We start from the raw sequence: 57,671 nt of genomic DNA on the forward strand, positions 1-57,671 counted from the left end.
GCTTATGAGCCCGCCAAACGTCTGTCGAAAATGCGCGTTCAGATTGAGGCGGCCATGGTCGGTGTTGGCATGTTGTTTGGCTTGCTGGATCAAGAAGACACCATGCAAGAAAGCCCCGAAGCGCGCGATCTGTTGGACGGGCCCGGCGAGATCGGCTTGCGCAATGTCACCTTTGGATACCACGGGTCAATTCCGGTAATCGAAAATATGAACGTAACCTTCGAGGCTGGAAAAACCACGGCACTGGTTGGTCAGTCCGGTGGCGGAAAATCGACGATCTTTGGCTTGATTATGCGGTTCTATGACCCTGATGAAGGATCCGTCGAAATAGACGGTCAAAATTTGCAGGACGCCCGCTTTTCTTCGCTCCGAAAAAAGATCTCGTATGTAGGTCAGGACACGTTCTTGTTTTCAGCGTCAGTGATGGAAAACCTGCGCTGTTCGGCACCAGACGCGACAGACGAAGAGGTCATCGAAGCTGCAAAGGCAGCATACGCGCATGATTTCATCTGTGATTTTCCCAATGGCTATGACACTCAGGTTGGTGAAAACGGGACCTTCCTGTCCGGCGGGCAAAAGCAACGGATTGCAATTGCCCGCGCAATCCTGCGCAATGCCGAGATATTGCTGCTGGACGAAGCCACCAGCGCGCTGGACGCAGAATCCGAGGCTCTGGTGAAGTCTGCGTTGGACACATTAACACAGAACATGACGGTGATCGTAATTGCGCACAGACTTTCGACCGTTCTGGAGGCCGATAAAATCATCGTTGTTCAGGACGGCGCTGTCATTGAACAGGGCAACCTCGACGAGCTTATGCAGCTCGAAGGTCAGTTCAAAAAACTCTTCGATCAGCAATTCAAGAAACGCGAACCTGTGGCCGAAGCAAAAGCCGAAGTCGCGGAGTGATGTACCGCAGCTTCGGTCTGTCCACATCTGCATTCACCTACATTTGGCGTGATGGATAGGACTGACAATGCTCACGTTACACCGGCCAGCACCGGACACCCAAAGTTGGCGCCTCGGACCAAAGTCAAAAGTCTGGGTTTCGGTCTGGCCCAATGACGGATACTGCACTCATTTAATGTCAGGCCGACGAACAGGCAAAAAATTCGCATTTTCTGAAATTGGATCGCGAAGGGTGTAACGCTACTATATACGCGCTGCGGAAACGGTGCTAAATCGCAAAAAATTGATTAACCTTTGGATGTGTGCTGCATGGACCGGTCTGAAAATAATTATGATGAACTATTCGGGCTTGTTGAACTACAGGTACGCGGCGATGATCGGGGGAACTTGGTCGTCGTAGAGCAACTCAAAGAAGTGCCATTCGAACTCAAGCGCATGTTTGCAATTTACGGAGCGGTTGGCGACGAGCCGCGCGGTAGTCATGCGAACCTGCGATCACGCTTTGGATTTTTGTGCCTTAACGGGCGCTGCCGAGTCAGGCTGGCAGCTCCTGACGGTGAATTTGCCAGCATAGAGCTGGACTCTCCTTCAAAACTCCTCTGGATTGAAAGAATGGTTTGGAAAGAGATGTACGACTTTAGCGAGGATTGCGTTCTGGTTGTTGTATCAGATAATCTCTACGACCCCGAAGAATACATCCACTCGTATGACGACTACAAAAACATGAAGATAAGTGGCCAAAATGGATAAACTTCTCGAATTTCACAGCCTCACATCAAGCCAAAATCTAAAGCGCAGCGATCTTATTGGCCGCGTGAACGAGCAAGCTCGCAACCTGAAGATCAATGTCATCCGCAACCACTCTTTTGAATTGGTCGCTGCGACACTGAATGCCTTCCTGGAAATCTCGGGCTTGAAGGCAGAGTTCAGTTACAGCGACTACGATGATGCCTTTGCAAATGTCGATTTTTCGACAGGTGCAGATGCGCATATTCTCTGGGTTGATCTGGATCGGTATGATGACAAAGGGCGTGAACACATTGCTGCCCGCCTAAATGAACTCAGCCAAAGCGCGGCGGACCCCGTCATTATTTTACCAATTGGTGCGGAATTTGAAGCTCAGGAACCTCTGCTCAAAGCGGACGTTACGCCCATAATCACCCGCCTCGGGGACAAGTTCTTTGATGAGCGGCTCGCTGATTTCACCGGCACCCGCTGTAGTCCGGCGGCATGTATGGAAATGTCCAGGCTGCTTGGGTTGCGCATCATTCCTGCTGTTATCTTGCCGGGATTGAAAGCAGTTGTAGTTGATCTCGACAATACCCTTTACAAAGGCGTGCTTGGCGAGGACGGCGCAGACGGAGTCGTTCTGGAACCCGGACATATTGCACTGCAGCAGAAGCTGGTTGAACTTGCGGGCCAAGGTTTCTTTATTTGCGTTGCGTCGAAGAACGAAGCGGAAGATGCTGAGCATCTGTTCAACAGCCGCACTGACTTCCCTCTTCGCCCTGAACACGTGACCAAGTTTATGGTCAACTGGGATTCCAAATCTTCCAACATCCAAGGTTTGGAAAAATTCCTGAATATCCACCATTCTTCAATGCTGTTTGTCGACGACAATATGGGTGAGCTTTTTGAAGTAAGCAACGCGTTGCCGGACATCAAGCAGTTCTGGGCCTCACCTGACAGCGATGCCAATGCCCGTGGCGTCAGCATATACCCGGGCCTTCTGAAATCGAAAGTCACTGCAGAAGACGCAGCCAGAAGTAAAGACGTACAGGCAAATGAAGAACGGCGACGCCTGCGAGAGCAGATGTCCCCCGAAGATTATCTGCGTTCGCTTGAGATTAAGATCAGCTTCAAGGCAAACGATCCTGAACAGGTGACCCGGGTTTCGGAACTCTCCCGGAAGACCAACCAGTTTATCTTCAACTACAAGCGATACTCACTTGCCGAAGTAAAAGCCGCGGCGGAAAGTCCGACTTCTTGCGTAATGACCGTTTCGATGAGCGACAAGCTGATCGATAGTGGCATCATTGGCTGTCTGGTTGCGCATAAACACGAGGACACCCTGAAGGTAGAAGACATGTTTGTCAGTTGCCGGGCGTTGGGTCGTGGCCTGGACGACGTTGTTGTTCTGGGCGCTATCAAATGCGCAGCGGATCAACTGGGGTGTTCGAAAGTCGGGATCGCGTTTCAAAAAGGCGACCGAAATGGCCCGGCAGAGGATTTCGTCGCGAAATATCTAAACGAACACGCCAACGTACCTTCGGAACTAGACTATTCATTCCCTCAGGGAATCGTCGAGATCTCCGTCCCTGAACTAGATGTAGAAGAGCAGAGTTACTAACCATGTCTGAAAACGTTTTGTCCTTTGTAGAAAGCCGTGCGGGCCTGGGTGAAAAATTCCAAGCGCATTACGAAGATGCCGAAGTCTGGAGTTCGTTTGACCGCATCGAACACGCTTTGGCCGCCGAAGAAGAATTCGGGATTCAGTTCTCGCCAGAGGAGCTGACGGAACTTGGCTCTCCCAAGAGCTTTGTTGATGCAATTCAATTGAAACTGAACGGAAACTAGGGAGCGGGTTCGTGACAGATGTACTTCGCTCGCGTCGTCTGACGGGGTTATCCTTTCAATTGCGCCCCGTTTCTGAAGACGATGCAGAGTACATCGTCAACTTGCGCAGCGCAGACAGCCAAAAACAAAAGTATCTCAACCCGATTTCCCCCGACGTAGAAGCGCAGCGGGCTTGGTTGCGGAAGCAGGCCCAGGCCGATCAGGATTTTTACTTTCTGGTCCTGGATCGTTTCACCCAACAGAAGGTTGGTCTGATCGGGCTTTACGATATCAATGAAGGCCAGGCCGAATGGGGCCGATGGATTATCGAAGATGGCAGTCTTGCCGCCATCGAGAGCGTCAACCTTCTGATGTCGTTTGGCTTTCATGATTTGGGTTTGGCTGAAATCTATTGCCGAACCGTTTCCGAAAATACCAGTGTCGTGAAGTTCCATGATGGCTATGCAAAGCGGCGCGCTGCGGCCGCGCCGAATATCGTGGAATTGCGTGGTGAAACGTTCGAGTTGGTCGAGCATGTTCTAACTAAAGAAGAATATGTTGAAACGACGGCTTCGAAATGGGGAAGTTTTTGTCAGAACATCTTTAACCGTCGCCTGCAGGCAGAGTTAGGTGTCTTTGAATTCCATCATATCGGAATTGCTGCAAAATCAATTGAAGCCGCAGCCGCTGGATATCGCCTCGTCGGCTACACGGATGAGGCTCGATTCACGGACCCCGGTCAAGGCGTACACGGTCTGTTTATGACCGCAAAATCCCAACCCCGCATTGAGCTCCTCGAGAACATGGAAGGCTCGAAGACGCTGGACAGTTGGCTTTCACATAGTGTGGCACCCTATCACTTCGCGTACTATGTAAAAGACATTGAGACGGCCATGAGCACCATGGGACGCCTGGGTATTCGCCCCATAACTCCGGTGAAGAAATCCGTTTATTTTCAGACGCCAATTGTCTTCATGGTAATGCCCAACCGATTTATTGTCGAACTTATCGAGATTTCCGAAAAATGAATTTGCCAATTGTATTCTACTTCCCGTGGCGCGAGGCATCCGGCGGCCCGGTATACCTGACGTCTATTGCACGGCGATTGGCTGAGGTTTATTCCGGCAAGGTTTACTACACAGATTTCAAAGACGGAATTACGGACCCAATGCTCGAGGGGTCCAATGTGGAGAAACTCGAGCTGGAAGACGGGAACTTCGGCGTTGCATTGCAAGAGCCCGTTATGCTCATCATCCCAATTTATTGGGCTCATTGGCTGCCCGAACTTCACCCCGACAGCAAGATCATATTTGTGAATTGGCACAATTTGTGTGTTCCGGTTCTCAAAGATTCATGGAATATAGACTCGGACCGTCTTCTTGAGTTTCTTCAAACGGTCAGTGACAATCATGCCGTTTTCTTTTGCGATGCAGCGCATCGACAAGCGCAAACAGACTATGGGATCCCTTTCGACGAGAACTATGTTCCGATTGGCATCGAACCCAGCTCTACTAGGAAGACAAACTATGTGGCCCCTCAAGGCGAGTTGAAAGTTGCAATCCTCGGGCGCCTGTCAATTGACAAAGTCTTTGCGGTAACAAATCTGGCTCGTCATTTCGATGCCTATCCGTTTGAAGGCAAGAAAACCCTGTACGTCATCGGAAATGGTCCGGAAGAAAGCAAGGTAGTACCAGAGGACTACCCGTCTGTGAACATTGTGTTCACTGGACCCATGTTTGACGAAAAGCTTGATGCATTCCTGATAGAGAATGTCGATGTCATGTTTGCGATGGGCACGTCTGCCTTGGCATCGGGCCGGCTGGCTATTCCCACAGTCGTAGTTTGCAACGAAATACATGACTATGATGACGACATTTTCGTATACCTTCAGGAAGCCAAAGGGTTCTGCCTGGGCTGGCAAGTTGAACAGGCACCGTCCTTTGACATTCCGATCCGTACATGTGCAGAAGTCATGGGCGACATACTGGACGCAGAAAAACAAAAGCAACTCGGCGAAGACGTCTATCAGTACGTTTCTAAATTTCACAATGCCAAATTTGCAGCTGATGAATTCCTGAAAGCGGCCTCGAAATCAACACTCACGTACCGGGACGCGAAAGAGGCTTTTCTTGGGTGGCAAATCGAGAAGAAAACGTACCGACTTGGCTTCAAAGGGAAACTGCGGGCTGTGCGTTATACTAACGGCATGCTGGAGTTGCGGTACAAGGACAAGCTAATTCGGCGCATGAAGTTTAAGAGCCTGGAGTACAAGTTGTGGCTCTTGCTGATTGGATTGATCGCAATTGCTGCTCTTCCGCTTACATTGTTGCTGATCGGGGCGAACATGTTCCGGAAAGCCAAGAAGAACAGTCGGGCCACGAGGGCACTTAACACCCAACTTTTTGATCTTGTGACAAACCGTGTCCCGTCGCTCACCGCCAAGATGGACCAGCAACATAGTGAGCTTGCAAGCCAAGGCGGACAATTGAGCGCTCAGGCTGAGCGGATGGGCAATCAAACCGCTCAACTCGAAAAACAAGCGTCGCAAATCGCATCTCAATCCGAGCGGATTGAGGCGCTGAAGGCCGAGATTGTTCAGGAAGTCTACCAAAACACCTCAGCGACGGTTTTGGGCCCACCAACAAGTTATGTAAATAATGGCGCGCACATCGCACATATGGACACGTGTGAATCAATAATTGATCAAGTGTCCTATGAAAAGTTCAGCGGCGATGTAGAGCAGCTGTATTTGGACTTGATTGCCGGTCTGGACGAGGAAAGCCGCCGCATCATAACTCGGGTCCTGAAACGTATCCGCGACTATGCAATTGACGATGCCGGGGCCTTCCAGCTTACACGCGAAGAGGAAGATAAATTCCGCGAGTTGATGGATTTCCACTACAATCGCATCCTGAGACTATCGGACAAGTGGTATCTATATGACGGAAAATATCGTTTGCCGTCCGCAGATATCTCTTCAACGGTGTTCTATTACAAACACTTCATCACTGAACTTGAACGTCCTGAATTCCTGAAAGACAGGGCAATGATCGATGTAGGTGCATATTTCGGCGATTCCGTGCTGATAATGCGCGAGTTTAGCGACGGCGACATTTGGGCTATCGAACCTAGCCGCGAGAGCTTTGATCTCCTGAATGAGACGATCAAACAGAATAACATACAAGCCGTTCGATCATTGAATATCGGGCTTGGCAGTGAGCCGTCTGAAATGGCGGTGCTGGATCGTGGAGATCAGTCTTGCTTGATAACAGAGTCGGACGATCAGTCCGTCGAGCATGACAAAATTGCCGTCCGGACTCTGGACTCTCTGGTGGAAGAACATGGGATCAAAGTCGGCTTGATTAAGATTGACGTTGAGGGCATGGAATTCGATGTTCTGGAAGGTGCTCGAAAGACAATAATCGAGCAAAAGCCCGTTCTCCTCATCAGTATTTATCACAATTTTGATCAGTTCTTTAAGGCCCGGAAGTGGGTGGAAGAATTGGGTGTTGAATACGAATTCAAGGTTCGAAAACCATTGGACATGTCAATCGCAGTAGATACCAACCTGATCTGCGAACCGCGCGCCGTAGACAGCTGAAAGTAAGGAAGACGCTATGATCAGCTTTTTGAATTTGAAAGAGATTAACGCACGCCACAGCGAAGAAATCGCTCAGGCTATGCAAGACGTTCTCGCTAGCGGATGGTACGTACGTGGTACACAGTATCAGGATTTTTGTCGGGAATTCGCCGAGTACTGCGGCACTCAGCATGCAATCGGAGTAGGCAACGGCCTGGATGCACTAGAGCTTTGTCTGGATGCATTGGATTTGGACGCCGGTGCAGAAGTCCTAGTTCCAGCCAACACCTACATTGCGACCGTCCTTGCCATATCCAGAGTTGGTTTGACGCCCGTTCTGGTTGAGCCGGATCCCAATACCTTTAACCTGTCGAAGAACGGGCTGGCTGAAGCACTGACGCCCAAAACACGGGCAATTCTGGCGGTGCATCTATATGGGCGATTGGCGGACATGCCAGCCATATGCGAATTTGCCAAGGAACACGGATTGTTCGTCATCGAAGACTGCGCGCAATCCCATGGCGCAACTTTTAATGGAATACGAGCAGGAAACTTTGGCGATATCTCGGCGTTTTCCTTTTATCCAGGTAAAAACCTCGGCGCCTTAGGAGATGGCGGTGCCGTCGTGACAAATGACGATGCCCTGGCGGCAAAAGTGGACATGTTGTCGAACTATGGTTCGCGGAAAAAATATGTAAATGAAGCCAAAGGCCGAAATTCCAGACTGGATGAGCTTCAGGCTGCCATTCTCCGGGTCAAGCTGAGATACCTTGACGATGAAAACGCGCGACGCCGCGAAATCGCGCGCGCTTATTGTGATGGCATCAAAAGCAATCACGTGACGTTGCCGGAATTCCCAAGCGATGCACTGACCAGCGTCTGGCATTTGTTTGTCATTCGCACGAAACATCGCGACCTGCTTGAGAAACACCTGAAAGAACGCGGTGTCCAAACTCTGGTTCATTACCCCATACCGCCCCACCAGCAGGCTGCATATGCTGAACTGGCCGATCTTTCCTTTCCCCTAACGGAAGCCATTCATGAAGAAGTGCTGTCGTTGCCAATTGATCCGACAATGTCGGATGAAGACGTGCGTGATGTTTGCGAGGCGTTGAATGCATTCACGGCGTGAATTGCTATCTAGGACGATTGCGAACGCCCAAAAGTTTGAACGTATTTGTTTTGAACTTGCCGCCATTAAAACGCCTTCTAAGAAAATGAAGGCCATAGAGGTGGCAGCGCATTTTGCCAATGGCACCGGTGCCGGTGTCTATCGGTCGCGCGAACTGGAGGCCGCCCTCTCCGAATTGGCCAAAACGATAAGGCCGCCAATCAATCCGGGGAAAACCGACCGTTCTGGTGTTTTGCACGTTATGAGCACAGCCTTTCCATGGGGAGGGCACACACGCGTCGTGGAACGCTGGATAGCCTTGGATGGTGAAAAGCGTTCACAATCCGTGGTTCTGACGGAACAGGGTACCCAGCCGGTTCCAAAACTATTGAACGACGTCGTGACCAATGCAGGTGGAACAGTACATAGGTTACGTGACAAGAAATCGATCGGAACACGCGCCGAGGAACTCAAGTCCATTGCGCTTGGGTACGCATTCGTTGTTCTGCACATTCATATGCACGATATTGTGCCGTCCCTCGCATTCGGGCTGCCCTCTTTTCCTGTGCCCGTGATTTTTTACAATCATGCCGATCATCGTTTCTCAGTCGGAATGGAGGTGGCGCATGCGGTTGCGGAAACCCGTAGCTGGGGAAGAGCGTTGACCGGGACAAGACGCGGTATTTCAAACAGCAAGCGACTGGGGATCCCTCTGTCCGTCCAAAACAAAGGGGCAAGCACTGATCAAGGTTTCAGCCGCGACCAATTTTCGATTCCAAAAGAAGCCAAAATCGCGATTGCGTCGGCATCGCAATACAAATTCCAGCCGTTTCTGGATTTGAACTTCTTCGAAACGGTCAAGAAAATACTTAGGCGAAACAACCGGATTTGGATACTTCTTGTTGGTGTGTCAGAGACCTTCTGCCGACAACAATTGATCGCCGTCGGATGCGACGCGCACGACCTCCAGCGGGTGATTCCAATTCTTGCTTGCGACGAAGCCCAGTTCAAGAGCTACCTGAAAGCAGCGGATGTTGCACTGGACACCCTGCCAGAAAACGGCTGCACCGCTGCTATGGACTATATCAGCAATGGTCTTCCGGTGGTTTCCAGAAAGACCTTTATCGGGCAAATGGACTATCTGATCGATCAACCCGAATATACCCGGACGGACGACGAGTTCATTGACCAGGTTTTGGATTTGATGGACGCAAATGGTGACCGCAAAATCACCGCAGCACGGCAATTTGAAAGCCTGAATAATGACTCTCGTAGGGACGTCTTCTTAGACAGGCTGGATGATCTGTACACCTTGGCAACCGTTCAAAACCCTGTTGGCATGGCTGATGGCAATCTCTTCCACGGTTTTTCGGATTTGGATTTATTTCACACTCATAGAACGACATTAATCTAAAAAGATCGGCGGTAATCCGCGCCAGCAAAGAATGCCACATATTGTCCACATCCGATTGCGATCCGCCCTCAATTTGTCAGGTTATGCGATTCAAGCAATTGACCCTTTTTGTAATGGGCACCTGGTTAAATTACAGCGGTGCGCCGTTGCGATGCCGTCGTCTCAGGACATAACTCCAATCGCTATTGTCAACCTTACTGAAGGAACCTAGAGATCAGAAAGCTATTTGAAACAGTAGCAGTTGGCAGCGTGTTATGAGAAAGCTTACATAAAAAGTCCGGCGGGGGTATCTTTGCTGCTTCCAAGTTTCCTGCCAGATTTAGCAACGTATTAAATTTCTTTTGCACGGAAGCAATCGTGCGATCATACAGCCCACACATGAACGAGGTAGTGACGTGAAAATACTGGTAACAGGCGGAATGGGGTTTATCGGCTCGGCAGTGGTGCGCCTGGCAATCCGTAGCGGTCATTCTGTGATCAACGTTGATTCACTCACCTATGCGGCATGCACCGAAAATGTTGCCAGCATCGCCCAAAGCCCGAACCACTTTTTTGAAAAAGCCGACATATGCGACGGCGTTAGAATGCTGGAGTTACTTGAACAGCATAAGCCTGACGCGATCATGCATCTTGCCGCTGAAAGCCACGTAGACCGTTCAATTGACGGTCCGGGCGCATTTGTCGAAACCAATATTGTCGGAACCTATCGGCTGCTAGAAGCAGCCCGCCACTGGTGGGTATCGCAGGGTCGGCCAGAAGGATTTCGTTTTCATCATATCTCAACCGACGAGGTATTTGGTTCACTTGGGACAACCGGATTCTTTGTTGAAGACAGCCCCTACCAACCGAACTCTCCATATTCGGCTTCCAAAGCCGGGTCAGATCACCTGGTACGTGCATGGCATGAAACCTACGGGCTGCCGATTGTGATGACCAACTGTTCTAACAATTACGGGCCATTTCAGTTTCCCGAAAAACTGATCCCGGTGGTGATCCTCAAGGCTTTGGCCGGCGAGGCTATTCCGATCTATGGAAAAGGCGATAATATTCGCGACTGGCTACATGTCGAAGATCATGCCGGAGCCCTTCTTTTGGTCTTGGAAAAAGGCGAACTTGGCCGCAGTTACAATATCGGCGGCGAAAACGAGATGACCAATCTGGAGCTGGTTGAAAAGCTGTGTGGGGTCCTGGATCGCTTGAGACCTGCAGCTGCTCCCTATTCCGAACTGATCACGTTTGTGAAAGATCGCCCAGGCCACGACAAGCGCTATGCAATTGATGCGACACGCATTAGTGAAGAGTTGAGCTGGCGCCCATCTCACACGCCAGAGACAGGATTGGAACAGACTGTTCAATGGTACCTTGAAAATGCGGACTGGTTGGAAAACCTCAAATCCCGTACGGGTGTGGGTCAGCGTTTGGGTTCTTCCGGCTAACATCATTTTTGCAGAATATGTGAAATTCGCCAAATTTCCGGCGGATCGATCACAGCAATTACAAAGGAAAGAAAATGAAACGTAAGGGCATTATTCTGGCTGGCGGCTCGGGTACGCGCTTGTACCCAATCACAATGGCTGTTTCGAAACAGCTATTGCCGATCTACGATAAACCGATGATCTATTACCCCCTTAGCGTTCTTATGCTGGCGGGTATTCGGGAAATCGCGATTATCACTACGCCGCAAGACCAAGCCCAGTTTCAAAGACTTTTGGGAGATGGAAGCCAATACGGGCTAGACCTGACCTGGATCGTTCAGGACTCGCCGGACGGGCTTGCCCAAGCTTATCTGCTTGCCGAGGATTTTCTGGACGGTGCGCCATCTGCAATGATCCTGGGCGACAACATTTTCTTTGGTCACGCATTGCCCGAGCTCCTGGACGCCGCGAACAATCATACTGAAGGTGGAACGGTTTTCGCCTATCGGGTTGCTGACCCCGAACGTTATGGCGTCGTGGATTTTGATGGCGACAAGGTACGTCACATAGTTGAGAAGCCCAAAAACCCTCCATCAAGATATGCCGTAACAGGTCTGTATTTCCTGGATGGAGACGCTCCCAAACGGGCCCGTGGTATCCAGCCGTCTGAGCGCGGGGAACTGGAGATCACTACGCTTTTGGAAACATACTTGGCGGACGACCTATTGAATGTTCAATCACTAGGGCGTGGTTTTGCTTGGTTTGACACCGGAACGCACGCGTCCCTTCTGGATGCCGGCAACTTTGTGCGTACACTCACGGAACGGCAAGGGATGCAGGCCGGAAGCCCCGACGAAATAGCATGGGTGCAAGGTTGGATCGATAGTTCTGTTCTGGCTGAAAGAGCCGAAATCTTCAAGAAAACGCAGTACGCCGACTATCTGAGACTACTGTTGGAAGACAAAATGATGCAGCCAAAAAACGACTGAATCAGAGCGGGTTCCCAAAAACGCAGCGTGGTTGACAACCACGCTGGCGATTGCCGTTTCTATATCAGGCTCCACTAGTTGTCTGCGCTGACCATCTTGCGTGACTTACTGAATCGGCTACGAGCGAAATCTATTATTTTTCGGCGCAATCGCTCGCTGGATGTTTCCTGCCATGGCGTCTGGTTGCGAAGATCCCAATAGAGCTCTCGCAAGGGATGGTTGCAGTTTGAATTCCACGGTTTTCTGTTGTCGGTAAAGTGCAGGATGCCGGGCGAAATTCTGGCAATTTTTGCTTCTTCCGGCGTATAGGCCGGCTCTAATTTGTTGAGGGTGTACAAGCGCGTATTCGCATTCCACCGCAGATCCAGTTTTGCCGTTTGTCCCTCGAACATCAGGTTCAGAATGTCCTGATCCTGTAGTTCGACCTCGACATCCGTACGCGAGACCGTCTCTTCAACCTTGGCGGCGAATTTCTTGGGATCGATCGCATTCAGATTGAAAATCAGTACCCCTGCGTTGAAATAGAAAGCCGTTTTGGAAAAGTTAAGGCGCTCAGCTTGTGTAACGCCGCCCTCATCCGGGGCTGCAGCAATCGGCGAAGTGCCAATATCGGTCGCCCATAATATACTCAATCGATCGGTTATGATCGTATCACAATCCAAGTAGATTACCCGGTCGGCAACCTTGTGTAGAATTTCTGGAATGAGCAGGCGAATGTAGGTTGCCCTTGATATATGCTCACGGTTGTCAGGGAGGCTGTCAAATCGGTCACCATCAACCCGATGCCACAGGATGTTGGCACGCTGCGACAACCCTTCGAGCGAACTCCGGGATCGATCATCTATGTCATCGACGTGAAGAATATGCACATTCAGTTTGCACTCGCTCCCAACTGAACGGATGGCCGACAACAAAGTGACGGCAGCATGAGGAACAAATTTCCGGTCGAAAGTCAGACAGATATCAATTTCGGCTACTTCTTCGTTGGCTTCTATATTGGAAAGCTGTTGATTAATGTTCTCGACGATCGGGCTTTTTTTGTTTGATGATTGCACAGTCATGCTCGCTTCTTCACACTAATCTGGCTGTACCGACGTCTAATACACCGTTGATACGAAATTTCACCTAGTTTTAGTTACTGCACCCGTCAGCTTTCGAAGCCTTGCGCCTAAGTTGGCTTAAAACCCGGCCACAGCATCACGCGAACGTCCAATAAAGCTGAAACAGGCGCATCGTTAGATAGTACAGCCACGCGCGAATTCCCGGTATGACATCACAGTTTAAAGAAGAACCAAATGGCGACCCCGGCAGGATTCGAACCTGCAACCTGCCCCTTAGGAGGGGGCTGCTCTATCCAGTTGAGCCACGGGGCCGTCTTTTGAAAAACAACAGGTCAGATTGTCTTACAGCAGACGATTTGAGAACACAGAAACGGTTCATTTAGCCTTGCTTATTCGATCAGTGAACGCATTCCAAGGGGCCTGAGCCCTCGCTTTTTGAAAGATAGGGCGCGCGTTGATCTAAGCGTTGCCTACATCGACGGTTTAAATCAGGATACCCTACGCAGCTTCAGAACGTCAGCTATCCCAAACAGATACGACATTTTTACTTCTCGCCGTTCCAGCTCTGCGCCAAACAGCCCCGCCAAAACCGGCGGGACTGACGTTAGCTTCATCATTGCTTTTACAGAAGAAAGGCGTCGTCTTCTAACAAGGTTGAAATCACCAGATCATCGTCTTCAATGCCTTCGAACTCCTTCAAAAGAGACCCAGCTTGCCGCTCGAACCCTTCGCTACCAGACAGTTCAGATCGGCTTGAGAACAACAAAGAAAAATCATCTTCAATTTCGTCCGCCGGCAAGAGGTCAGAAGCGAATTTGAGAAGATCAGCAGGTTCCTCCAGAAGCGCGTTGTCCGAAACTTTCTTGGCGCTTACCGCAAGCCCTGCCGTTGGCAAGAACGGACTCAGCCTTGGCTCTTCATACCCAAGGTTACCATCGCCGTTCAGATCGTATTGATAGAAGCTTTCAACGTCGATTACCTCCGCAATAGCCACGCTGCTAACAAATTCTCCGGTAACGGAAACCGTCCATTCGCTAAACGCGCCATCCTCATTCTTCCACAGTACTTTAAAGCCATCCTCAATTGCCTCGGCATGAAGCGCTTGCCAACCGGGGAAGCTGTTGGGGCCGATTTTGGCTCCATTATTCAGCGTCAGCTCGATCGAGTTATGGATCAGATAAACATCACGCGTTGATGAGGCGAGCGTGGTGGATCCGTTAGTTTCAATAATGGTATTGAAATGTCCGGTCCGGCCGTCATCATTCAGATCGACGTTGTAGAACTCTTCGACGTCGATGATATTTTCGACCCCGTTGCTGCCAATAAACTGGCCAGCGCTATTGACGGTCCATTCGCTATAAGCGCCGTCCGCATTCTTCCAAAGCACCTTATAGTTTTCGCCAGAGGCTTCGGCGTGAATCGCATCCCAACCACCAATAGTACCGGGGCCGACAAGCCCGCCGTTCAGGGTCAGTCCAATATTGTCGTTCAGTAGATAAACGCCGTGGGTCGACGAGTAGAAAGACGTGTCCCCGTCGTTTTCGATAAGCGTCGAGAAGTGTCCAGTCCGACCGTCGTTATTCAGATCGACATTGTAAAACGCCTCGACGTCGATGACATTTCCAACCCCGTTACTGCCAATAAACTGGCCAGCACTATTGACGGTCCATTCGCTATAAGCGCCGTCCGCATTCTTCCAAAGCACCTTATAGTTTTCGCCAGAGGCTTCGGCGTGAATCGCATCCCAACCACCAATAGTACCGGGGCCGACCAGCCCGCCGTTCAGGGTCAGTCCAATATTGTCGTTCAGTAGATAAACGCCATGGGTCGACGAGTAGAAAGACGTGTCCCCGTCATTTTCGATAAGGGTTGAGAAGTGTCCAGTCCGACCGTCGTTATTCAGATCGACATTGTAGAACGCCTCGACGTCGATGACATTTCCGACCCCGTTGCTGCCTTGAAACTGACCTGCGCTGTTAACGGTCCATTCGCTGTACGCACCGTCCCCATTTTTCCACAGCACCTTGAAACCACCTTCGATGGCTTCGGCCTGAACCGCTTGCCAACCGGCAATGCTGTTAGCACCGATAAGGCCGCCGTTCAGGGTCAAGCCAATATTGTCGTTCAGAAGATAAACTTCATGAGTGGACGAAAAGAGCGAAGTGCCCCCCGTGTTTTCAACAACGGTCGAGAAGTGACCTGTCCGGCTGTCGTTATTTAGATCGACATTGTAGTATGTTTCGAAGTCGACAATGTTTTGGATGCCGGCGCTGGCGACAAACTGACCCGCGCTGTTGATGTACCACTCGCTGAATGCTCCGCTTGCGTGCTTCCAAAGCAGTTTATAGCCACTTAAATACACTTCGGTCTGAACAGCTTGCCAACCTGCAATCGAGTTTTGTCCGACCGCCTGACCATTCAAAGTCACACCGACGTTCGAGTTGCCCGCATCCACTACATAGACACCCTGATTTGCGTGCTTCAGTGTCAATCCCGTAGTGTCGATATCCGAAAGCTGTGTCGCGTTTATGATGCTCGATCGGTCATACTGAATCAAACCGTTCTGGAATTGGATCAGCTCCACGTCACTTGAAACCGAAAACGTGATACGCGTGACGATGTTCAGAAACTGGTAAGTCGAACCGTTACTAATGAACAGATAACCGCTCAGCGCACTGACAAACCTAGCGATATCTGTGCCGGTTCCGCCGGAAAAAGATCCGGCATTGCTTGAAATAACGGCAACATCATTGCCTTGTTCGCCAAATACCTGATCTGCACCGGTGCTGACCGCGACGTAAATCAAGTCGTTACCGTACCCGCCGAAGATTGAGTTATCGCTTCCATCCGAAAGTGACTGGAACGTGTCGTGGCCGCTGTTGCCGCGCAAAATGTTCTGGGCATTGTTGCCAAAGATCAGATCGTCACCTGCACCGCCATAGGCGTTTTCGATCACAACACCCTGCGCGATGGTAAAGCCGCCTTTTACTCCTTCGGCAAACGAAATTACACCGCCACCGGTGTCAGTGTAATCCAGTGTCGCCGGGCGCAAGTCGATTCTTGCGTTCGCACTACCCTGATACCAGAACGAGTCATAACCGCCGGTGTCCCAGATAGCCTGATATCCGACACCTGCGACGTTCGCGGACGGGATGACATATGTATTATTCCCCGAGTTGGTCGAGGTGTTCGCACCGTACATGGCCTGAAGCGCCGCGATGTCCAGAGCACCTAACCCGGTCGACCCACCATAAGTCGCATTTGCCGGGAGAGTTCCGTTCTTTGAGGTCCAGCCGTCATTGTATGACATGACTGTGTAGGCACCCTGATTAAGGCCGCCGACACCAAATGAGTTAAAAGGCGCGGTAACCCCGGCCATAACCGTCGTGCCCAGACCATCATCCTGTGGATGACCTAACCCAAGCGCGTGGCCCAATTCGTGCAGCAATGTCGTAAAGAAGAATCCACCCGGGTCGCCGTTGCTGTTAAAACCGGCTGTCCAGAAATTCGTGTTGAAGGCGCCAACAGAGACCCCATCGGATGGGGTGGAATGAAACCCAAGAACATTCGGTGAATCAAAAAATGTCGCCGGCGCGATAGCTTCCACCAGATCAGCCGACCCAAAAAATGGAGTTTCGACAAATCTGATGTTCGCCACAGCTTCTATCGCAGCGAGCGCCGCACGAAACTCGGCTTTGTACTCTGAAGTCCACGTCCGTGTATCTAGGAAATTCCCGAAATGGTATGTAATCGTGGTAACGGTCGCAGGGTTGCCATCGCCATATGCGCGCGTACCTTGAATTGCACTGAGGGGGGAGGATGCAGGCGGTCTTGCGACAAATGTAGTAGCAGTCATTAGGGATTCTCAACTTAAACGATATTGATTGCTCGGGTTTTCTCTAAAAATGATGACCCAATTAAGGCGACGAAACCTCACTTTCGTGAAATTGAAAGAAAAAAACAACAGACTTAGCTGTTAACGTGAGGTTAAAAGCATCTACCCAATTTTTACCGCTGATCAACCTCTCTTTTTTATGATTTTCGGTTAAAAACCCCACACTAAATCCTCAATATGCATGATGCTAAAGTAGAAATGGAAATTGGTTGTGCGGTCGAATTTCCATTACGTTTTTGTGCTGTGTTGTCGATGTCTGGCAGAGTGTTATCACGCGTCGCCTGATCTATACGGCCAGTTTATAGCACTTTGGCATGCTTGCCTGTCATTAAGACAGGATTCGTGAGCACTTAAGAGGGGGCTGCTCTATCCGGTTAAGCCACGGACCCGCGCACGGCTCTTTCTAACCGGGTTTTTCAGGGTCGCCATGACCTTTGCGCGACGGTTGTAAAACTTGCGCTGTTCACGCTACCATCGGGCAAAACAACATCGCAGGTGCCTCAGTGACAACAGAAACCAAACGCCCGCTTACCCTTCGTGATGTATCGGAAGCATCCGGAGTGTCGGAAATGACGGTCAGTCGGGTTCTACGGAACAGGGGCGATGTTTCGGACGCCACACGCACCCGCGTCTTGGCCGCCGCGAAAGAGCTGGGGTATGTGCCAAACAAAATCGCAGGCGCATTGGCCTCCAGCCGGGTGAATTTGGTGGCGGTGATTATCCCCTCGCTGTCGAACATGGTCTTCCCCGAGGTTCTGACAGGTATCAATCAGGTGCTGGAAGACACCGAGTTGCAACCGGTAGTGGGCGTCACCGACTATATGCCGGAAAAAGAAGAAAAAGTGCTGTACGAGATGCTCTCGTGGCGGCCGTCCGGAGTGATCATTGCTGGCCTCGAACACACCGAGGCCGCGCGCGCCATGTTGGATTCCGCAGGTATTCCAGTGGTCGAGATCATGGACACCGACGGCAAACCGGTCGACGCGATGGTTGGGATTTCCCATCGCCGTGCCGGGCGCGAAATGGCGCAGGCGATCCTGAAGGCGGGCTATGAGCATATCGGGTTCATGGGCACCAAAATGCCGCTGGATCACCGGGCGCGCAAACGGTTCGAAGGCTTCACCGAAGTTCTGGGCAAACACGGGGTTGAGATCGAGGATCGCGAATTCTACTCTGGCGGATCAGCTCTGGCCAAAGGGCGTGAGATGACCCAGACCATGCTGGAACGGTCCCCCGATCTGGATTTCCTCTATTACTCCAACGACATGATCGGTGCAGGTGGGCTGCTGTATCTGCTGGATCAGGGTATTGATGTGCCGGGACAGATCGGCCTGGCCGGGTTCAATAACGTCGAGCTTTTGCAGGGTCTGCCGCGCAAGCTGGCCACAATGGACGCCTGCAGGTTGGAGATCGGACGCACAGCCGCAGAGATCATCGCGGCGCAATTGGCTGATCCCAATGCCGAGGTCGACACGCGTGTGACCCTGACCCCCAAGATCAGCTTTGGCGACACCCTAAAGCGGCGCTGAACGCGTGGTGCTGCAACGGCTGGACAACCGAACAGCTCGCGCGCTGTTCATGGATCGTCATGCATTGGCCGAGCCGCCATCGGGCGGCGCAAAAGGCGCGGAATTGCTGGACCTGATCCATCGTCTTGGCTTTGTGCAATTGGACAGCATCAACACGGTTGCGCGCGCCCATGACATGATCCTGTTTTCGCGGCGCCCATCCTATCGCGCAGGCAATCTCAAACGCTTGTACGAAAGCGACAGGGCACTGTTTGAACACTGGACCCATGACGCCGCTGTCATTCCGATGGCGTTTTATCCGCACTGGCATTTGCGGTTTCAGCGCGATGCAGATCTGCTGAAGTCCCGATGGAAAAACTGGCGCCGCGACGGGTTCGAGCAGCGATTTGCAACCGTTCTGCAACATATACGGGATCACGGGCCAGTATCCTCGTCCGATGTTGGCAAGGACGAGAAAAAGGGGTCCGGCGGCTGGTGGGACTGGCATCCGTCAAAAACGGCGCTGGAGTTTCTTTGGCGCTCGGGCGCACTGACGGTCATAGGGCGGCAAGGATTTCAAAAGCGCTATGATCTAACTGAGCGGGTGATCGAAACGCATCTTTGCCTGGGCAATATGCCCTGTGATGCCGAGGAGACGGTGGATTGGCTGTGCAACGCGGCGCTTGATCGGTTGGGGTTTGCAACCTCGGGCGAATTGGCTGCGTTTTGGGATACTGTCACGACAAGCGAGGCAAAATCTTGGTGTGAACAGGGTCTAATTCAGGGAAAATTGGAAGCGATCGAGGTGACTTGCGCGGACGGCAAGCTGCGCAAAGTGATCGCCCGACCAACCATTTCCGAGGATGCAGAGGCTGCACCCCGTCCCCCAGGCCGCATTCGGGTCCTTAGCCCATTTGATCCCATGCTGCGCGACCGTAACCGTGCCGAACGGTTGTTCGGCTTTCACTATCGCATCGAGGTTTTTGTACCTGCCCCAAAGCGCACTTACGGTTACTATGTGTTCCCGTTGCTTGAGGGCGACCGATTGATCGGGCGGATTGACATGAAAGCCAACCGGGATTGCGGGGTACTGCAAATCAGCGCCTTATGGCCGGAACGATCCGTGCGCTGGTCCGATGCCAGAACCAAAAGGTTGCAGTCAGAGCTCGACCGAGTCCGACGATTTGCCGGGCTGGACAACGTGGAATTCGCCCGTGATTGGTTAAATGACCCTAAATAGGGTCTTTTTTTCAGATCAGACTCAGGCTGATAGACTGTAACCCGTCTATCCCGCCTTCCAGGAAATCGCCCGCCAACACCGGGCCAACTCCAGCCGGTGTACCAGTCAGGATCAGATCACCGGGCCGCAGGTGATAGTATCCGGACAAATGGCAGATGACCTCATCTATCTTCCAGATCAGCTCTTCCAGCGTCGCGTCCTGTCGCGTTTCCCCGTTCGCGTTATGATAGATGCGTTTATTGTCGTCCGGGGACCAATCTGCCCTGCGGGTCAAAGCGGCCAACACAGTGCCGTTTTCCAGATCCTTGCCCAAATGCCACGGGCGCTGTTTATTCCGTTCGCGGACTTGCAGGTCACGGCGCGTCATGTCCAACGAACAACCATAGCCATAAACCGCATCCAGCGCATCGGCACGCGTCGCACGGAAAACGGGTTTACCGATCGCGCCCGTCAGTTCCATCTCGTGGTGAAAATTCTCAGTTCCAGGCGGATAAGGCACGGTTGCACCCGACAGAACCGCGTTCGGGGCAGATTTTTTAAAGTAGAAAGGCGCCTGACGATCGACTTCATTTCCCATTTCGGCCGCATGGGCCGCATAATGGCGGCCAACACAAAAAATGCGTCCCACAGGATAGGTCGACAATTCACCCTCAACCGGGATCGAAATCGGGTCGGGTAAGGAAAAAAAAGCTGTCCGGTATCAAAGCCCCCTAACTGCAACTTGCAGCTTGTTTCTAAGTTGGCGGGACCAGTTGAACAAGCCATGCAGGTTCGCGCCAGGCATCACCATCACGCGAACTAGCCCCGTGGCCGGCTGTTCACAATTCAAAGTTTTGCCTTGGAAAGCCTTGGGTGCGCGCTACCTTTGGTTGTATCATGGATCACGCCACCATCGTTTAGACACTCATTCCCCGGCGAGATCCGAAATCCACCCGTCGCTGATCAGGTGATTTGCCTGTAGTCGGGTGCAACTGAATCAGAGAGCGACGGCCAAAGACCTGTACCCCCACACGGTCTTTGCGTCCGGATGTCCGCTTATTTTCAGGTGGCCGTTTCTCTGAGGTGTGAGCCGGATAAATCCATCCGGCCACGGGCCAGACACGCAGTCCAGTCAAAGTCTGGCCACCCCGCCAGAGGATACCCATACTTCTCTGGCGGGGACAAAAGCCTTTGCATGCGCGACGTGCGATCAGGTCTTCAGATCATGCAGATCGTTCAGCAGGTCCAGCAGCGCTTCGTGCCGATCCGGGCCTAGCTGGGTCTTGATCTCTTCAGCCAAACGTAGTGTCACCTGCATGTTGTCTTGGATGATCTTTTCGCCTTTGGCCGTGATATCGATGATCTGACGACGCTTATCCTCGGGATGGACCCGGCGCCGGATCAAATCCTTGGCTTCCAGTTTTTGCAGAATGCGCGTCAGACTGGGTAGCAAAAGGCACGATCGATCCGCTATATGCGTTGGCTCTTGAGGGCCTTCTTCTTTCAGAACACGCAGAACGCGCCATTGCTGTTCCGTAACTCCCGCATCAGCCAGCATATTTCGAATGGGCCCCATGACCCTTTCGCGCGCCCGCAGCAGTGCAATCGGCAATGAGCGGGACGTATTAGGCAGGTCTCTGGTCATATTGGAATTTTTGCCCAAATTGGATCAAACTGCAACTGTCCAAGAATTTTAGTTATGATATCAGTAACTTGAACGCGCAATATACTACCCTTTTAGGCACATCGCAGCTTCGAGCCGCATCTCAAAATTAGTAAACAAAGCAATTAATATTGACGTTTTCTTCAGAATGACGATCACTGGACGCGCAAAGAAACTAAGTCCCGGTCCGATCCCGGGGTTGGCAGAAATCTGAGGGTTAAGATGAAGTGGGATGAGTTTTCGGATTGGGGCAAACGAATTGCCGAGTGGACGCAGGATTACCACCTGACTGTAGGTGACAAACCCGTCCGCGCCCGGACTGAGCCGGGGGATATCCTCAATGCCTTGCCCGCGCTGCCGCCCGAGCACGCACAGTCACTGGAGGACGTGTTTCAGGATTTCGAACAGATCGTGATGCCGGGGATCACCCATTGGCAACATCCAAGGTTCTTTGCCTATTTCAATTCGAACGCCTCTGCCCCATCGGTCCTGGCCGAGTTTCTGGTCAGCGCCATCGCACCGCAATGTATGTTGTGGCAAACGTCACCGGCTGCGACCGAGATGGAAACACGGATGATGGACTGGTTGCGCCACGCGCTGGACCTGCCCGGGGGATTCGCTGGCGTTATTCAGGACTCCGCCTCGTCAGCGACATTGGCTGCTGTACTAACGATGCGCGAGAAGGCGTTGAAGTGGCAGGGAAATCAACAGGGTCTTTTTGGGCAAAAACCCCTGCGCGTCTATTGCTCGGCCGAAGTGCACACGTCAGTCGATCGTGCCATTTGGGTTGCGGGGATCGGGCAAGACAATCTGGTTCGGATTCCGATCAAGGGAGATTGGCGCGGGATGGATCCCGCAGCACTGGAGGCAGCGATCCAGGCCGATTTAGACTCTGGTTTGCATCCCGCGGGCGTCATCCTTTGCGTTGGCGGTACAGGAACGGGGGCGACGGATCCCGTAGATGAATGTTTGAAGATCGCCCAGGAATACGGGCTTTACTCCCACGTAGATGCGGCCTGGGCCGGATCGGCCATGATCTGCCCGGAATACCGCCACTACTGGCCTGGCGTGGATCAGGCCGACAGTATCGTTTTCAACCCGCATAAATGGCTGGGTGTGCAGTTCGATTGCTGTGCGCATTTCCTGAAAGACCCCGATGATCTGGTGCAGACGCTGGCGATCAGCCCTGAATACCTCAAGACCCATGGCAAGGACGGTATCATCAACTATTCGGAATGGTCTGTGCCACTTGGCCGTCGGTTCCGGGCGCTCAAGCTATGGTTCGTGATCCGGACATATGGGCTGGAAGGGTTGCGCCAACGCCTGCGCAATCACGTGAACTGGTCCGTGGCGCTGCATGACCGGTTGGCGGCAGAGGCGGATTTCGAAATCGTAACTCAGCCTATGTGGTCTTTGTGGACGTTCCGCTATGCACCGACGGGCCAAACAGACCTGGACGATTTGAACCTGCGCCTGGTGAACGCCATCAATGACGACGGCCGCATCTATTTGACGCAAACCCGCGTGGATGGCGATCTGGTGATCCGGTTTCAGGCCGGTCAGTTCGAAACCACCGAAGACGATGTTCGAATGGCCTATGACGTCATAACCGAAATCGCCCGCACACTGACATAAACAGGAGGTCCGGCCATGCCAGTCCCAAAAAACAGCTTCAAACAGGCTCTAATACAGGGTGATCGGCAGATAGGCTGCTGGATGAGTTTTGCCGAATCCATCACTGCCGAAATTATGGGCACCGCCGGATTCGACTGGCTGGTCATTGATGGTGAACACGCGCCGAACGATATCCGATCAATCCGTGATCAGCTTATGGCGTTGGCGGCCTGTGCCTCGCACCCGGTGGTGCGGGTTCCGGTTGGCGACACCGCTTTGATCAAGATGGTGCTGGATGCCGGCGCGCAAACCGTTCTGGTACCGATGGTCGAAACCGCCGATCAGGCGCGACAATTGGTTCGGGACTGCCGCTATCCCCCAACTGGCGTGCGCGGCGTAGGGGCCGGTGCGGCCCGGGCGACAATGTACGGCTCGATCTCCGAGTACATTCAATCTGCAGACGATCAAATTTGCCTTTTGGTTCAGGTGGAAAACCGCGCCGGTATGGCTGCGCTAGATGATATCCTGATGGTTGAAGGCATCGACGGAGTGTTTATTGGCCCAGCGGATCTGTCCACCGACATGGGATATCAAGGAAACAGCGCAGCGCCGGAAGTGCGCGCTGTCATTGCGGATGCCATCACAAGGATCAGGGCCGCGGGCAAAGCGCCCGGCATTCTGGGCACCAATGACGAGGCCAGCCAAGCCTATTATGAAATGGGCGCACAGTTTCTTGCGGTCGGCATTGATGTGATGTTGCTGGCGCAGGCATCCCGGGCGCTGGCGGCGAAATGGAAGGCGAAATAGCGCGTCAGGCGTACATGGTGGCCGCGGCCTGCGCATAACCACCCGATGCCCCATCCACAAAGTGAACATGATCGTCGCGCGTAGCCGAGGGGACGATACAGGTCATCATTGCCTCGTCTTGCGCATGCAGCCCATAGCGGATCTTGCCCTGTCCGCGTGCCTGTTCAAGCATCATCTGGATTTGCGTCAACGTGGCAGCGTCACAATCCAGTGTCATTTTCAGCCCATCATCGAATTTACGGTAGTCGGCGTTGCGGCTGACCATGCGCTTGTAATGGCCGGGTTCGAAATTGCCCAACCGTTTGCCCGATGTGAACAACAGGGCGATCAAAAAGTTCTGGCCCAGCAATTTGATCCGCTGCAGCAACAAATTGTTCCCAGCTCGTGATACGCGGGCATCCAGGCCAACATCCGGCGGTGGCCAGCTGATCGGCGGGCCATCTTCTGGTACTGGATGACCCGAACGCTCCAACCCCTCCGAAGCTGACAGAACCGAGCGGGCCAAATCCGCAAAGTCACTCTCGGTCGCATTTGCTGTGGGCTGAACGACGACCGAGACGATTTGACCATTGCGTGCCTTGCTGTTGGACCACCGGCAGGACAAACCGGTTAGGTCGGGCTGTGCACCAGGTTTGGCAGGCGGCACCATAAAGGTACCAGCCTTCATCTGCGCCTCAGCCCAGGCCAACCCCCCACCCGAGAACATGGCGTAATCCACCCCATCAGACGGCGCATAACGCGCGACCCGCAGGTCCTTTCCTGCCTTACGAATTTCGGCAACCGGAACCAACGCCGCGCGCAGCGAGATCGAGAATTCTTCTTCCGCCCAGCGCCTGAGGTCCGCCAGTACCGCTTTGGCGGTGTCGATCTCACTTGCGGGCACGGCGAATCCGGCGCCGTCGCCGCCAAAAACATAAGGGAACTCCTTGCCGTGGAGCGCATTGATCATGGCCGAGATCACCGCCGCGCCGACCATATTCACCGTCTTGTAGCGCCCTTTTGCAATCTCACCGGTGGAGTCGACGATATCTGCCACGCCCAACGCCCAATCGCCCGGAACAGCAGAGAAACGCGCCGGGTCCACCAAACGGGTAAAGTCCCGCAACAGGGGAAGACTGTCATAGAACGCGGCCTGGGCGTCTTTCATTGGCACCTCGGATATTCGGTAAGGACAAGGATAGCCCGAATGTGATCACTGTCCGGCAAAATCAGTATAGCACACGCGCTTGTGTGTGGCACCGTGACGTGCCAAGCATTTCTTCGCCGGTTTGGGGGAGAAGGTTTTCATGAAGGCAGGTCTGGTGGTGTTGTGCCTGGGCTATGTGCTCAGCCAGTTCTTTCGCGCCTTTCTCGCGGTTCTCAGTGTTGATCTGGGGCGCGATATCGGGGCCACACCCGAGGACCTGGCCTTTGCGTCAGGTCTTTGGTTTCTGATCTTTGCCGCCATGCAGTTGCCCGTAGGCTGGGCATTGGACCGGGTTGGACCGCGCCTGACGGCGGCGGTCTTGCTGCTGGTCGGTGGTGCCGGCGGAGCGGCATTGTTTGCCCTATCCAGCTCCCCTTTTCACATCGCCATCGCCATGGGATTGATCGGGGTCGGCTGCTCACCGGTGTTGATGGCATCTTACTATATCTTCGCCCGCGAATTCCCACCTGCCCGCTTCGCCACTTTGGCGGCTGTCATGCTGGGCGTTGGATCGGTCGGCAATCTGGTTGCCTCGTACCCTACTGCGCTGGCGGTCGAGCTGATGGGATGGCGGGCCACGATGGGGACGCTGGCCGTTTTTTCCGCTGCGATCGCGTTGGGCATCTGGTTCAGCGTGCATGATCCCAAACGTGTCGAGACCGAACACAGGGGATCGGTGCTGGACCTGCTGAAAGAGCCCGCCCTGTGGGCGATCTTGCCGCTGATGCTGGTGGCCTATGCCCCGTCGGCGGCAACGCGCGGCCTTTGGGCCGGGCCATACCTCAGCGATATCTTCGGTCTTAGCACCACCCAGATCGGGACAGCGACCCTGATCATGGGGGCGGCGATGATTGCAGGTACCTTTGCGTATGGGCCGCTCGATCGAATGCTGGGCACGCGAAAATGGGTGATCTTTGGCGGCAACGCGCTGGGCACAGTGGGGCTGGTTCTGATGTGCCTTTGGGTCGACAACGCAGTTGGGCTGGCGGTCGTCCTGATGGCAGCGATCGGGTTTCTGGGGGCCAGCTTCCCGGTCATCATGGCTCATGGACGGGCCTTTGTTCCGCCGCATCTGGTTGGGCGCGGCATGACCCTGCTGAACCTCTTCGGCATTGGCGGTGTAGGACTGGCGCAATTCGTCACCGGCCGCATCCATGCCGCCACGGTGGACATCAGCCCGACCGCGCCCTACACAGCGATATTCGGCTTTTTTGCGGTCACGCTGGCCATCGGCTGCGTGATCTATTTGTTCAGCCGCGACAGCGTCGCCTAACGCTGGAACTGCCAGGAGTGTCCATGTCAGACCCGCGCGTCATTGCCCCCAACCTCAAACGCAGACTTTCGGGTGTGACCGCGACGATTGCCCGGTTGGTGCCGCTGCAAGTGCAGTGGATCGACATCGCGGCCACCGGGCCGGGTCTGCCGGATGACATCCCACATATCCCGCTGGGCCGCCTGCCCTTTTTGTCGCGCAAAACACTGCGCGTCTGGCACGCGCGCCGCAATACAGAGATGCTGCTGGGCCTGATCCTGCGCAATGTGCTGCGGCTGCGATTGAAGCTGCTGTTCACCAGCGCCTCGCAACGCGCGCATAGCGGCTACACCAAATGGCTGATCGACAAAATGGACGCGGTCGTCGCGACTTCGCGCAAAACCGCCGAGTATCTGGAGAGAGATGCGCAGGTCATCATGCATGGCATCAACTTGCAGGATTTCACACCGCCCGAAGACAAAGCAGCTGTTCGGGCGCGACTGGGTTTGCCAGATGGTCTATTGCTGGGCTGCTACGGCCGCATTCGTCACCAGAAGGGCACCGATGCTTTCGTCGATGCAATGATCGAACTGTGCGGCCGCTTTGACGACGTCCATGGCATCGTCATGGGCCGCGCCACGGAAAAGCACACCAGCTTCCTGACCGAACTGAAAGACAAGGTCGCCGAGGCGGGCCTGTCCGACCGCATTCTGTTCATGCCCGAGGTGACCGTCGATCAGATCGCCGAATGGTATCAGGTGCTGGACCTGTTCATCGCCCCGCAACGGTGGGAAGGGTTCGGCCTGACGCCGCTGGAAGCAATGGCCTGCGGCGTGCCGGTTGTTGCGACCGATGTAGGCGCGTTCTCCGAGATCGTCACCGACCCGTCGCTGGGCCGAGTGGTCGAACCTGGTGATATCCCCGCGCTGGCCGAAGCCGCCGCCGAGATGTTGTCCGACCGCGAATCCCTTGCCCATTCCGGTATCGCAGCCCGCACCCATGTCGAGCAGAATTTCGACATCAGTGGTGAGGCAAAGACGCTTGTCGCGCTCTACGAACGCCTTTTGACCGACACCTGAGGCGATGCGCCACGTCAAATCGGTGCCTTTGCGCGAAATAAACCCCGAAAACTCTTTTTTATTTGCTGCAACGCGGCTATGAACGCGCGTCCTTAACATTGGAGACATGAAATGGGCTATCGCGTCGTAGTCGTCGGCGCCACGGGTAACGTGGGCCGCGAAATGCTGAACATTCTGGCTGAACGCCAGTTCCCCGTCGATGAACTTGCTGTTCTGGCAAGCCGTCGTTCGCTGGGCACCGAAGTAAGCTTTGGCGACACGACACTCACTACCAAGGATCTGGACACGTTCGATTTCACCGGCTGGGACATGGCGCTGTTTGCCGTAGGGTCCGAGGCGACCAAGGTCTACGCCCCCAAGGCGGCCAAAGCCGGCTGCGTGGTGATCGATAACTCGTCGCTCTATCGTTATGACCCGGACATTCCGCTGATCGTACCGGAATGTAACCCGCAGGCGATCCACGACTACAAAAACAAGAACATCATCGCCAACCCCAACTGCTCGACCGCGCAGATGGTTGTCGCGCTGAAGCCGCTGCATGACCGCGCGCGCATCAAGCGCGTCGTCGTGTCGACCTATCAGTCGGTGTCTGGCGCCGGTAAGGAAGGCATGGACGAGCTGTGGGATCAGACCAAAGCGATCTATAATCCCACTACGGACGTGCCACCAAACAAGTTCCAGAAGCAGATCGCTTTCAACGTAATTCCGCAGATCGACGTTTTCATGGAAGACGGCTCGACCAAGGAAGAGTGGAAGATGGTGGTCGAGACCAAAAAGATCGTCGACCCGTCGATCAAGGTCACAGCCACCTGCGTTCGTGTACCGGTCTTCGTTGGCCACTCTGAGGCCGTGAACATCGAATTCGAGGAATTCCTGGACGAAGACGAAGCCCGCGATATCCTGCGCGAAGCACCGGGCATCATGGTAATCGACAAGCGCGAGGCCGGTGGCTACGTCTCGCCGATCGAATGCGCGGGCGATTTCGCCACGTTCATCAGCCGGATCCGCCAGGACTCGACCGTGGAAAATGGTATCAACCTGTGGTGCGTTTCGGACAACCTGCGCAAAGGTGCAGCGCTGAACGCGGTGCAGATTGCGGAACTGCTGGGCCGTGAGGTTCTGAAGAAGGGCTAAGCCCCGACCCGAAGCTGCGGATTGTTTAAACCCTGCTGCGCTGTCAGTGGGGTTTATTTTTGGCGGGCAGCGGAATCTTCGCTGCCTCGAAGGGCGTCCAGGATCGCCCGGGAACCTTGCTCTTGTCCTTTAGCTGATACACACTTCGATACGCAGCAGTGGCTACTTTAGCCGCAAAGCCTGTTGTCGAACCGACAAGTACGATTCCGTCCTTTTGGAGGAGTGTGTCATGACATCCAACACCAATGGGTCCTCGCCCCCGGACAACCTGACGCCGCAGCAGCAAGCCATGCCCGAGGTGAACACATTGACGGCGGCAGATATCAGCGCATCGCTAAAAGCCGGATTAGCTGATTTTCTGGCACGCCCAGTCATGAGCGGCTTTTTTGGCCTGTTTTATGCAATTTTTGGGATTCTATTTGTCTGGTGTCTGGTCTGGCTTGGCAAAATCTGGATGATCATTCCCGCGGCTGTTGGCTTTCCGTTGGTTGCGCCTTTTGCCGCCGCCGGGCTCTATGAGATGTCTCGGCGGATGCAAAACAACGAGGATTTCGGATGGTCTGATATCCTCACCGTCATGGCCAACCAGCGAAAGCGTGAAATGGGCTGGATGGCCTTTGTAACCCTGTTCATTTTCTGGGTATGGACCTATCAAATACGGCTTTGGCTGGCGATCACGCTGCAAAATGCATCGTTTTCTGATTTTGACCGTTTTCTGAACATCGTCTTCTTTACGCCGCAGGGCTGGACGTTCCTTGTCATAGGTACCTGTGTGGGCGCACTTTTGTCAGCAGTCCTGTTCTCGGTAACGGTCGTCGCCATGCCAATGCTGCTGGACCGAGAGACGAACTTCATTTCCGCGATGATCACATCCGTCCGAGTTGTCACCGGAAACCCAGTGGTCATGCTCAGCTGGGCAGCGATTATCTCGGTCACGATGTTGCTGTCGATGTTACCTGCATTTCTAGGCCTGATCTTCACCCTTCCGATTCTGGGCCACACCACGTGGCATCTTTACCAAAGGGCTGTTTCCCCAGCCGAGGGGTGATCAGACCGATCAAACCCAGCCGTCGCGAATGCATCGAAGCGCCTGATTTATCCCTGCTCCTCGACCAATGCTTTGAGGTTTGTCAGACCGCGCTCGTAATCTCCTCCGACCCATTTATCCATCATCAGACCCATCCAGCGTGACATGGGGTTCATGCCTAGATCGGATTCGAACCCCCAAGTCACCTGAGTCTGTTCACCCTCGGGAGTCAGATCGAAGGAGGCCGATGCGGACCCCATCGGACCGAAATCAAGCGCTGTTTTGACGGTTTGATCCGGAACGCTTTCGACGATTTCCTGTGACCCAGTACCAACCTGCGGGTGTTCAGATGCCCAATTCAAGGTGTTGCCGACGCCCGCCTCAGGGCCGCTGTAGGACAGCTGGGTTTCGGGATCGCGCGTCAACCAAGGTGACCATTTTTCAGTTTCCTGCATCGAATTCACGTAAGGAAAGATCGCCCTGGCGGGTGCGTTGATCGTAATGCTGCGGGACAGTTCGGCCTTGCCCGGCAAAAGATAAGACACGCCAACCAGAACCAGAATAAGAACAAGCAGAGTGATGAAAATACGTTTTATGAATCGCATGACGCGCTCCTGATCGAAAGAGTGTGTTTTCGATCATAGCAAAAAATAGCGCGAAATCAGATATCTGATCCGCGCCATTCGAAAACTCTCAGATGTCAGCCCGTTTAGACAACCACGAATTTCTTCTCGGCCGGGTCATAACATTGCAGGCCACCTTCACCGATGTCGGTCCACAGCCCATGCAAGCTCAGCGAGCCGTCATCTACCGCAGATGAAACGAAGGGAAAGGTCATCAGGTTCTCCAGCGATGCCACGACTGCCTGCCGTTCAAACTGCCGCGCTTGATCGACGCTGTCTTCAACATCGGCAACCAAGTCATATTTCGGTTTCAGGATGTCCATCCAGCGGCCGACAAAGCTTTCTTTCGCCTCCAGTTGCGGGGCTTTTCCCTTGCACATGTCAATGCAGCCCTGAACGCCACCGCATTGCGAATGGCCAAGAACGATCAGGTGCGCGACTTTCAACGCCGTAACCGCATATTCGATTGCCGCACTGGTGCCGTGGTGATCGCCATCAGGTGCGTAAGGCGGCACAAGGTTTGCGATATTGCGGTGAATAAAGAACTCGCCCTGATCGGCACCGAAGATCGATGTCACGTGAACCCGGCTGTCACAGCACGAAATCACCATCGCACGCGGGCGCTGCCCTTCAGTGGCCAGGCGGCGATACCAGACCTGGTTTTCCGAATAGGTGGTGGCTTTCCATCCGTGGTACCGCTTGACCAGATAGGTCGGCAGAGGTTTGGCTAAGTCCATTCTCATGTCCCCGTTCTTTTGTCTGTCGGCTGCTGTAACCTGAATTCGCAGAAAATTCGACCCATTTTCCAGCATCGACGCAAGGTTTTGCAAAGGATTCTACCGCCAATGTCCAACTATGCCGTGGGGGCGTAGAGAATTGGGGTAGATGTGGTGGATAAAATAGTCACGCTTGAACAAAAGGAAACCGTTCGGCTGGATACGGACCGCTTGAACGGGCTGTATCACCAATTGGGCGACAAGAACGCATTGGATGTTTTGTGCCGTACGGTCGAGGAATTGGCCGTGCGCCTGTCAAACTGCGAGCGATTTTGGCGTCAGCGCGACTGGGCCGGGCTGCGCAAATGCGCCCGGTCATTGGTGGCCATCGCCGAACAGATTGGCATGACCGCGCTGGCCCGAGTCGCCGGTGATGTGGCGCAATCTGTGGATGTTGGGGATGCGGTCGCGACGGGGGCCACCCTGTCGCGCCTGATCCGTGTAGGTGAGAAATCGCTGACCGTGATCTGGGATCAGCAGGATCTTTCCCTCTGACGGGGCTTGCGGACGGATCGTGGGCGGCTAGGCTGAGCGTAATTCGAACCAGCCGAGATACACATGACCCTGTCCTTCGCTTCGCCGTCCGAACCCTCTGTTCCGCTGCATGTCATTTCGCAACCCGATCTTGACGATTGGTTGAAAGACCAGCCAAGCCACATCGCATCGTGGGTCGAGGTCAGCGGATTCACCGGGGCCATGGGACAAGCTCTGCTGATCCCGCAATCGGATGGTACCCCCCAAATGGCCTTGGCGGGTTACGGAAAAAGCAACAAGCGCGCGCGCAAACGGTTCCCGTTGGCAGCGGCGGCCGAAGCCTTGCGGAAGGGAACCTATCGCATCGCATCAGGTGTGCCCGCTGATGCGATAAGCAACGAGTGCCTTGGTTGGTTGCTCACAGGATATGCCTTTAACCGTTACGCCAATCAATCACCCGCCAAGGCGCGACTGGTCGCACCGGAAGGTGTCGATGCCGCGCGAATTGAGGCGCTTGCCAGTGCCGAGGCGTTGACCCGCGATTTGGTCAACACACCGGCCTCGGACATGGGACCGGATCAGCTGCAGGCCGCAGCCGAGGATTTGGCGCAGGAATTCGGCGCGTCCTGTTCGGTAATCAAAGGCGACGACCTGTTGGATCAAAATTTCCCGCTGATTCACACGGTCGGACGCGCCGCCGCGCAAGCTCCGCGCTTGATCGAGATGACATGGGGCAACACCGGGCCCAAACTGACCCTTGTCGGCAAGGGTGTGTGCTTTGACACTGGCGGACTGAATCTGAAACCAGGGAATTCGATGTCCCTAATGAAAAAGGACATGGGCGGTGCGGCCAATGTGCTGGGTTTGGCGCGGATGATCATGGCACTAAAGCTGCCTGTGCAACTGCGCGTGCTGATCCCGGCGGTTGAGAATTCGGTCGCGGGGAATGCCTTCCGTCCGGGGGATATCCTGACATCGCGCAAAGGTCTGACGGTTGAGATCAACAACACCGACGCCGAAGGGCGGTTGGTTCTGGCTGACGCATTGGCACTGGCGGATGAGGGTGAACCTGACCTGATCATCTCGATGGCAACGCTGACTGGTGCCGCGCGCGTGGCGGTTGGCCCCGATCTGGCGCCCTTTTACACCGATGACGATGGCGCGGCAGACGCACTGGTCAACGCTGGTCGACAATCGGCCGACCCGGTCTGGCGGATGCCTTTCCATGAACCCTATGAGGCGATGATCGAACCCGGCATTGCTGATTTGGACAACGCCCCATCAGGTGGGTTCGCAGGCTCGATAACCGCAGCCCTGTTCCTGCGCCGCTTTGTCGGTGACAGCCGCTATATGCATTTCGACATCTATTCCTGGCAGCCCAGCAAGGCCCCCGGGCGCAGCAGAGGGGGGCTGGGCCAAGGGCCGCGTGCCGTTCTGACCGCCCTGCCCGAGATTCTGAACCTATGACCCGCCTGCGCGTCATAAAGCCGGTTGTCGACCTTTTGCGCAGCCCAAAGGGTCCCAGGGACCGGCAGCTGTTGTTTGGCGACCCGGTAGATGTTGTTGACAAAACCGATGGGTGGAGCCGGATCACCTCGGACAAGGACGGCTATCCCGGTTGGGTCAGGTCCGATCAGCTGGGACCTGAGGCGCAACAGACCCACTGGGTCACCGCGCCCGCGACACATGCCTATAAACAGCCCGACATGAAAAGCTCGGACCGCGTATCGCTGAGTTTCGGCAGCAAATTATGCGTGCTGTCGGAACAGAATAGGTTTCTGGAAACAGAACTGGGGTTCGTTCCGGCGATTCACGCCAAACTCAGTGCAACGCACCTGACCGATCCCGTAGCGGTGGCCGAGCTGTTTCTGGGCACACCTTATCTTTGGGGGGGAAACAGTCGCTTCGGTATTGATTGTTCTGGGTTGGTTCAGGCCGGTTTGCTGGCCTGCGGCATACCCTGCCCCGGTGATAGCGGCGATCAGGAACGCGAACTGGGTACGGCGCTGCCCGCCGGAGCGCCAGCCAAACGCGGGGATCTGTTGTTCTGGAAAGGCCACGTTGCATGGGTCTATGGCGAGAACATGCTGCTACATGCCAACGCCTACCACATGGACGTGACGTTCGAGCCGATGGATCAAGCAATCACACGGATTCTGGAGCAGGGCGACGGGTCTGTAACAGCCCACAAAAGGCTCTAATCAAGGTCAACCGACCGGATCAGCTTGCGTTCCAAAACGCGCAGCACGGTGCGCAGGTCATGGCCTCGCTTCAAGATACGCCCGTCCATGCCGATCACCGAATACATCCCCTGTTTGGACCGCAGACGAGGGTGTTTTTCGACCCGGTAGATCGGATGCTCTGCCGTACGTCTGAAAATGGAAAAAACCGCCATATCGCGCAGGTTGGAAATGCCATAGTCACGCCATTCTCCGGCGGCGACCATCTTGCCATAGACAGACAGTATATGTGACATCTCGCGCCGGTCGAACGCGACGGGCATCTGGGCCGAGTTTGCAGAAAACCGGCTGGGAGGCTGCATGTTCATACCCTCAGCCTTGCCGGAAAACGCATTTGAATCAAGTCCGGTGCCAACAGGTGTGGTAAATTTGAATCGTTTCGTCCTACCGCCGCCCAACTTGCCGACAGATCAGAATCACCGGCAAAAGCCCAACTGCCAGGATCACAAGCGAGGGAACCGCTGCCCCCTCCAACCGCTCGTCTGAGGCCAGACGATAGGCCTGGACCGCAAGCGTATCAAAGTTGAATGGGCGCATGATCAAGGTCGCGGGCAGCTCTTTCATCACATCCACAAATACAATCAGCAAGGCTGTCAGCAGCGAGGGTGTCAGTATTGGTAGATGCACTCGTCGCAAGGTACCCAGCGGCGATTGGCCCAAAGACCGGGACGCAGCATCCATATTGGCGTGTACAGTACTCTGCCCGCCTTCATACGCGCTGAGCGCTGCCGCAAGAAAGCGCACCATGTAAGCCGCCACCAGCAACCAGATTGACCCCGTCACCAGCAGACCTGTCGAGACGTCGAACGTCTGGCGCATCCACGAATCCAGCGCGTTGTCGAATCTGGCGAAGGGTACCATCAGGCCAACGGCGATTACGCCGCCAGGCACCGCATAGCCCAACCGCGCCAGATAGCCTGTGGTCGATGATCCCCGACCCGGGCGAAGGCGCTGAAAGAACCCAACGCAGATCGCGGCGCAAACCGTGACCACGGCGGCCACTCCAGCAAGTGTCAGCGAGTTTTGAATGAACCCAATGTAACGCCGCGACAGCAGGTTTTGTTCCGAGGTCAGGCCCATCTGGATCAAGATAAATACCGGCAGCAAGAACCCCAGCACCACTGGAATAGCGCACAAGGTTATGGCAGCTGCGGATTGCCAGCCCTTAAGTTGCGCCGAAGGCAGCGAGGCATGGCTTTTGCCTGCCTGATAGTACTTTGCCTTGCCGCGCTGCGTCCGCTCGGCTACGGCCATGACCAGCGCAAAGCCCAGCAGGCACAAGGCCAACTGCGCCGCACCCGCCCGGTCGCCGATCGAGAACCAGCTTGTGTAGATGCCCGTGGCAAAGGTCTGAACGCCAAAATAGGCGACGGTTCCAAAATCGGCGATGGTTTCCATGATGGCCAGCAGGACACCACCGGCAATGGCCGGGCGGGCCATCGGCAAAGACACGTGCCAGAACGCCAACCACGGGCTTTTGCCCAGCGCACGAGCGGCCAGAAAAGCGGTGGCACTTTGCTGCAGAAACGCTGCCCGCGCCAGCAGATAAACATAAGGGTAGAGCACTAGGATCAGCATCACCGCCGCGCCCTCGGTCGAGCGGATTTCCGGGAACCAATAATCGCGCGGCCCCCAACCCGTCACGTCGCGCAGCGTGGTCTGCACGATACCGGGGTGATCCAGAATGAACGTATAGGCATAAGCCAGAACATAGGCCGGAAAGGCCAGCGGCAGAACCAGTGCAATTTCCAGAAAGCGCACACCGGGAAAGCGCGTCATCGTCACCAGCCACGCCGCGCCAACTCCGATAGAGAACGTGCCGATAGCCACCAAAACGACAAGGATCACGGTTGTCAGCGCATACCCGGGTAAAACCGTCTCGAATAGATGCGAGACCGTTTCCGTACCCCCCGTCACCGCCGCCAGAACAACCGCAACCATCGGCAGAAGACAAGCCGCTGCCACCATATAGGCCACAGTCGCCACCAACCGGGTGCCCAGCGCGCCGCGATTGCGTTTCCCGTGTTCTGAATAGTCGATTTCGGCCATGGACCCGGATTGTAACTGGCGTTGGCTATTGATCAGCCTTTAATCGACTAAAATGCTAAGAAACACCAGTGCGGGGGAAAACGAATCTGCGGCACATACTGCCGCAGATATGGATCGGGGTTATTCGTAAACGCGCTGATCCTCGATCACCAACCCGTCCTTCGGCAGTGATCCAGGGGTTACAACCTCGATTGCGCCTTTCAGTTTCAGCACTTCGACCACGGATTTGGCATAGGCCATATCGTCGCCTCCCGCGCTTTCGATCTGGACGGTCATCGTGTCCATCTCTCCCTGACGGGCGGCGATGACTCGGGCTTTGACGATTTCCTCGTGCTTATCGACCAATGCTGCCACCTGTTCAGGGCGCACAAACATACCCTTGATCTTGGTGGTCTGGTCCGCACGACCCATCCAGCCTTTAATACGCAGATTGGTCCGCCCACAGGGCGACACGCCCGGCATGATCGCGGACAGATCACCCGTGGCAAAGCGGATCAACGGGTAATCAGGGTTCAGAGAGGTCACGACAACCTCACCCACCTCACCTGGCTCTACCGGTGTTCCGGTGCCAGGGGTGACGACCTCGATAATGACATGTTCGTCGATGATCATCCCTTCCATCGCGGCGCTCTCGTAGGCGATGTTGCCCAGATCAGCCGTGGCATAGCATTGCAGGCAGGAAATACCTCGATCGGCATAGTCCTGGCGCAACGATGGGAACAGCGCGCCGCCGCCTACAACAGCCTTTGAGAAGTTCAGGGCCACGCCCATCTCAACTGCCTTGTCCAGAATGACCTTCAGATAATCTGGTGTGCCCGCATAAGACGTGCAGCCCACATCGCGTGCCGCGGTCACCTGCAATTCGGTCTGACCGGTGCCCGCTGGCAGCACAGCGGCCCCTACCGCGCGCGCGCCGCTTTCAAAAATCATACCCGCTGGCGTGAGGTGATAGCCGAAACAGTTTTGCACGATATCTCCGGGTCCGACGCCGGCGGCGTTCAGGAAACGCCCCATGCGCCACCAATCATGATCCGTGCTGCCGGGCTCATAGATCGGACCGGGAGACTGGAACACATGATGGAAATGCCGGGCTGGTTTGACGGTAAACCCGCCGAATGGCGGACGCGACGCCTGTGCTTGCGCCAGATCGGATTTTCGCAATACCGGCAGTTTCACCAGATCGTCGGCTGAAATCACCGCGCTGGTATCCGCATCCGCCAGATGCGCAGCGAAGCCCGGAGCGGACAGGGCGCGGTCAATCTGAGTACGCAGCGCCTGTGCCTGATCGGCGGAGCGTTCATCGGCTGATCGGGTTTCGAGAGCGTCGTAGTAGGTCATCGCCAGATCCTCCATTCGCTTACAACCACCTCTTGCGGCGGCGGTAAGAGCGCACATCACGGAAGCTTTTGCGGCCTTCGTCGGACATGCCCAGATAGAACTCTTTCACGTCCGGGTTTTCGCGCAAATCTGCTGCCGGACCGTCCATCACGACGCGCCCGGATTCCAGAATATAGCCGTAATGCGCAAACCTTAGAGCCACATTGGTGTTCTGTTCGGCCAGCAAGAATGACACACCTTCTTTCTCGTTCAGGTCCTTCACGATACCGAAAATCTCTTCGACCAACTGCGGCGCAAGTCCCATCGAGGGTTCGTCCAGCAGGATCGTTTCGGGTCGGGACATCAAAGCCCGACCCATTGCAACCATCTGTTGCTCACCACCCGAAGTGTAGCCTGCCTGCGACCGGCGGCGTTCCTTCAGGCGGGGAAAATACGTGTAGACCAATTCAAGGTCCTGCTGAATGGCGGCCTTGCCATCCTTGCGGGTATAGGCGCCCGTCAGCAGGTTTTCTTCAACCGTCAGGTGTTCAAAACAATGGCGGCCTTCCATCACCTGGATGACACCCTTTTCCACCAGATCGGCAGGATCGCTTTCATGCACGCTGGTCCCGCGATATTCGATCGTACCCTTGGTGACCTCACCGCGCTCAGAATGCAAAAGGTTCGACACCGCCTTGAGCGTCGTCGTCTTGCCCGCGCCGTTACCCCCCAGCAGGGCCGTGATACCGCCCTTGGGCACAGTCAGGCTGACGCCTTTCAGGACGAGGATCACGTGATTATAGATCACCTCGATATTGTTGACCTCAAGCAGGGTTTCCGACTTGGTGTCAGTGGTTTGTGCCGCATCCAGCATCTGCGCGTGTCCTTAAGCGAGTGTGGGGTTCGGGACGGCGGTCTGCCGCCGCCCCGGTTTGTTCAAAGCGCTGTATCAGCAACGCCCTTCAATGTTGTTTTCTGCTGCATAGGCCGCAGAATCTTCATCGATCAGCGCGCCGATCACTTCACCATCGGTCTGCTTGAAGTCCGAGATCAGCGTCCAGGTCTTGTTTGCTGCATCCCACTGCGTCACACCCACAAGGGCGTCACCGCCATGGTTTTCGCATGAGACCGAGAAGGTCGGACCAAAGTTCGCCAGGCCCAGTTCGGCCATCTTCTCTTCTGTCATCTCCAGTGCTTCCATACCGGCACGCATCTCAGACGGGGTGATTTCCGCATTGCCCGAGATTTCCTGGGCTTTCTTGATGGCTTCGGCAGCCAGAACAGCCGCATAGAGACCACGGTTATACAGAACCGTGCCAACCTGATCACCCGCGCCTGCAGCCTTACCTGCATCGACAACGTGTTTCTGCAGATCGTCAAAGACCGGGAAGTCCGTGCCAACGTTGTGGAAAGTCAGCGCTTTGTACCCATTGGCAGCTTCGCCCGCTGGCAGCACGTCGTTTTCAGAACCGGACCACCAGATGCCGATGAAGTTTTCCATCGGGAACCGGATGTTGGCGGCCTCTTGCACGGCAACCTGGTTCATAACCCCCCAGCCCCACATCAGGACATAGTCGGGACGATCACGGCGGATTTGCAGCCACTGCGACTTCTGTTCCTGACCCGGGTGATCGACCGGCAGGGCGACCAGTTCGAAGCCGTGCTTTTTTGACAGCTCTTCCAGCGTACGGATCGGTTCCTTACCATAGGCCGAGTTGTGGTAGACCAGCGCGATTTTCTTGCCGCTCAGGTCACCACCGTTTTCCTCAAGCAGGTAATTGACCGCGCCCGAGGCCCCGTCCCAGTAGTTGGCTGGATAGTTGAAGGTATGGCTGAACACGTCGCCATTCTTGGCCGAGGTCCGGCCATAACCCATCGTGTGCAGCGGAATGTCGTCTGCAGTGACTTTTGGGATCAGCTGATAGGTGATGCCAGTCGACAGCGGTTGATACACCAAAGCACCTTCGCCCTTGGTGGCTTCATAGCATTCCACACCTTTTTCGGTGTTGTAGCCGGTTTCGCATTCGACCATCCGGATCGGAACACCGCCGATGCCGCCATCGCGCTCGTTCAGCAGGGTGAAATAGTCGTTATAGCCATCCGAGAATGGAATGCCGCCAGCGGCGTAAGGCCCGGTACGATAGCTCAGATCGGGGATCACAAGATCCGCCAGAGCGGGTCCTGCAGCCATCAGGGCGCTTAGCGCCGCGGTTGCCAGTTTCAATTTCATCGGGTGTCTCCTCCCTTGGTTAGTCCGATGTTGCATTCAGGCTTGTTCCGCCCGTTTTTTCATTGGGCCGACCCCTTAGTGCGGGAACGGCCATAGTCTGAGTTTCTCTTTCGCCACGCGCCACAGCTGTGCCAGCCCGTGCGGTTCCAGGATCAGGAACATGATGATCAGCGCGCCGACGATCACCAGCTGCAGATGTGCTACGATATCCGTGGGCCAGCCCAGAACGTCGACGCCCACCACTTTCAGGACCACCGGCAGCAGAACAAGGAAAGCGGCACCGGCGAACGATCCGAAAATAGACCCTAACCCTCCGATAATAATCATGAACAGGACCAGGAACGATTTCTGGATGCCAAAGACTTCGCCGACCTCGACCGCGCCAAGATAGACTGCAAAGAACAGCGCGCCCGCGATGCCGATGAAGAACGAGCTGACGGCAAAGGCGCTCATCTTGGCCTTTAGCGGGTTCACCCCGATGATCTCGGCTGCGATGTCCATATCGCGGATCGCCATCCATGTCCGGCCCGTGGTGCCGCGCGTCAGATTGCGTGCGATCAGGGCGCTGACGGCCAGGAAGATCAGGCAGAACAGATAGGTGGCCCAGGCAGGGGCATTCGGACCGGTGATGATGATGCCAAACACATCCCGTTCCGGCGCATTGATCTGACCCGAGGCCGAATAGTTGTAAAACCACGGCACCCGGTTAAAGAGCCACACAAGGAAGAACTGCGCCGCTAGCGTGGCCACCGCCAGATAAAACCCCTTGATCCGCAGGCTTGGCAGGCCGAACAGCACACCAACAATGGCCGTTATGCCGCCAGCCAGAATGACATGGATGAACATGCTGACATCAGGGAATGAGGTCATCAGCTTGTAGCAGGCATAAGCGCCCACAGCCATGAAACCACCGGTACCCAAGGATACCTGCCCGCAATAGCCCACAAGGATGTTCAACCCGATTGCCGCAATGGCATAAATCAAAAAGGGCAATAACAGCGCGTTGGCCCAGTAGTCATTGATGACGAACGGGATGATCCCAAACGCCACCGCCAGCACTACATAATACCGATACCGGTCGAACTTGATCGGAAAGGTCTGGCTGTCATCTGTGTAGGAGGTTTTGAAATCCCCGGCCTCACGATAAAACATGTCTTACTTTCCCCATTCTTCCTGCGCCCGGTTGCGGGCCTCGGCGTTCAGCTGCTTGGAGCCTTTTGCATATCCGCTCGCCTCTGAGGCGCGCACAAGTTTCATGTAGGCCAGGATGCCCATGGCGAGCCCGGCAAAAGCCAGAATTGCTGCAATCACCAACTGGCCTTCGGTCAAATCGTCCGAAGTGAGCGCGATGTAGCCAAAAGCCCAGAACCCGGCCCATGCGATCACGTTGATGATGGCGATCAACTTGGTCATGCCGCTAGACCCTCTCGATGATCTTCTCACCGAACAGACCTTGCGGCCGGAACACGAGGAAGATCAGCGCCAGAACATAAGCAAACCAGTTTTCGGTTGCACCGCCCACCAACGGGCCAATGGCGAACTCGAATAGTTTCTCACCGACACCGATGATCAAACCACCCACGATGGCACCAGGGATCGAGGTGAATCCACCCAGCATAAGCACCGGCAGCGCCTTGAGCGCGATCAGTGACAGTGAGAACTGCACGCCCGATTTGGTGCCCCACATGATGCCTGCAACCAGTGCGACAAAACCTGCAACCGACCACACCATGATCCAGATGAAGTTCAGCGAGATGCCGACCGACAGAGCCGCCTGGTGGTCATCCGCCACGGCGCGCATCGCTCGGCCCTGCTTGGTGTACTGGCTGAACGCGACCAGTGCGGTCACCAGCAGCGCGGCTATCACCGTCGCTACAAGGTCCAGATTGTCGATAAAGAAGCCGTAGCCAAAAATGTTGAACGTGGTCTCATCGATCCACAAGTTGATACCCTGCGGCAGGCCGACATCCAATGTCTTGATCTCGGATCCCCACATCAGGTCAGCCACGCCCTCAAGGAAATAGGCCAGGCCGATGGTCGCCATGAACAGGATGATTGGCTCTTGCCCGACCAGATGCCGCATCACAAAGCGCTGCACCGCCCAGGCCAGCAGAACCATGACACCCATCGTCAGGATAATCGCCACAAACGCAGGTACATTCCATCCGAACTTGTGGATATGCGTCCCGAAAGTCGCGTTGATGAGATGGGCAAACGGGACCTGCCCGTTCATGATCCCGACCAGCGTCATGGCGGCAAACAGGGCCATAACCCCTTGAGCATAATTGAAAATTCCGGACGCCTTGTAGATCAACACAAAGCCCAGCGCGACCAGAGCGTACAGCACACCGGCCATAAGACCGTTGAGGAAAACCTCCATCGCGAAAATCAGCTGATCAGGCATGTGCGCCCCCTCTCATGTCTGTCAGTTGCTCAGTCATGGCTCACCCCCAGATAGGCGTCGATGACTTCCTGATTGCTGCGCACCTCGTCCGGGGTACCGTCGCCGATCTTTTTGCCATAATCCATCACGACCACACGGTCGCTCAGGTCCATCACCACGCCCATGTCATGCTCGATCAGCGCGATGGTGGTGCCAAACTCGTCATTCACGTCGAGGATAAAGCGGCTCATGTCCTCTTTCTCTTCAACGTTCATGCCGGCCATTGGTTCGTCCAGCAGCAACAGCTTAGGCTCGGCCGCCAAAGCGCGGGCTAACTCGACCCGCTTTTTCAACCCGTAAGGCAGGCGGGAAACCGGCGTCTTGCGGATGTGCTGAATTTCGAGAAAGTCGATGATTTTTTCGACCGCTTCGCGGTTTTCAACCTCTTCCGCCTCAGCCTTGCCCTTCCACATGGCCTGCTGAAAGAGGTTGGTTTTCATATAGTTCAGCCGCCCGGTCATGACGTTGTCCAGCACGCTCATGCCTTCGAAAAGGGCAATGTTCTGGAACGTCCTAGCAATACCTTGCCGCGCAACTTCATAAGGGCGCATCTGCGGACGCTTGGCCCCATGGAACCAGACCTCGCCCTCCTGCGGGATATAGAACCCGGATATCACGTTCAGCATCGAGGATTTACCGGCACCGTTCGGACCGATGATCGCGCGGATCTCGCCCTCACGGATATCGAACGAGATATCCTTGATCGCCACCACGCCGCCAAAGCGCAGGGTGATGTTCTTCATCTCCATCACCACGCCGCCGATTTTGCGGCCGTCTTCGGTGACATATCCTTCGGAGTTATCCAGCATCAGTCACTCCCTGACTTGCGGAAAAACGGGACGGTGGGCGGGGCGATGACCGCAGGTCGAGCGGCGCATGACCGGCCCTCATTCCGCCGCCACCTTGTGCTGAGCAACCGGCACGACCGGTGCATCGATAATCTCAAGCGTTGCGCTGATCGAACCTTTTCGGCCGTCCTCATACGTCACTTCGGTCGTGGTCGAGACCTGCTTGGACCCGTCATAAAGCGCATCGATAATGTCACTGAACTTGTCCTCAACAAACCCACGGCGCACCTTCCGCGTACGGGTCATCTCACCGTCATCCGCATCCAGTTCTTTGTGCAGAACCACAAAGCGATGCACCTGACAGCCCGACAACATCTCATCAGCGGCCACAGACTTGTTCACCTCTTCAACATGGCTACGAATCGTCTCTAATACACGGGGATTCGCTGTCAGCTCCTGATAGGATGCATAGGCCACGTTGTTGCGCTCAGCCCAGTTCCCAACAGCCGTCAGGTCGATATTGATAAACGCGACGCAGCGGTCCTTGCCATTTCCGAACAGGACAACCTCAAGGATATCGGGATAGAATTTCAGCTTGTTCTCGACGTATTTCGGCGCAAACATCGACCCGTCGGCCATCTTGCCCACGTCCTTGGCGCGGTCGATAATCCGCAGATGGCCCGAGCTTTCCTCGATGAACCCGGCATCCCCGGTTGCAACCCAACCCTCGGCATCTTTGGTCGAGGCGGTTGAGTCCGGGTTGTTGTAATACTCAACGAACACACCGGGTGAGCGGTAGTGGATCTCACCCTTGTCGTCGATCTTCAGTTCGACATCCGGGGCAGGCACACCAACGGTGTCGGCGCGCACCTCTCCATCGGGCTGAACCGTGATAAATACGGTCGCTTCGGTCTGACCATAAAGCTGTTTAAGGTTGATGCCCAAAGAGCGGTAGAAATCAAATATCTCCGGCCCGATTGCTTCACCTGCAGTATAACCTACGCGGAAGCGGCCATAACCCAGCGTATCCTTGAGTGGCCCGTAAACCAGCAGATTGCCCAGCGCGTATTTCACACGGTCGCCAAAGCTCACCGGCTTGCCGTCCAGCAACAGGCCGCCCACTTTCTTGGCGTGCGCCATGAAGTAGTGAAACATGCGCTGCTTCAGTTTACCTGCGTCCTCCATCCGGATCATCACATTGGTCAGCTGAGTCTCAAAAACCCGCGGCGGAGCGAAGAAATAAGTCGGCCCGATTTCGCGCAGATCGGTCATCATCGTGTCGGCGCTTTCGGGGCAGTTTACGCAAAAGCCGCACCAATAGGCCTGACCGATGGAAAAGATGAAATCGCCTACCCAAGCCATCGGCAGGTAAGACAGGATGTCTTCGTTCCGGTTCAAATGATCGAACTCGGCGGAGTTCTTGGCGCTTTCGATCACGTTGCGGTTCGACAGCACCACGCCCTTGGGTTTACCCGTGGTGCCCGACGTATACAGCATGACGCAGGTGCCGTCGTATTCGATTTCGGCAATCCGACGATCCAGTTCCTCGTCAAACCGCGCGTGCCCGGCACTGCCCTCAGCCATCAGGTCGTCCAGCGCGTTCATCTGGCTGTGATCGTATTTCCGCATCCCCCGTTTGTCGGTGTAGAGGATGTGTTTGACCTGATGCAGGTTCTCCTGAATCTCGATGACCTTGTCGACCTGCTCCTGATCACCACAGACGACGTATTTTGCGCCGCAATGATCCAGCACATAGGCCATCTCTTCTGCGACTGCGTCCTGATAAAGCGGCACCGGCACGGCACCCACCATCTGAGCCGCAACCATCGACCAGTAGTGCGCCGGACGATTGCGCCCGATCACTGCGATGTGGTCGCCTTTTTCAACGCCAAGTTCCAGAAAGCCCAGGGCAATCGCACGGATTTCCCTGGCCGTTTCGGCCCAGGTCCAGCATTGCCAGATTCCGAATTCCTTTTCCCGGTAGGCCGGGGCGTCCCCGAACTGGGTCGCATTGCGGTGTAGCAGCGCGGGAAGAGAGTGCATCCCTTCAGCGCCCGACTGCGTCTGAGCCAATCTCTTTCTCCTCCCCATCCGACCCCTCCTCCGGGCCGGAAACGGCGGACCAGGGATCAACCCCGGACGCCAACGCCCCGATAAGGGACGCGGGAAAGATCAGCGTCAACTTTTTCCTGATGTTTTCTCAATTCTTACGAATTGTAACAGGGGTGGAGAGGTAGTCTTCCGGTTTGTACAAGTTGCACAAACTGCAAAGTTAGGTGCTTCAAAAAGCTAGCTTGAGTTTGCGCTCCACTTATTCGCCAAAAGGCTGCTGAGTTTGAGAATATGGCCATGGGTATGCGGCGTGCATGAAGGGCATCTTCAAGCCCAAATGGACAGTTTCAAAACAAACACATACGTTGATCTAGTAAGCTGTGTTGCAATGCGTGGACAAATGCCAGTTCAACTTTTCAAACTGTGTCAGTTACATTTATGCTTTTTTTAGCAGGACTTGCTTGTTCTCCGGCAATTGGGGAGCAAAGCAATCAATCCGAAATCGTAATAAGCTGCACTCTCAAGAGTACAGAAGGGAAAAAAGTAAAGGTCATTCTCACAGAAAAAGAAGGAGAACTAAATTTAAACGTTAATGACTTGGATTTAATCGGCGTAGTTCCACTTCGAGGCAACAGTCATTCACCGACCATTGCTGTTGCCAGCAACATGGACGATAGAGGTGTGTATACCCTGGCAATCCATAGAGCCTTTTTTCGGCCTTTTCCTCTCGGATTTGACCCGAACAATCCCCCGGCCACGCTGACTGTGCAACAAGCTGATTACGACGTTGTCCCGACAATCTTAGTGTTCCAAGGAAATTGCAATTTCGACTAAATCTGAGGCATCTGCTTTGTCTGAGTACACTATATCCGGACTTATCAACTCGAATGCATTTGTCGTTTTCTGCTATAACCAATCCCGCAAAATCGGGATCAGTGGCACATCCGCCGCAGGCATCGGATAGTTCCGCAACTCATTCGCGCGCGCCCATTTAAGCGCCTGCCCTTCCTTAGACTGCGGGATACCCTCCCACTTGCGGCAGGCAAACAGCGGCATCAACAGATGGAAATCGTCATAGCTGTGGCTGGCAAAGGTCAGCGGGGCGAGGCATGAGGCCCAGGTGTCTATACCCAGTTCCTCATGCAATTCGCGGATCAGGGCGGCCTCGGGGGTTTCGCCGGGTTCGATCTTGCCACCGGGGAATTCCCAGAGACCGGCCATAGATTTGCCCTCGGGTCGTTGGGCCAGAAGCACCCGGCCCTCAATGTCGATCAGGGCGACAGCGGACACCAGTAAGGTCTTCACGAGCGATAATCCGCGTTGATCTCGATATAGCCGTGGGTCAGATCGCAGGTCCAAACGGTGGATTTGCCTTCGCCCAACCCAAGATCGACCGCAATCACAAGGTCTTGACCTTTCATATAGGCGGCAGCGTCATCCTCACGGTAATCCGGGCTGACCCAGCCCTTTTCGGCAACCAGAATATCCCCGAAGGAAATACTCAGCAGGTCGCGGTCAGCGGCGGCACCGGATTTGCCGATGGCCATAACGATCCTGCCCCAGTTCGGGTCTTCACCAGCAATAGCCGTTTTAACCAGCGGTGAGTTGGCAATCGCCAGCCCATGCACCTTGGCGTCCGTATCCGACGCGGCACCGGTTACACGAATTTCCACAAATTTCGTAGCACCTTCACCGTCGCGCACCACCTGTTGCGCCAGATCCAGCATCACGCTTTCCAGCGCCTCGACAAACGCCGGGTTGCCGGTGGCATCTACGCCCGAAGCTCCAGTTGCACAGAGCAACAGGCTGTCCGAGGTCGAGGTGTCGCTGTCCACGGTAATACAGTTGAATGTCCGGTCGGTTCGGGCGCTCAGCATCGCCTGCAGGGCGGACTGTTCGACCTGTGCATCGGTAAAGATGTAGACAAGCATCGTCGCCATATCCGGCGCGATCATGCCTGACCCCTTGGCAATCCCTGCGATAGAGACTGTTCTTCCGTCAATCTCGACCTTTACGCTGGACCCTTTTGGAAAGGTATCCGTGGTCATGATCGCCCGCGCTGCGTCCTCGATCGCGTGTCGGCTGAGGCCCGCCTTCAACGCCTCAAGCTGTGCCACGATGCGGTCGTGGGGCAGCGGCTCACCAATCACGCCGGTGGAAGAGGTGAAGACGCGTTCCACTGCAACGCCGGTCGCTTTGGACACTGCTTGCGTGACCTCAGCCACCGAGGTTTGACCATAATGACCTGTAAAGGCATTGGCATTGCCCGAATTCACCAAAATCGCCGCTGGCCCATCGCTGGACCCGCCGATCTTGTCCTGACAGTCCAGCACGGGGGCAGCGCGGGTGGCCGATCGAGTGAACACCCCGGCCACAGATGTGCCTGGATCCAGAACCGCCAACATTACGTCGGTGCGGCCCTGATAACGCACGCCAGCCTCGACGGTGGCAAAACGCACACCGTCAATGGCAGGCAGATCGGGAAAACCCGCTGGCGCGAGCGGCGAAACCTTGGTGATCGCGGCCACTGGGGTTACTCCTGAATCAGATCGATCTGACGGATGACCTCGGGGCCAACACCGTCCAAAGCGGGACGTTCGATCTGCGACTGCTGCGTCAGCTCGTCAATCTTGGCTTGAATCGCGTCCTGCTGAAGAGACTGGGCCAGCTGTTCACGGACGGCATCAAGCCCCGGCGCTTCGGATTTTCGCGTGTCGTTGAGAATGATCAGGTGCCAGCCGAACTGTGTTTGCACCGGATCCGAGATCTGACCCTTTTCCAACGAAACAACGGCGTTTTCGAATTCCGGAACCATCTGGCCCTTGCCAAACCATCCCAATGACCCGCCATTCGGACCCGATGGGCCGGTCGACTTTTCCTTGGCCGTCTCGGCAAAATCGCCGCCGTCATCCAGCAGGGTTTTGATTTCCTTGGCTTCTTCTTCGGTAGCTACAAGAATATGGCTGGCGTCGAACTCATCTTCGCCTTCGAAGTTGCCGAATTCCGCGTCATAGGCTGCCTGAATTGACTCTTCGGTCACGACATCGCCCAGCAACGCATTTACTGTCTGTACCGCCCGCATGGACCGGCCTTCGTTTTCCAGTCCCAACTGGTTCAGCCGGTTCAGATCGTCCTGCTGCTGCGCCAGCAATTGCTGCTGGATCAATTGCTCGATGACGAATTCATACAGAACGTCATCTTCGACCTCGGAGTAATTCGGCGGCAGCGCCGCGACAGATGCGATAACGTGACCCAGTGTGATTTCATCCCCGTTCACATTGGCGACAACCGTATCCGCGTCCGGCTTGGTTTCGGCAGCAACCGGCATCGCCATCACGGCAGCCAGAGCCAGCGATGGCAGAAAAGTGAGGCCTTTGGGCATGGAATCATCCTATTTCTTTGCCGCGACGGGGCGTGGCGTTGACACTCTGGGACCTGCCGCTTACATCGCTTTGAAGCCTTGGACAGGGCCGCCTTTCATCCCCCGTATCTATGGGTTGCAAGCAAGGTGGGCAAGCCTGTCGCAACCAAGACAAGAACAGATCCGCTGGAGTGAACATGCTGGGACTCGGAACGCTCGCCAAAAAGGTGTTCGGAACACCGAACGACCGCAAGATCAAGGCGACCCGCCCGCTGGTCGAAAAGATCAATGCGCTGGAACCTGAGTTCGAAAAACTGTCCGATGAGGGCCTGATCGAAAAGACCGCCGAACTGCGTAAACGCGCACTTGATGGTGAGGCGCTGGACGACCTGCTGCCCGAAGCCTTTGCCAACGTTCGCGAAGGTGCCAGACGCGCGCTGGGTTTGCGCGCCTTTGACGTACAGCTGATGGGCGGCGCGTTCCTGCATCAGGGCAATATCTCGGAGATGAAAACGGGTGAGGGCAAGACGTTGGTTGCCACTTTCCCCGCCTATCTGAACGCACTGACCGGCAAGGGCGTGCACGTGGTCACGGTAAACGAGTACCTGGCCAAGCGTGACGCCGAATGGATGGGCAAGGTGTTTGGTGCCCTTGGCATGACCACCGGTGTGATTTGGTCTGGTCAGCCGGACGCCGAGAAAAAAGCCGCCTACGCCTGTGACGTCACCTATGCCACCAACAACGAGTTGGGCTTTGATTATCTGCGCGATAATATGAAAGCGGAACTGGATCAGATTTACCAAAAGTACCACAATTTCGCGATTGTGGACGAGGTCGACTCGATCCTGATCGACGAGGCGCGGACGCCGCTGATCATCTCGGGCCCTTCCGAGGACCGCTCGGACCTGTATACCGCCATCGACGCCCTGATCCCGTCGCTGCAGGATGACCATTTCTCGTTGGACGAAAAGTCCCGGAACGTGACCTTTACGGATGAGGGAAACGAATTCCTGGAACAACAGCTGAACGCCAACGGTCTGATCCCGGAAGGCCATACTTTGTATGATCCGGAAAGCACCACAGTCGTTCACCACGTCAACCAGGGTCTGCGCGCACACAAGCTGTTTACACGTGACAAAGACTATATCGTCCGTGACGGCAACGTCATTCTGATCGACGAATTCACTGGCCGGATGATGCCAGGTCGCCGCCTGTCCGAAGGCCTGCATCAAGCCATCGAAGCCAAGGAAGGCGTGCAGATTCAGCCTGAAAACGTGACACTGGCCAGTGTGACCTTCCAGAACTACTTCCGCCTGTATGACAAGCTGGGCGGCATGACCGGCACCGCGCTGACCGAGGCCGAAGAATTCGCCGAAATCTACGGTCTGGGCGTGGTCGAGGTTCCGACCAACAGGCCGATTGCCCGTCTTGACGAAGACGATCAGGTTTATCGCACTGCCGATGAGAAATACGGCGCGATGATCAATGAGACCAAAGAAGCGCAGGAAAAGGGCCAGCCGGTTCTTTTGGGCACAACCTCGATCGAGAAATCCGAACTGCTAAGCCAGCTGCTGCAAAAGGAAGGCATCGAACATAACGTTCTGAACGCCCGCCAGCACGAGCAAGAGGCACAGATCGTGGCCGATGCCGGCCGGTATGGTGCGGTGACCATTGCCACCAACATGGCTGGCCGCGGCACCGACATTCAGCTGGGCGGCAATGTCGAGATGAATGTGCTGCAGGCGCTGGCCGAAAACCCCGAGGCCGATCCTGCCGAGCTACGAGCCAAGGAAGAGGCCCGCCACGCCGAGGAAAAGGAAAAGGTTCTGGCGGCCGGTGGTCTTTACGTCATGGCATCCGAACGTCACGAAAGCCGTCGGATCGACAATCAGCTGCGCGGTCGTTCGGGCCGTCAGGGTGACCCGGGCCGTACCGTGTTCTACCTGAGTCTCGAAGACGACCTGATGCGCATCTTCGGATCAGAGCGGCTGGACAAGGTTCTGACCACGCTGGGCATGAAAGAAGGCGAGGCAATTGTTCATCCTTGGGTGAACAAGTCGCTGGAACGCGCACAGTCCAAGGTCGAAGGTCGCAACTTTGACATGCGCAAAAACGTTCTGAAATTCGACGACGTGATGAACGACCAGCGTAAAGTGGTGTTCAGCCAGCGGCGCGAGATCATGTCGACCGATGACTTGTCCGAGATCGTCTCGGACATGCGCGAACAGGTGATCGACGATCTGATCGACGAACACATGCCGCCAAAAACCTATGCCGATCAGTGGGACACAGACGGCCTGCACGAGGCGATCAAGGAAAAGCTGACCATCGATGCGCCCGTACAGGACTGGGCCGCCGAGGAAGGCGTCGATGATGAACAGGTGCGCGAGCGTCTGGTCAATGCTGCCGATGAGATGATGGCGCAAAAGGCGGTGGCCTTTGGTCCCGAAAATATGCGCAACATCGAAAAGCAGGTTCTGCTGCAGACGATCGACAGTAAATGGCGCGAGCATCTGCTGACGCTGGAACATCTGCGCTCGGTCGTTGGATTCCGTGGTTACGCCCAGCGCGACCCGCTGAACGAATACAAGAACGAGAGCTTCCAGTTGTTTGAATCCATGCTCGACGGTCTACGCGAAACCGTGACTCAACAATTGTCGCGCGTCCGTCCGCTGACCGAAGAGGAACAGCGCGAAATGCTGGCCCAGATGCAGGCACAGCAAGCACAGGCACAACAGGCAGTGGATCAAGCCACGGACAAGGCCGAAGCACTGGCCGAAGCTCAGGCTTCAGGCGATGCACGCCCCGGCTTTGTCGAAGACGATTCCTCGACTTGGGGGAACCCGTCGCGCAACGATCTCTGCCCGTGTGGATCGGGCAAGAAATTCAAACATTGCCACGGCCGACTGACCTGACGTCACCTTGATCAAAACACATTGAGTCCGTTTCACGGCCACATATTGGCCGTGATTCAACTTCAGGATGCGACTCGCTCCTTCAACTGGGGAGGGTGTTTTGTTTGTAATAAAGAATTACGTGACCACTGGCGGCACCGTCGCTTGTGCCTTAGCCATTGGTTACCTGATGCAAAATGGATCGCCAGCGCAATCGGATGGCGCGCAGGCTCCTGTAACTGTGGCTGCCGCCAATCAGTCCTCGGTGATTGCCGGGCTGGAAGGAATTGTTCTGACCTCCTCGCTTCCGGCCGCTGATGCAACCACCGACATCAAGGCATCGCGGCGAGCCCTGCAACCCGCCCGATCGACCCCCTCTGATCAGAAAAGCTGCACTCTCAGTGCCCGCGCAAAATCCGTCCCCGGCGCTGCGGCGCGCCTGACCGTCAAAGCCCCCTGCCACGGCAATGAACGGATCGAAATCCATCACAGCGGACTAACAGTTACCCAACGAACGGACAAAAACGGCGCTTTGGATCTGACGATCCCGGCCCTGTCGGAATATGCGATCTTTCTGATCTCGGTAGATGATCAGACCGGGACCGTAGCCACCACTCACATCCCCGACCTGGCCAACTACAACCGCATCGCACTGCAATGGCAGGGTGAGACAGACCTGCAGATCCATGCGCTGGAATTTGGGGCCAGCTATGGAACCGCCGGACATGTATCGTCGAACCCTGACGCGAAAGGTGCGGGTAAGGTCGTGCATCTGGGCCAACAGGCGTTCGGCGACGCGCAGAATATCGAAATTTATTCCTTCCCTGCAGGCGAAACCAGCCAGACCGGTTCGATCGAACTGACGGTGGAGGCCGAAGTGACCGAGGCAAATTGCGGCCGGGATTTGGCCGTTCAATCACTCGAGCTGCGTGGCGATCGCCGCCTGCGGTCGCGCGATTTGACGCTGCCCATGCCGGATTGCACGCAGGCCGGTGATTTTCTGGTGTTGAATAATCTGCTCCAAGACCTGACAATCGCGGCAAATTAAACCGCAGGCAGGCTCGACTTTCTTATGACATTTTTTCGTGTGGCAGTGGCCACACTGATTTCGGTGACTCTGGCGTCATATGTGCACGCACAGGATATCACGCTGACCTCGCAAGACGGCAAGGTCGAGGTCACAGGCAACCTGCTGAGCTTTGATGGCGAGTTCTATCGCGTGGATACGCAGTTCGGTGAGCTGACAGTGGATGGGTCGGGTGTGACCTGCGAAGGACCCGCCTGCCCCAACCTTACGGATTTCGTGGCCGAGGTTCGGTTCTCTGGTTCCTCCGTCATGGCGGAAAAGGTACTGCCGGCCCTGATCGTTGGTTTCGCCCAGCAAGAGGGGATGTCGGCGACGCCGCAGCGTTTGGATTCGGGCGCATTCACCTACGAGCTTCACCAGACCGGGCGCGATGCTCCTTTGGGACGGTTCTATTTCGCCCCCAACAACACAGGTAGCGGCTTTGCGGATCTGATCGCCGATGAGACCGATATCGTCATGGCACTGCGTGAAATTCGCCCATCGGAACAGGAGGCTGCGCAGACCGCTGGTCTGGGTGATCTGGCAGATGCAAGGCGTTCCCGGGTCATCGCGCTGGACGCGCTGGTCCCAATTGTGGCCCGGGAAAACCCGGCGCGGCAAATTTCGCCCGCAGAACTGATGAGCGTGTTTTCCGGCGAGATCCAAAACTGGTCTGAATTAGGAGGACCCGATGCGCCCGTTTCCCTGCACTTACCAGACGCCGGTTCAGGTTTGGCGCAAGGGGTTGAGGATCGGTTGCTGGCCCCCGCTCAATCCACGCTGGCCGAGGGAATCGTCCGTCACACCCGTAGCAGCGATCTGGTTCGCGCTGTTGCTGATGACCCTTTTGCCATCGGTATCGCCAGCCATGCCGAGGTCGGGCCTGCCCGGGGCCTGCCTTTGACCGGCGGTTGCGGTCACGCGCTGACCGCCACGCGGCAATCCATCAAGACCGAAGACTATCCGCTGACATCGCCGATGTTCCTGTATCTGCCGGAAATCCGCCTGCCCCGCATCGCACGGCAATTCCTGGCCTATTCGCAAAGCGCCGAGGCACAGATGGCGATCCGCGATGCCGGATTTGTGGATCAAGAACCCGAAACCATGCGGATGGGGTTGCAAGGGGATCGTCTGGCCAACGCAGTGGTTTCAGGTGGTGCCGAGGTCGGGTTGGAAGAGTTACAGCGCATGATCGACACGCTGCGCCCACAATCGCGCCTGTCTCTGTCGTTCCGTTTCGAGGCCGGTTCCTCCAGACCCGACGCGCAGTCACGTTCCAACATCCGGCAGTTGGCCCACGCCCTCGAAACCGGGGCTATCGACGCCCGTAAGCTCACTTTTGTGGGCTTTAGCGACGGCGAAGGCGCGGCCACAGCCAATGCAAGGATCGCATTGCTGCGGGCAAAGACCGTGCGCAACGCAGTGCTGTCGGCGGTAGAAACAGCCATTCCGGAGAGTGTCGAGATCGCCGTGGACGCATTTGGCGAGGCAATGCCCATGGCCTGTGATGACACGGACTGGGGCCGCAAAGTCAATCGCAGGGTCGAGGTCTGGGTTCAGTAACCCTTACAAATAGCCCTCGGACCGAAAGCTCAACTCATTCGATTTTCCAATAATCAGATGGTCATGCAGCGTCAGGCCCAGCGCGACGCAGGCATCCTGAATTCGGTTGGTCATATCGATATCCGATTGCGACGGTGTCGGATCGCCCGATGGGTGATTGTGTACCAAGATTAGCGCCGAGGCATTCAGCTCCAGCGCGCGTTTGGCTACCTCACGCGGATAGACGGGGACGTGGTCGACAGTGCCTTTGGCCTGTTCTTCATCCGCGATAAGTACGTTCTTGCGGTCAAGGTAGAATACGCGGAACTGCTCAGTCTCGCGATGGGCCATCGTCGTATGGCAATAATCCAGCAATGCGTCCCAGCCTGATACGACGTGCCGTTGCATGACCCGCGCGCGGGTCATCCGATGTGCACACGCCTCAAGGATTTTCAGGTCAGTGATCACCGTATCGCCTACGCCTTTGATTTGCCGCAGCCGTTCTTCGGGTGCGGTCAGCACGCGGTTAAAGTCGCCAAACGTATCCATCAGCGCACGGGCCAGGGGTTTGACATCCTGCCGGGGGATCGAGCGGAACAGGGCAAGTTCCAACAATTCGTAATCCGGCATTGCCGCCGACCCACCAGATATGAACCGTTCGCGCAATCGTTTGCGGTGATCTTTGATATACGACGGCAAGCGACCAGACGGCAGCGGTTGCACCGGCGCTTCGTCGGTTTCAAACAGCATCGGGGCTTCGGCAAAGGCGTCCTGAGTCATGGGACCACCGTGCCGCAGAATCGGTTTCTGAATGGTTAACGCATCTCACCCGCAATGCCTTCAGTTGCCCGTCGGACAACCATGTGCAACAGGATCGAAAACACCCCCAGAGTCAGCATCGCCGCAAACATCAAACCGGTTTTGGCCCGCCCATTGGCTAGCAGCATTAGGTACCCCAATCCTTGCGACGACCCGACCCATTCGCCGATCACCGCTCCGATCGGGGCATAGACGGCCGCCAGCCGCATGCCCGAAGCCAATGAGGGCAAAGCTGCGGGGATACGAATGTGCCACAACACGGCGCGCCGGCTGGCCTGCATGGTCCGCGCCAGATCAAGATATCCGGGCGGCGTGCGCATCAACCCGTCGAAAAAGGAAGAGGTGATCGGGAAATAGATGATTAGCACTGCCATTGCGACCTTGGACCAAAGACCATAGCCCAGCCAAAGGGTCAGCAACGGAGCCAGAGCAAAGACCGGCAGCGCCTGCGTAAACACCAGCATTGGCTGCACCAGCACCCGCGCAGCGCGGGAATTCGCCAGTTGCAGCGCGGTAACGACCCCCAATACTGTCCCGCAGGCCAGGCCGATTATGACCTCAACGGCCGTGACCCATGTGTGTTCAGCAATGATCCAGCGGTTTTGCCACCAGGTCTCAGCCACCAAAGCAGGGCCGGGAAGAATGAATTTCGGAAGGCCGGTTGCCGAGACGATTGCCCGCCAGATTGCCAACGCGAACAGAGTGGCGGCAAGGCCCGACAGCAGTTTCATGCCGCCTCCTCCCGCAACAGCCGCAGTAGCGCGCCTTGCGTTTCCAGCGTTTCCAGATCGTCCACCTTGCGCGGGGCCGGTGCATGTGGGGGCTGGCAGGGCGTTATGCCGTTCTGCGTCATGACCACGATGGATTGACCCAACCGCGCAGCCTCGCCCGGATCATGGGTGACCAGCAGAACAGTTCGGCCCTGTAACGCTTCGGCCGCAAGGTCCTGCATATCCGCTCGGGTGCGGGCGTCGAGGGCCGAGAACGGCTCGTCCAGTAGAACGATGGGCCGATCTTCCATCAACGTGCGGGCCAAGGCCACGCGTTGACGTTGCCCACCAGAGAGTTCGCCGGGCTTCTTTGCCATATGATCCTGCAGGCGCATCCGTTCGATCAGCTGATCACAGCGGCGCAAATCTGGCTTTTCTCCACGCAACCGCGCACCCAGCAGGACGTTCTGCGCCACAGTCGCCCAAGGCAGCAGCAGATCGTCCTGCGCCATGTAGGCTACCCGCTCCCGCACAGATTGCCCGTCACTGGCGCGGATCTGTCCAGTGAACTCTGCGCCAGTGTCCAAGCCAGCAATCAGGCGCAGAATGGTGGTTTTGCCGACCCCCGATCCACCCAGCAGACACGTCCACCGCCCTGCTGCAAGCGTCAGGGTCAACGGCGCGAACAACAACGCGTCGCCAATCGCAGCCGAACCACGGACGGTCAGATCGGGGGCTGGGGTCATGGGGTCAGGCCCATTTGCCAGAAATTGACCTCTAACTCGGTCGCGGTACGGAAGGTGTGGCACAGACGAGTCCAACGCGGGGATGCTTCGAAATTCTCGCCAATACGCCTCGTTAGAGCCATATCCAACAATTCCCCAACCGCCACGCAGGCATCTTGGTAGTCATCGCTGGCATAGGTGGCGATCCAATCGCGATAGGTGTCAGACGTCGCCTCGGTCGCCAGTCTTGTGCCAATCTCACCATAGCCCATCACACAAGGTACCAAAGCCGCCAGCAGATCAAGTAGATCGCCGCTGTACCCAGCCTCTAGCACGAAACGCGTATATGCCAAGTTCCCGGCACGTTCCGGCGTGGCAAACAGCTGGTCCTGCGGGATGCCTTCGGCCTCGCAGATCCCGATATGCAGCTTCATCTCTTCGCTGATCAACCCGTTCACGGTGCGCGAGGCTGCCAGCATTTCCTCATGCGTTTCCGACTTCACAACCGCCAGCGCCCATGCGCGAGAGAAATGAATCAGGAACACATAGTCTTGCCGCAGATAGTGCAGAAACGCCGCGCGCGGCAGCGAGCCGTCCTTCATCCCTTCGACAAAAGCGTGGCAGGTGTAATCCTGCCACGGCCCCTGCGCCGCCTCACGCATCAGCGCGAATGCTTTGCCATAGTCGCTCATTGCACGGTCACATCTACTGAGATGTCGCTGACCGGATTGATGCTGTCGATCATACCGCTGTCTTTGAGGAAAGCCTCGAAACGGGCATAGCGACCTGCATCAAAGCCCGCCGGGCGCAGCGCGAAGCGGGGCAGTGTATCCACCCAAGCGCGCGCGTTCAGTTCATCCTGCAGTTCGGGTGAGGTGGCGGCAAAGATATCCCAGCTTTTTTCCGGGTTGTTAACGATGAACTGGGTCGCCTTTTCGGTCGCAGCCAGGAAACGGGCGACCTTGTCGGCATCCATCGTGTCGGGATTGGCGACATAGATCAGCTCATCATAAGACGGTACCCCTTCTTCCTCGATGTAGAAACAACGGCCCGCGACGCCTTCGATGTCCATCTGGTTCAGCTCAAAGTTCCGGAAGGCACCGATCACCGCATCCACCTGTCCCGTCATCAGCGAGGGCGACAGCGAGAAATTGACGTTGACCATCTCAATATCATCCAGCGCGACATCATGGGCGTTCAGCATGGCGCCCAGAACGGCCTCTTCAACGCCCGCGACCGAGAAGCCGATTTTTTTGCCCTTGAGGTCGGCGAGCGTTTTGATCGGACCGTCCTGTAGCACCAGCAGGCAGTTCAACGGCGTCGCGACCAAGGTGCCGACGCGCTTCAGCGGCAGGCCCTCATGGATTTGCAGGTGAAGTTGCGGCTGGTAGGACACCGCCAGATCAGCTTGCCCGGCGGCAACCAGACGCGGAGGGGCCGATGGATCCGCGGGTGGCACAATCTCAATTTCCAGCCCCTCGTCGGCAAAGTATCCGTTCTCTTGCGCCACGATGATGGGCCCGTGGTCGGGGTTAACGAACCAGTCCAGAAGAACGGTCATCTTGTCTTCGGCCCAGGCCGGCGCGGCGGCCAGCAGGGCAATTGCTGTCATCAGCTTTTTCATATCTCGCGTATCCTTTTCGTTCACGAGGTTGAGGCCGCGACGAGAACGATCTCGCCCGGCCAATCCGGTTGCAATTTTTCGGCAGTACGCCACGCACGCAGACCAGTGGCGCAGCACAGTGCCAGCCTTTTGTTTTTGTTAGGCTCTGGTTTTACCAATTCAGAAGACCCGCGGAGCGCTTTGGGATGAATGGGTTCAGGGGCCTCATCCGAGCTGCGCAACTCGATGATCAGATCATCGGTGGTCAATTGGCAGACCGACACAAACGGGAAGTGATGGTTGGGCTCGGGCGCGTCGTCAAAGCGGAACGTGCTGTTTCGCATCGTGCGAGCATCGAACTGAACCATCTGCCCCAATGGCGAAGGGTCCAGCCCAAGAATAGCGCTCAGCGCCATTTGCGCCTGCATTGCGCCAATCATTCCGACGACCGGACCCAACACACCAGCAGTGGCACAGCTTTCACCGCTGCCCGGCGCGTCGGGAAAAACCGCCCGCAAAGTTGGGGCACCGCCGCAAAAA

51 protein-coding genes and 1 tRNA gene (2 of these 52 running past the window's edge) are annotated in these 57,671 nt (G+C 55.6%); 25 read left to right on the forward strand and 27 right to left on the reverse strand.

The window, feature by feature from the left end; genetic code table 11:
* From AC2FJE_RS05445 to rfbA, 10 genes are all read left to right on the forward strand, one after another.
* Nucleotides 1–909: the 3' portion of an ABC transporter ATP-binding protein gene (locus AC2FJE_RS05445; protein WP_496697462.1), read on the forward strand. 888 nt of this gene lie to the left of the window's left edge; only the last 909 of its 1,797 coding nucleotides appear in the window; the start codon falls outside the window, past its left edge; it ends in the stop codon at nt 907–909.
* A 309-nt stretch (nt 910–1,218) separates the two neighbouring features.
* Entirely contained in the window at nt 1,219–1,659 is a 441-nt protein-coding gene (locus tag AC2FJE_RS05450; protein WP_496760730.1) for a sugar 3,4-ketoisomerase, read from the forward strand.
* Complete coding sequence (locus AC2FJE_RS05455; protein ID WP_496760731.1) at nt 1,652–3,259, forward strand: HAD-IIIC family phosphatase; 1,608 nt, start codon at nt 1,652–1,654, stop codon at nt 3,257–3,259. The genes AC2FJE_RS05450 and AC2FJE_RS05455 overlap by 8 nt, the downstream gene beginning before the upstream one ends.
* Before the next feature lie 2 nt (nt 3,260–3,261).
* Entirely contained in the window at nt 3,262–3,486 is a 225-nt protein-coding gene (locus AC2FJE_RS05460; RefSeq protein WP_496760732.1) for a hypothetical protein, read from the forward strand.
* 11 nt (nt 3,487–3,497) lie between these two features.
* A complete protein-coding gene (locus AC2FJE_RS05465) occupies nt 3,498–4,493 on the forward strand; it encodes a GNAT family N-acetyltransferase (protein WP_496760733.1) in 996 nt (331 codons plus the stop codon).
* Complete coding sequence (locus tag AC2FJE_RS05470) at nt 4,490–7,066, forward strand: FkbM family methyltransferase (protein WP_496760734.1); 2,577 nt, start codon at nt 4,490–4,492, stop codon at nt 7,064–7,066. Before AC2FJE_RS05465 ends, AC2FJE_RS05470 begins: the two co-directional genes overlap by 4 nt.
* 16 nt (nt 7,067–7,082) lie before the next feature.
* Nucleotides 7,083–8,177 carry a DegT/DnrJ/EryC1/StrS family aminotransferase gene (locus tag AC2FJE_RS05475; protein ID WP_496697473.1) on the forward strand — a complete coding sequence of 365 codons (1,095 nt, stop codon included), beginning with the start codon at nt 7,083–7,085 and terminating at the stop codon, nt 8,175–8,177.
* Nucleotides 8,161–9,570 carry a hypothetical protein gene (locus AC2FJE_RS05480; RefSeq protein WP_496760735.1) on the forward strand — a complete coding sequence of 470 codons (1,410 nt, stop codon included), beginning with the start codon at nt 8,161–8,163 and terminating at the stop codon, nt 9,568–9,570. The genes AC2FJE_RS05475 and AC2FJE_RS05480 overlap by 17 nt, the downstream gene beginning before the upstream one ends.
* A gap of 395 nt (nt 9,571–9,965) precedes the next feature.
* Complete coding sequence (rfbB, locus tag AC2FJE_RS05485) at nt 9,966–11,006, forward strand: dTDP-glucose 4,6-dehydratase (RefSeq protein WP_496760736.1); 1,041 nt, start codon at nt 9,966–9,968, stop codon at nt 11,004–11,006.
* A gap of 74 nt (nt 11,007–11,080) precedes the next feature.
* Nucleotides 11,081–11,974, forward strand: coding sequence for a glucose-1-phosphate thymidylyltransferase RfbA (gene rfbA, locus AC2FJE_RS05490; RefSeq protein WP_496760737.1), 894 nt, complete (start codon nt 11,081–11,083; stop codon nt 11,972–11,974).
* Between the two features lie 74 nt (nt 11,975–12,048).
* Here the strand turns inward: rfbA and AC2FJE_RS05495 are convergent, their stop codons facing one another.
* The 3 genes from AC2FJE_RS05495 to AC2FJE_RS05505 all read right to left on the reverse strand — a co-directional run bounded on the left by AC2FJE_RS05495 (nt 12,049) and on the right by AC2FJE_RS05505 (nt 16,891).
* Nucleotides 12,049–13,035, reverse strand: coding sequence for a glycosyltransferase family 8 protein (locus AC2FJE_RS05495; protein ID WP_496760738.1), 987 nt, complete (start codon nt 13,033–13,035; stop codon nt 12,049–12,051).
* A gap of 235 nt (nt 13,036–13,270) precedes the next feature.
* Nucleotides 13,271–13,347: transfer RNA gene (locus AC2FJE_RS05500), tRNA-Arg, on the reverse strand.
* Between the two features lie 310 nt (nt 13,348–13,657).
* A complete protein-coding gene (locus AC2FJE_RS05505; protein ID WP_496760739.1) occupies nt 13,658–16,891 on the reverse strand; it encodes a M10 family metallopeptidase C-terminal domain-containing protein in 3,234 nt (1,077 codons plus the stop codon).
* A 542-nt stretch (nt 16,892–17,433) separates the two neighbouring features.
* Between AC2FJE_RS05505 and AC2FJE_RS05510 the strand changes: the two genes are divergently transcribed.
* Nucleotides 17,434–18,459, forward strand: coding sequence for a LacI family DNA-binding transcriptional regulator (locus AC2FJE_RS05510; RefSeq protein WP_108860587.1), 1,026 nt, complete (start codon nt 17,434–17,436; stop codon nt 18,457–18,459).
* A 4-nt stretch (nt 18,460–18,463) separates the two neighbouring features.
* Nucleotides 18,464–19,678, forward strand: a complete 1,215-nt coding sequence (locus AC2FJE_RS05515) for a winged helix-turn-helix domain-containing protein (RefSeq protein WP_496760740.1) — start codon at nt 18,464–18,466, stop codon at nt 19,676–19,678.
* Between the two features lie 10 nt (nt 19,679–19,688).
* Here AC2FJE_RS05515 and AC2FJE_RS05520 read toward each other — a convergent pair whose 3' ends face one another.
* Nucleotides 19,689–20,345 (reverse strand): fumarylacetoacetate hydrolase family protein, encoded by a 657-nt coding sequence (locus AC2FJE_RS05520; protein ID WP_496760768.1) that lies wholly within the window; start codon nt 20,343–20,345, stop codon nt 19,689–19,691.
* Between the two features lie 522 nt (nt 20,346–20,867).
* Nucleotides 20,868–21,302, reverse strand: a complete 435-nt coding sequence (gene hpaR / locus AC2FJE_RS05525) for a homoprotocatechuate degradation operon regulator HpaR (protein ID WP_058275072.1) — start codon at nt 21,300–21,302, stop codon at nt 20,868–20,870.
* Nucleotides 21,303–21,542: 240 nt separating this feature from the next.
* Here hpaR and AC2FJE_RS05530 point away from each other — a divergent pair, with 240 nt between their 5' ends.
* Both AC2FJE_RS05530 and AC2FJE_RS05535 read left to right on the forward strand, forming a co-directional pair.
* Entirely contained in the window at nt 21,543–22,955 is a 1,413-nt protein-coding gene (locus AC2FJE_RS05530; protein WP_496760741.1) for a pyridoxal phosphate-dependent decarboxylase family protein, read from the forward strand.
* 15 nt (nt 22,956–22,970) lie between these two features.
* Nucleotides 22,971–23,741 carry an HpcH/HpaI aldolase family protein gene (locus AC2FJE_RS05535; protein ID WP_496760742.1) on the forward strand — a complete coding sequence of 257 codons (771 nt, stop codon included), beginning with the start codon at nt 22,971–22,973 and terminating at the stop codon, nt 23,739–23,741.
* Nucleotides 23,742–23,745: 4 nt separating this feature from the next.
* On the opposite strand, the gene AC2FJE_RS05540 is transcribed toward AC2FJE_RS05535, so the two are convergent.
* Nucleotides 23,746–24,888, reverse strand: a complete 1,143-nt coding sequence (locus tag AC2FJE_RS05540; RefSeq protein WP_496755472.1) for a DUF3095 domain-containing protein — start codon at nt 24,886–24,888, stop codon at nt 23,746–23,748.
* Nucleotides 24,889–25,027: 139 nt separating this feature from the next.
* On the opposite strand from AC2FJE_RS05540, the gene AC2FJE_RS05545 reads away from it, so the two are divergent.
* The 4 genes from AC2FJE_RS05545 (at nt 25,028) to AC2FJE_RS05560 (ending at nt 29,440) form a co-directional block, all read left to right on the forward strand.
* On the forward strand, nt 25,028–26,200 hold the full coding sequence (locus tag AC2FJE_RS05545; RefSeq protein WP_496755473.1) for an MFS transporter: 1,173 nt from the start codon (nt 25,028–25,030) through the stop codon (nt 26,198–26,200).
* Between the two features lie 23 nt (nt 26,201–26,223).
* The gene (locus AC2FJE_RS05550; RefSeq protein ID WP_496755474.1) at nt 26,224–27,258 is read left to right on the forward strand and encodes a glycosyltransferase family 4 protein; all 1,035 of its coding nucleotides are present in this window, start codon (nt 26,224–26,226) and stop codon (nt 27,256–27,258) included.
* A gap of 111 nt (nt 27,259–27,369) precedes the next feature.
* A complete protein-coding gene (locus AC2FJE_RS05555) occupies nt 27,370–28,392 on the forward strand; it encodes an aspartate-semialdehyde dehydrogenase (protein ID WP_282119740.1) in 1,023 nt (340 codons plus the stop codon).
* 229 nt (nt 28,393–28,621) lie between these two features.
* Nucleotides 28,622–29,440 (forward strand): DUF2189 domain-containing protein, encoded by an 819-nt coding sequence (locus AC2FJE_RS05560; protein WP_496760743.1) that lies wholly within the window; start codon nt 28,622–28,624, stop codon nt 29,438–29,440.
* A 47-nt stretch (nt 29,441–29,487) separates the two neighbouring features.
* On the opposite strand, the gene AC2FJE_RS05565 is transcribed toward AC2FJE_RS05560, so the two are convergent.
* Entirely contained in the window at nt 29,488–30,024 is a 537-nt protein-coding gene (locus tag AC2FJE_RS05565; RefSeq protein ID WP_496760744.1) for an SRPBCC family protein, read from the reverse strand.
* 104 nt (nt 30,025–30,128) lie between these two features.
* Nucleotides 30,129–30,779 carry a carbonic anhydrase gene (locus tag AC2FJE_RS05570; RefSeq protein ID WP_282119743.1) on the reverse strand — a complete coding sequence of 217 codons (651 nt, stop codon included), beginning with the start codon at nt 30,777–30,779 and terminating at the stop codon, nt 30,129–30,131.
* 153 nt (nt 30,780–30,932) lie between these two features.
* On the opposite strand from AC2FJE_RS05570, the gene AC2FJE_RS05575 reads away from it, so the two are divergent.
* The 3 genes from AC2FJE_RS05575 (at nt 30,933) to AC2FJE_RS05585 (ending at nt 33,493) form a co-directional block, all read left to right on the forward strand.
* Nucleotides 30,933–31,313 (forward strand): hypothetical protein, encoded by a 381-nt coding sequence (locus tag AC2FJE_RS05575; RefSeq protein ID WP_058279209.1) that lies wholly within the window; start codon nt 30,933–30,935, stop codon nt 31,311–31,313.
* Between the two features lie 63 nt (nt 31,314–31,376).
* Nucleotides 31,377–32,759 carry a leucyl aminopeptidase family protein gene (locus tag AC2FJE_RS05580; RefSeq protein ID WP_496760745.1) on the forward strand — a complete coding sequence of 461 codons (1,383 nt, stop codon included), beginning with the start codon at nt 31,377–31,379 and terminating at the stop codon, nt 32,757–32,759.
* Entirely contained in the window at nt 32,756–33,493 is a 738-nt protein-coding gene (locus tag AC2FJE_RS05585) for a C40 family peptidase (RefSeq protein WP_496760746.1), read from the forward strand. Before AC2FJE_RS05580 ends, AC2FJE_RS05585 begins: the two co-directional genes overlap by 4 nt.
* On the opposite strand, the gene AC2FJE_RS05590 is transcribed toward AC2FJE_RS05585, so the two are convergent.
* The 10 genes from AC2FJE_RS05590 to AC2FJE_RS05635 all read right to left on the reverse strand — a co-directional run bounded on the left by AC2FJE_RS05590 (nt 33,490) and on the right by AC2FJE_RS05635 (nt 44,402).
* Nucleotides 33,490–33,840, reverse strand: coding sequence for a DUF2794 domain-containing protein (locus tag AC2FJE_RS05590; protein WP_058275250.1), 351 nt, complete (start codon nt 33,838–33,840; stop codon nt 33,490–33,492). The genes AC2FJE_RS05585 and AC2FJE_RS05590 overlap by 4 nt on opposite strands.
* Nucleotides 33,841–33,916: 76 nt before the next feature.
* Nucleotides 33,917–35,581 (reverse strand): ABC transporter permease, encoded by a 1,665-nt coding sequence (locus AC2FJE_RS05595; protein WP_282170627.1) that lies wholly within the window; start codon nt 35,579–35,581, stop codon nt 33,917–33,919.
* Nucleotides 35,582–35,701: 120 nt separating this feature from the next.
* Nucleotides 35,702–36,919 carry a phenylacetate--CoA ligase family protein gene (locus AC2FJE_RS05600; RefSeq protein WP_496755479.1) on the reverse strand — a complete coding sequence of 406 codons (1,218 nt, stop codon included), beginning with the start codon at nt 36,917–36,919 and terminating at the stop codon, nt 35,702–35,704.
* Between the two features lie 19 nt (nt 36,920–36,938).
* Entirely contained in the window at nt 36,939–37,772 is an 834-nt protein-coding gene (locus AC2FJE_RS05605; RefSeq protein WP_058275083.1) for an ABC transporter ATP-binding protein, read from the reverse strand.
* 75 nt (nt 37,773–37,847) lie between these two features.
* Nucleotides 37,848–39,128 (reverse strand): ABC transporter substrate-binding protein, encoded by a 1,281-nt coding sequence (locus tag AC2FJE_RS05610; protein WP_058275084.1) that lies wholly within the window; start codon nt 39,126–39,128, stop codon nt 37,848–37,850.
* Nucleotides 39,129–39,203: 75 nt separating this feature from the next.
* Nucleotides 39,204–40,280: a branched-chain amino acid ABC transporter permease gene (locus AC2FJE_RS05615; RefSeq protein ID WP_058275085.1), complete on the reverse strand. Its 1,077-nt coding sequence runs from the start codon at nt 40,278–40,280 to the stop codon at nt 39,204–39,206.
* A gap of 3 nt (nt 40,281–40,283) precedes the next feature.
* Nucleotides 40,284–40,541 (reverse strand): hypothetical protein, encoded by a 258-nt coding sequence (locus AC2FJE_RS05620; RefSeq protein WP_058279215.1) that lies wholly within the window; start codon nt 40,539–40,541, stop codon nt 40,284–40,286.
* A gap of 4 nt (nt 40,542–40,545) precedes the next feature.
* Nucleotides 40,546–41,532, reverse strand: a complete 987-nt coding sequence (locus tag AC2FJE_RS05625; RefSeq protein ID WP_058279216.1) for a branched-chain amino acid ABC transporter permease — start codon at nt 41,530–41,532, stop codon at nt 40,546–40,548.
* A 29-nt stretch (nt 41,533–41,561) separates the two neighbouring features.
* On the reverse strand, nt 41,562–42,380 hold the full coding sequence (locus tag AC2FJE_RS05630) for an ABC transporter ATP-binding protein (RefSeq protein WP_058275088.1): 819 nt from the start codon (nt 42,378–42,380) through the stop codon (nt 41,562–41,564).
* Nucleotides 42,381–42,458: 78 nt separating this feature from the next.
* On the reverse strand, nt 42,459–44,402 hold the full coding sequence (locus AC2FJE_RS05635; protein ID WP_496755535.1) for an AMP-binding protein: 1,944 nt from the start codon (nt 44,400–44,402) through the stop codon (nt 42,459–42,461).
* 447 nt (nt 44,403–44,849) lie between these two features.
* Between AC2FJE_RS05635 and AC2FJE_RS05640 the strand changes: the two genes are divergently transcribed.
* Complete coding sequence (locus tag AC2FJE_RS05640) at nt 44,850–45,245, forward strand: hypothetical protein (protein WP_496755480.1); 396 nt, start codon at nt 44,850–44,852, stop codon at nt 45,243–45,245.
* A gap of 72 nt (nt 45,246–45,317) precedes the next feature.
* Here the strand turns inward: AC2FJE_RS05640 and mutT are convergent, their stop codons facing one another.
* From mutT to AC2FJE_RS05655, 3 genes are read right to left on the reverse strand one after another with little or no spacing between them, the layout of a single operon-like run.
* Nucleotides 45,318–45,716: an 8-oxo-dGTP diphosphatase MutT gene (gene mutT, locus AC2FJE_RS05645; RefSeq protein WP_058279219.1), complete on the reverse strand. Its 399-nt coding sequence runs from the start codon at nt 45,714–45,716 to the stop codon at nt 45,318–45,320.
* Nucleotides 45,713–46,939 carry a bifunctional glutamate N-acetyltransferase/amino-acid acetyltransferase ArgJ gene (argJ, locus tag AC2FJE_RS05650; RefSeq protein WP_282170625.1) on the reverse strand — a complete coding sequence of 409 codons (1,227 nt, stop codon included), beginning with the start codon at nt 46,937–46,939 and terminating at the stop codon, nt 45,713–45,715. The genes mutT and argJ overlap by 4 nt, the downstream gene beginning before the upstream one ends.
* 5 nt (nt 46,940–46,944) lie before the next feature.
* Complete coding sequence (locus AC2FJE_RS05655; protein ID WP_109313769.1) at nt 46,945–47,793, reverse strand: peptidylprolyl isomerase; 849 nt, start codon at nt 47,791–47,793, stop codon at nt 46,945–46,947.
* Nucleotides 47,794–47,969: 176 nt separating this feature from the next.
* On the opposite strand from AC2FJE_RS05655, the gene secA reads away from it, so the two are divergent.
* The 3 genes from secA to AC2FJE_RS05670 all read left to right on the forward strand — a co-directional run bounded on the left by secA (nt 47,970) and on the right by AC2FJE_RS05670 (nt 53,295).
* A complete protein-coding gene (gene secA / locus AC2FJE_RS05660) occupies nt 47,970–50,687 on the forward strand; it encodes a preprotein translocase subunit SecA (RefSeq protein WP_496697513.1) in 2,718 nt (905 codons plus the stop codon).
* 100 nt (nt 50,688–50,787) lie between these two features.
* Nucleotides 50,788–51,714, forward strand: coding sequence for a hypothetical protein (locus AC2FJE_RS05665; protein WP_108860566.1), 927 nt, complete (start codon nt 50,788–50,790; stop codon nt 51,712–51,714).
* A 24-nt stretch (nt 51,715–51,738) separates the two neighbouring features.
* Nucleotides 51,739–53,295 (forward strand): phosphate ABC transporter substrate-binding/OmpA family protein, encoded by a 1,557-nt coding sequence (locus AC2FJE_RS05670; RefSeq protein WP_496697515.1) that lies wholly within the window; start codon nt 51,739–51,741, stop codon nt 53,293–53,295.
* 3 nt (nt 53,296–53,298) lie between these two features.
* Here the strand turns inward: AC2FJE_RS05670 and radC are convergent, their stop codons facing one another.
* The 6 genes in view from radC to AC2FJE_RS05700 are tightly spaced (at most 35 nt apart) and all read right to left on the reverse strand, a layout consistent with a single transcriptional unit that may run on beyond the window.
* Nucleotides 53,299–54,054, reverse strand: coding sequence for a RadC family protein (radC, locus tag AC2FJE_RS05675; protein ID WP_496697517.1), 756 nt, complete (start codon nt 54,052–54,054; stop codon nt 53,299–53,301).
* A gap of 35 nt (nt 54,055–54,089) precedes the next feature.
* The gene (locus tag AC2FJE_RS05680) at nt 54,090–54,824 is read right to left on the reverse strand and encodes an ABC transporter permease (protein WP_496760747.1); all 735 of its coding nucleotides are present in this window, start codon (nt 54,822–54,824) and stop codon (nt 54,090–54,092) included.
* Entirely contained in the window at nt 54,821–55,549 is a 729-nt protein-coding gene (locus AC2FJE_RS05685; protein WP_496760748.1) for an ABC transporter ATP-binding protein, read from the reverse strand. The genes AC2FJE_RS05680 and AC2FJE_RS05685 overlap by 4 nt, the downstream gene beginning before the upstream one ends.
* On the reverse strand, nt 55,546–56,220 hold the full coding sequence (gene tenA / locus AC2FJE_RS05690; RefSeq protein ID WP_496697523.1) for a thiaminase II: 675 nt from the start codon (nt 56,218–56,220) through the stop codon (nt 55,546–55,548). Before tenA ends, AC2FJE_RS05685 begins: the two co-directional genes overlap by 4 nt.
* Entirely contained in the window at nt 56,217–57,152 is a 936-nt protein-coding gene (locus AC2FJE_RS05695; RefSeq protein ID WP_108860560.1) for an ABC transporter substrate-binding protein, read from the reverse strand. Before AC2FJE_RS05695 ends, tenA begins: the two co-directional genes overlap by 4 nt.
* Before the next feature lie 20 nt (nt 57,153–57,172).
* Nucleotides 57,173–57,671 carry the 3' portion of a HesA/MoeB/ThiF family protein gene (locus AC2FJE_RS05700; RefSeq protein WP_496760749.1) on the reverse strand. The gene runs 464 nt beyond the window's last position, so 499 of the gene's 963 nt are visible here — the last part of the coding sequence; the start codon falls outside the window, past its right edge; it ends in the stop codon at nt 57,173–57,175.

This window comes from Ruegeria sp. CDSC002, from assembly GCF_059610905.1.

Coding starts and splice junctions, on each gene's coding strand:
- AC2FJE_RS05615 (WP_058275085.1), bottom strand. CDS start 40,280: ATGTTTTATCGTGAGGCCGGGGATTTCAAAACCTCCTACACAGATGAC.
- AC2FJE_RS05545 (WP_496755473.1), top strand. CDS start 25,028: ATGAAGGCAGGTCTGGTGGTGTTGTGCCTGGGCTATGTGCTCAGCCAG.
- AC2FJE_RS05475 (WP_496697473.1), top strand. CDS start 7,083: ATGATCAGCTTTTTGAATTTGAAAGAGATTAACGCACGCCACAGCGAA.
- AC2FJE_RS05605 (WP_058275083.1), bottom strand. CDS start 37,772: ATGCTGGATGCGGCACAAACCACTGACACCAAGTCGGAAACCCTGCTT.
- AC2FJE_RS05470 (WP_496760734.1), top strand. CDS start 4,490: ATGAATTTGCCAATTGTATTCTACTTCCCGTGGCGCGAGGCATCCGGC.
- AC2FJE_RS05695 (WP_108860560.1), bottom strand. CDS start 57,152: ATGAAAAAGCTGATGACAGCAATTGCCCTGCTGGCCGCCGCGCCGGCC.
- AC2FJE_RS05610 (WP_058275084.1), bottom strand. CDS start 39,128: ATGAAATTGAAACTGGCAACCGCGGCGCTAAGCGCCCTGATGGCTGCA.
- AC2FJE_RS05625 (WP_058279216.1), bottom strand. CDS start 41,532: ATGCCTGATCAGCTGATTTTCGCGATGGAGGTTTTCCTCAACGGTCTT.
- AC2FJE_RS05505 (WP_496760739.1), bottom strand. CDS start 16,891: ATGACTGCTACTACATTTGTCGCAAGACCGCCTGCATCCTCCCCCCTC.
- AC2FJE_RS05680 (WP_496760747.1), bottom strand. CDS start 54,824: ATGAAACTGCTGTCGGGCCTTGCCGCCACTCTGTTCGCGTTGGCAATC.
- AC2FJE_RS05555 (WP_282119740.1), top strand. CDS start 27,370: ATGGGCTATCGCGTCGTAGTCGTCGGCGCCACGGGTAACGTGGGCCGC.
- rfbA (WP_496760737.1), top strand. CDS start 11,081: ATGAAACGTAAGGGCATTATTCTGGCTGGCGGCTCGGGTACGCGCTTG.
- AC2FJE_RS05565 (WP_496760744.1), bottom strand. CDS start 30,024: ATGCGATTCATAAAACGTATTTTCATCACTCTGCTTGTTCTTATTCTG.
- AC2FJE_RS05685 (WP_496760748.1), bottom strand. CDS start 55,549: ATGACCCCAGCCCCCGATCTGACCGTCCGTGGTTCGGCTGCGATTGGC.
- AC2FJE_RS05670 (WP_496697515.1), top strand. CDS start 51,739: ATGACATTTTTTCGTGTGGCAGTGGCCACACTGATTTCGGTGACTCTG.
- AC2FJE_RS05655 (WP_109313769.1), bottom strand. CDS start 47,793: ATGCCCAAAGGCCTCACTTTTCTGCCATCGCTGGCTCTGGCTGCCGTG.
- AC2FJE_RS05560 (WP_496760743.1), top strand. CDS start 28,622: ATGACATCCAACACCAATGGGTCCTCGCCCCCGGACAACCTGACGCCG.
- AC2FJE_RS05595 (WP_282170627.1), bottom strand. CDS start 35,581: ATGGCCGAAATCGACTATTCAGAACACGGGAAACGCAATCGCGGCGCG.
- AC2FJE_RS05450 (WP_496760730.1), top strand. CDS start 1,219: ATGGACCGGTCTGAAAATAATTATGATGAACTATTCGGGCTTGTTGAA.
- AC2FJE_RS05600 (WP_496755479.1), bottom strand. CDS start 36,919: ATGACCTACTACGACGCTCTCGAAACCCGATCAGCCGATGAACGCTCC.
- AC2FJE_RS05495 (WP_496760738.1), bottom strand. CDS start 13,035: ATGACTGTGCAATCATCAAACAAAAAAAGCCCGATCGTCGAGAACATT.
- AC2FJE_RS05550 (WP_496755474.1), top strand. CDS start 26,224: ATGTCAGACCCGCGCGTCATTGCCCCCAACCTCAAACGCAGACTTTCG.
- radC (WP_496697517.1), bottom strand. CDS start 54,054: ATGACTCAGGACGCCTTTGCCGAAGCCCCGATGCTGTTTGAAACCGAC.
- AC2FJE_RS05580 (WP_496760745.1), top strand. CDS start 31,377: ATGACCCTGTCCTTCGCTTCGCCGTCCGAACCCTCTGTTCCGCTGCAT.
- AC2FJE_RS05640 (WP_496755480.1), top strand. CDS start 44,850: ATGCTTTTTTTAGCAGGACTTGCTTGTTCTCCGGCAATTGGGGAGCAA.
- tenA (WP_496697523.1), bottom strand. CDS start 56,220: ATGAGCGACTATGGCAAAGCATTCGCGCTGATGCGTGAGGCGGCGCAG.
- AC2FJE_RS05585 (WP_496760746.1), top strand. CDS start 32,756: ATGACCCGCCTGCGCGTCATAAAGCCGGTTGTCGACCTTTTGCGCAGC.
- AC2FJE_RS05620 (WP_058279215.1), bottom strand. CDS start 40,541: ATGACCAAGTTGATCGCCATCATCAACGTGATCGCATGGGCCGGGTTC.
- AC2FJE_RS05570 (WP_282119743.1), bottom strand. CDS start 30,779: ATGGACTTAGCCAAACCTCTGCCGACCTATCTGGTCAAGCGGTACCAC.
- AC2FJE_RS05480 (WP_496760735.1), top strand. CDS start 8,161: ATGCATTCACGGCGTGAATTGCTATCTAGGACGATTGCGAACGCCCAA.
- AC2FJE_RS05530 (WP_496760741.1), top strand. CDS start 21,543: ATGAAGTGGGATGAGTTTTCGGATTGGGGCAAACGAATTGCCGAGTGG.
- AC2FJE_RS05590 (WP_058275250.1), bottom strand. CDS start 33,840: ATGAACATGCAGCCTCCCAGCCGGTTTTCTGCAAACTCGGCCCAGATG.
- AC2FJE_RS05460 (WP_496760732.1), top strand. CDS start 3,262: ATGTCTGAAAACGTTTTGTCCTTTGTAGAAAGCCGTGCGGGCCTGGGT.
- secA (WP_496697513.1), top strand. CDS start 47,970: ATGCTGGGACTCGGAACGCTCGCCAAAAAGGTGTTCGGAACACCGAAC.
- AC2FJE_RS05635 (WP_496755535.1), bottom strand. CDS start 44,402: ATGCACTCTCTTCCCGCGCTGCTACACCGCAATGCGACCCAGTTCGGG.
- AC2FJE_RS05540 (WP_496755472.1), bottom strand. CDS start 24,888: ATGAAAGACGCCCAGGCCGCGTTCTATGACAGTCTTCCCCTGTTGCGG.
- AC2FJE_RS05535 (WP_496760742.1), top strand. CDS start 22,971: ATGCCAGTCCCAAAAAACAGCTTCAAACAGGCTCTAATACAGGGTGAT.
- AC2FJE_RS05630 (WP_058275088.1), bottom strand. CDS start 42,380: ATGCTGGATAACTCCGAAGGATATGTCACCGAAGACGGCCGCAAAATC.
- hpaR (WP_058275072.1), bottom strand. CDS start 21,302: ATGACCAGAGACCTGCCTAATACGTCCCGCTCATTGCCGATTGCACTG.
- AC2FJE_RS05455 (WP_496760731.1), top strand. CDS start 1,652: ATGGATAAACTTCTCGAATTTCACAGCCTCACATCAAGCCAAAATCTA.